This window comes from Planctomycetaceae bacterium (assembly GCA_021371795.1).
GTDB lineage: Bacteria > Planctomycetota > Phycisphaerae > Sedimentisphaerales > UBA12454 > UBA12454.
Map to the genome: position 1 here is coordinate 1 of JAJFVK010000002.1, position 57,671 is coordinate 57,671.

General features: G+C 42.5%; 48 protein-coding genes (1 of these 48 running past the window's edge). 31 read left to right on the forward strand and 17 right to left on the reverse strand.

Going from position 1 to position 57,671, the window contains the following annotated elements:
• On the reverse strand, positions 1-309 hold a 309-nt coding region (locus LLF92_00430; GenBank protein ID MCE5339577.1), incomplete at its 3' end, for a transposase family protein.
• A 373-nt stretch (positions 310-682) separates the two neighbouring features.
• A complete protein-coding gene (locus LLF92_00435; GenBank protein ID MCE5339578.1) occupies positions 683-3,463 on the reverse strand; it encodes a CHASE domain-containing protein in 2,781 nt (926 codons plus the stop codon).
• 709 nt (positions 3,464-4,172) lie between these two features.
• Between LLF92_00435 and LLF92_00440 the strand changes: the two genes are divergently transcribed.
• From LLF92_00440 to lptE, 7 genes are all read left to right on the forward strand, one after another.
• Positions 4,173-4,517: a hypothetical protein gene (locus LLF92_00440; protein ID MCE5339579.1), complete on the forward strand. Its 345-nt coding sequence runs from the start codon at positions 4,173-4,175 to the stop codon at positions 4,515-4,517.
• 113 nt (positions 4,518-4,630) lie between these two features.
• Positions 4,631-5,092 (forward strand): hypothetical protein, encoded by a 462-nt coding sequence (locus LLF92_00445; GenBank protein ID MCE5339580.1) that lies wholly within the window; start codon positions 4,631-4,633, stop codon positions 5,090-5,092.
• A gap of 66 nt (positions 5,093-5,158) precedes the next feature.
• Positions 5,159-5,572: a DUF502 domain-containing protein gene (locus tag LLF92_00450; protein ID MCE5339581.1), complete on the forward strand. Its 414-nt coding sequence runs from the start codon at positions 5,159-5,161 to the stop codon at positions 5,570-5,572.
• Positions 5,565-5,777: a hypothetical protein gene (locus tag LLF92_00455; protein ID MCE5339582.1), complete on the forward strand. Its 213-nt coding sequence runs from the start codon at positions 5,565-5,567 to the stop codon at positions 5,775-5,777. The genes LLF92_00450 and LLF92_00455 overlap by 8 nt, the downstream gene beginning before the upstream one ends.
• Positions 5,778-6,339: 562 nt before the next feature.
• Positions 6,340-7,551, forward strand: coding sequence for a peptidylprolyl isomerase (locus LLF92_00460; GenBank protein ID MCE5339583.1), 1,212 nt, complete (start codon positions 6,340-6,342; stop codon positions 7,549-7,551).
• A 165-nt stretch (positions 7,552-7,716) separates the two neighbouring features.
• A complete protein-coding gene (gene bamD, locus LLF92_00465) occupies positions 7,717-8,712 on the forward strand; it encodes an outer membrane protein assembly factor BamD (GenBank protein ID MCE5339584.1) in 996 nt (331 codons plus the stop codon).
• Entirely contained in the window at positions 8,709-9,326 is a 618-nt protein-coding gene (gene lptE / locus LLF92_00470; GenBank protein MCE5339585.1) for an LPS assembly lipoprotein LptE, read from the forward strand. The genes bamD and lptE overlap by 4 nt, the downstream gene beginning before the upstream one ends.
• A gap of 114 nt (positions 9,327-9,440) precedes the next feature.
• Here lptE and LLF92_00475 read toward each other — a convergent pair whose 3' ends face one another.
• Complete coding sequence (locus tag LLF92_00475) at positions 9,441-9,695, reverse strand: hypothetical protein (GenBank protein ID MCE5339586.1); 255 nt, start codon at positions 9,693-9,695, stop codon at positions 9,441-9,443.
• Between the two features lie 46 nt (positions 9,696-9,741).
• Positions 9,742-10,149 (reverse strand): pyridoxamine 5'-phosphate oxidase family protein, encoded by a 408-nt coding sequence (locus tag LLF92_00480; protein MCE5339587.1) that lies wholly within the window; start codon positions 10,147-10,149, stop codon positions 9,742-9,744.
• Positions 10,150-10,423: 274 nt separating this feature from the next.
• Between LLF92_00480 and LLF92_00485 the strand changes: the two genes are divergently transcribed.
• The 13 genes from LLF92_00485 (at position 10,424) to folP (ending at position 26,697) form a co-directional block, all read left to right on the forward strand.
• The gene (locus LLF92_00485; GenBank protein MCE5339588.1) at positions 10,424-10,996 is read left to right on the forward strand and encodes a response regulator; all 573 of its coding nucleotides are present in this window, start codon (positions 10,424-10,426) and stop codon (positions 10,994-10,996) included.
• A gap of 184 nt (positions 10,997-11,180) precedes the next feature.
• Positions 11,181-12,596 carry a tetratricopeptide repeat protein gene (locus tag LLF92_00490; protein MCE5339589.1) on the forward strand — a complete coding sequence of 472 codons (1,416 nt, stop codon included), beginning with the start codon at positions 11,181-11,183 and terminating at the stop codon, positions 12,594-12,596.
• Between the two features lie 101 nt (positions 12,597-12,697).
• Positions 12,698-12,961 (forward strand): 30S ribosomal protein S20, encoded by a 264-nt coding sequence (rpsT, locus tag LLF92_00495; protein MCE5339590.1) that lies wholly within the window; start codon positions 12,698-12,700, stop codon positions 12,959-12,961.
• Between the two features lie 143 nt (positions 12,962-13,104).
• The gene (rnr, locus tag LLF92_00500; protein MCE5339591.1) at positions 13,105-15,318 is read left to right on the forward strand and encodes a ribonuclease R; all 2,214 of its coding nucleotides are present in this window, start codon (positions 13,105-13,107) and stop codon (positions 15,316-15,318) included.
• Positions 15,319-15,475: 157 nt separating this feature from the next.
• Entirely contained in the window at positions 15,476-16,312 is an 837-nt protein-coding gene (locus LLF92_00505; protein ID MCE5339592.1) for an ABC transporter permease, read from the forward strand.
• A 42-nt stretch (positions 16,313-16,354) separates the two neighbouring features.
• Positions 16,355-17,158, forward strand: coding sequence for an ABC transporter ATP-binding protein (locus LLF92_00510; GenBank protein MCE5339593.1), 804 nt, complete (start codon positions 16,355-16,357; stop codon positions 17,156-17,158).
• Positions 17,159-17,203: 45 nt separating this feature from the next.
• Complete coding sequence (locus LLF92_00515; protein MCE5339594.1) at positions 17,204-18,424, forward strand: hypothetical protein; 1,221 nt, start codon at positions 17,204-17,206, stop codon at positions 18,422-18,424.
• A gap of 205 nt (positions 18,425-18,629) precedes the next feature.
• Positions 18,630-21,488: an anaerobic glycerol-3-phosphate dehydrogenase subunit C gene (locus tag LLF92_00520; protein ID MCE5339595.1), complete on the forward strand. Its 2,859-nt coding sequence runs from the start codon at positions 18,630-18,632 to the stop codon at positions 21,486-21,488.
• 7 nt (positions 21,489-21,495) lie between these two features.
• On the forward strand, positions 21,496-22,530 hold the full coding sequence (gene amrS, locus LLF92_00525; protein ID MCE5339596.1) for an AmmeMemoRadiSam system radical SAM enzyme: 1,035 nt from the start codon (positions 21,496-21,498) through the stop codon (positions 22,528-22,530).
• A gap of 183 nt (positions 22,531-22,713) precedes the next feature.
• Positions 22,714-23,814: a nitronate monooxygenase gene (locus LLF92_00530; GenBank protein ID MCE5339597.1), complete on the forward strand. Its 1,101-nt coding sequence runs from the start codon at positions 22,714-22,716 to the stop codon at positions 23,812-23,814.
• Between the two features lie 65 nt (positions 23,815-23,879).
• Positions 23,880-25,004 (forward strand): 4-phosphoerythronate dehydrogenase PdxB, encoded by a 1,125-nt coding sequence (gene pdxB / locus LLF92_00535; GenBank protein ID MCE5339598.1) that lies wholly within the window; start codon positions 23,880-23,882, stop codon positions 25,002-25,004.
• Positions 25,005-25,040: 36 nt separating this feature from the next.
• On the forward strand, positions 25,041-25,676 hold the full coding sequence (locus LLF92_00540; protein MCE5339599.1) for a hypothetical protein: 636 nt from the start codon (positions 25,041-25,043) through the stop codon (positions 25,674-25,676).
• Between the two features lie 199 nt (positions 25,677-25,875).
• Positions 25,876-26,697 (forward strand): dihydropteroate synthase, encoded by an 822-nt coding sequence (gene folP / locus LLF92_00545; protein MCE5339600.1) that lies wholly within the window; start codon positions 25,876-25,878, stop codon positions 26,695-26,697.
• A gap of 19 nt (positions 26,698-26,716) precedes the next feature.
• Here folP and LLF92_00550 read toward each other — a convergent pair whose 3' ends face one another.
• From LLF92_00550 to LLF92_00575, 6 genes are all read right to left on the reverse strand, one after another.
• A complete protein-coding gene (locus LLF92_00550) occupies positions 26,717-31,039 on the reverse strand; it encodes an acyl-CoA dehydratase activase (protein MCE5339601.1) in 4,323 nt (1,440 codons plus the stop codon).
• A gap of 156 nt (positions 31,040-31,195) precedes the next feature.
• Positions 31,196-31,843, reverse strand: coding sequence for a hypothetical protein (locus LLF92_00555; GenBank protein ID MCE5339602.1), 648 nt, complete (start codon positions 31,841-31,843; stop codon positions 31,196-31,198).
• A gap of 36 nt (positions 31,844-31,879) precedes the next feature.
• Entirely contained in the window at positions 31,880-32,590 is a 711-nt protein-coding gene (locus LLF92_00560) for a hypothetical protein (protein ID MCE5339603.1), read from the reverse strand.
• 384 nt (positions 32,591-32,974) lie between these two features.
• The gene (locus LLF92_00565; GenBank protein ID MCE5339604.1) at positions 32,975-34,663 is read right to left on the reverse strand and encodes a hypothetical protein; all 1,689 of its coding nucleotides are present in this window, start codon (positions 34,661-34,663) and stop codon (positions 32,975-32,977) included.
• Between the two features lie 20 nt (positions 34,664-34,683).
• Positions 34,684-35,568 carry a hypothetical protein gene (locus LLF92_00570; GenBank protein MCE5339605.1) on the reverse strand — a complete coding sequence of 295 codons (885 nt, stop codon included), beginning with the start codon at positions 35,566-35,568 and terminating at the stop codon, positions 34,684-34,686.
• A 94-nt stretch (positions 35,569-35,662) separates the two neighbouring features.
• On the reverse strand, positions 35,663-37,078 hold the full coding sequence (locus LLF92_00575) for a bifunctional folylpolyglutamate synthase/dihydrofolate synthase (GenBank protein MCE5339606.1): 1,416 nt from the start codon (positions 37,076-37,078) through the stop codon (positions 35,663-35,665).
• Between the two features lie 407 nt (positions 37,079-37,485).
• Here LLF92_00575 and LLF92_00580 point away from each other — a divergent pair, with 407 nt between their 5' ends.
• The 3 genes from LLF92_00580 to LLF92_00590 all read left to right on the forward strand — a co-directional run bounded on the left by LLF92_00580 (position 37,486) and on the right by LLF92_00590 (position 41,491).
• Complete coding sequence (locus LLF92_00580; GenBank protein MCE5339607.1) at positions 37,486-37,869, forward strand: nucleotide pyrophosphohydrolase; 384 nt, start codon at positions 37,486-37,488, stop codon at positions 37,867-37,869.
• Between the two features lie 63 nt (positions 37,870-37,932).
• Positions 37,933-39,078: a DNA-processing protein DprA gene (gene dprA / locus LLF92_00585; GenBank protein MCE5339608.1), complete on the forward strand. Its 1,146-nt coding sequence runs from the start codon at positions 37,933-37,935 to the stop codon at positions 39,076-39,078.
• 28 nt (positions 39,079-39,106) lie between these two features.
• Positions 39,107-41,491 carry a DUF4238 domain-containing protein gene (locus tag LLF92_00590; protein ID MCE5339609.1) on the forward strand — a complete coding sequence of 795 codons (2,385 nt, stop codon included), beginning with the start codon at positions 39,107-39,109 and terminating at the stop codon, positions 41,489-41,491.
• A gap of 361 nt (positions 41,492-41,852) precedes the next feature.
• Here LLF92_00590 and LLF92_00595 read toward each other — a convergent pair whose 3' ends face one another.
• The 3 genes from LLF92_00595 to LLF92_00605 form a co-directional block, all read right to left on the reverse strand.
• Positions 41,853-42,527, reverse strand: coding sequence for an HNH endonuclease (locus LLF92_00595; protein ID MCE5339610.1), 675 nt, complete (start codon positions 42,525-42,527; stop codon positions 41,853-41,855).
• Between the two features lie 279 nt (positions 42,528-42,806).
• Positions 42,807-43,772, reverse strand: a complete 966-nt coding sequence (locus LLF92_00600; protein ID MCE5339611.1) for a PfkB family carbohydrate kinase — start codon at positions 43,770-43,772, stop codon at positions 42,807-42,809.
• Between the two features lie 29 nt (positions 43,773-43,801).
• Positions 43,802-44,887, reverse strand: coding sequence for an acetyl-CoA carboxylase carboxyltransferase subunit alpha (locus tag LLF92_00605; protein MCE5339612.1), 1,086 nt, complete (start codon positions 44,885-44,887; stop codon positions 43,802-43,804).
• Positions 44,888-45,031: 144 nt separating this feature from the next.
• Between LLF92_00605 and LLF92_00610 the strand changes: the two genes are divergently transcribed.
• From LLF92_00610 to LLF92_00630, 5 genes are all read left to right on the forward strand, one after another.
• A complete protein-coding gene (locus LLF92_00610; protein ID MCE5339613.1) occupies positions 45,032-45,904 on the forward strand; it encodes a prephenate dehydrogenase/arogenate dehydrogenase family protein in 873 nt (290 codons plus the stop codon).
• Positions 45,905-45,958: 54 nt separating this feature from the next.
• The gene (gene purL, locus LLF92_00615; GenBank protein MCE5339614.1) at positions 45,959-48,838 is read left to right on the forward strand and encodes a phosphoribosylformylglycinamidine synthase subunit PurL; all 2,880 of its coding nucleotides are present in this window, start codon (positions 45,959-45,961) and stop codon (positions 48,836-48,838) included.
• 7 nt (positions 48,839-48,845) lie between these two features.
• Entirely contained in the window at positions 48,846-49,628 is a 783-nt protein-coding gene (gene purQ, locus LLF92_00620) for a phosphoribosylformylglycinamidine synthase I (GenBank protein ID MCE5339615.1), read from the forward strand.
• 49 nt (positions 49,629-49,677) lie between these two features.
• Positions 49,678-49,995: a four helix bundle protein gene (locus tag LLF92_00625; protein MCE5339616.1), complete on the forward strand. Its 318-nt coding sequence runs from the start codon at positions 49,678-49,680 to the stop codon at positions 49,993-49,995.
• Between the two features lie 245 nt (positions 49,996-50,240).
• The gene (locus LLF92_00630; protein ID MCE5339617.1) at positions 50,241-50,924 is read left to right on the forward strand and encodes a transposase; all 684 of its coding nucleotides are present in this window, start codon (positions 50,241-50,243) and stop codon (positions 50,922-50,924) included.
• 263 nt (positions 50,925-51,187) lie between these two features.
• On the opposite strand, the gene LLF92_00635 is transcribed toward LLF92_00630, so the two are convergent.
• From LLF92_00635 to LLF92_00650, 4 genes are all read right to left on the reverse strand, one after another.
• Positions 51,188-51,937 (reverse strand): hypothetical protein, encoded by a 750-nt coding sequence (locus LLF92_00635; GenBank protein MCE5339618.1) that lies wholly within the window; start codon positions 51,935-51,937, stop codon positions 51,188-51,190.
• Positions 51,938-52,264: 327 nt separating this feature from the next.
• Complete coding sequence (locus LLF92_00640; GenBank protein MCE5339619.1) at positions 52,265-52,744, reverse strand: hypothetical protein; 480 nt, start codon at positions 52,742-52,744, stop codon at positions 52,265-52,267.
• A gap of 19 nt (positions 52,745-52,763) precedes the next feature.
• Positions 52,764-54,152, reverse strand: coding sequence for a sigma-54 dependent transcriptional regulator (locus LLF92_00645; GenBank protein MCE5339620.1), 1,389 nt, complete (start codon positions 54,150-54,152; stop codon positions 52,764-52,766).
• A 176-nt stretch (positions 54,153-54,328) separates the two neighbouring features.
• Positions 54,329-55,411: a GHKL domain-containing protein gene (locus LLF92_00650; protein MCE5339621.1), complete on the reverse strand. Its 1,083-nt coding sequence runs from the start codon at positions 55,409-55,411 to the stop codon at positions 54,329-54,331.
• A gap of 357 nt (positions 55,412-55,768) precedes the next feature.
• On the opposite strand from LLF92_00650, the gene LLF92_00655 reads away from it, so the two are divergent.
• The 3 genes from LLF92_00655 to LLF92_00665 form a co-directional block, all read left to right on the forward strand.
• Positions 55,769-56,116: a PilZ domain-containing protein gene (locus tag LLF92_00655; GenBank protein MCE5339622.1), complete on the forward strand. Its 348-nt coding sequence runs from the start codon at positions 55,769-55,771 to the stop codon at positions 56,114-56,116.
• Positions 56,117-56,186: 70 nt separating this feature from the next.
• Entirely contained in the window at positions 56,187-56,987 is an 801-nt protein-coding gene (locus tag LLF92_00660; GenBank protein ID MCE5339623.1) for a hypothetical protein, read from the forward strand.
• Positions 56,988-57,324: 337 nt separating this feature from the next.
• A protein-coding gene (locus LLF92_00665) for a hypothetical protein (protein ID MCE5339624.1) crosses the window boundary here: on the forward strand, positions 57,325-57,671 show its 5' portion. The gene runs 202 nt beyond the window's last position; the window shows 347 of its 549 coding nt (coding positions 1-347); it begins with the start codon at positions 57,325-57,327; its stop codon lies beyond the right edge, outside the window.

Here is a 57,671-nt window from a genome sequence, read left to right on the forward strand (position 1 = left end):
GTCCTTTAAATATCCCTTGTCAATATCTTTGACGGTATCCCAATTAAGGCCGGTCAGTTCACTAACATCCTGAATAGTCATTACCCGGCAAAGGTCTATGACGAAGTTCTCTAATGAATGCGTGTAATGCTTTTTGGGGTCAGCGAATTTTAGATTCGACTGACGGATAGAGCCGCAGTTTTTACAGAACAGTCTTGGTATGTGGACAGTTAGTTCGACTTTTCGCTTTCCAACCGGCAGCATTTTGAAAGTTCTTGTTGTATTGCCGTAGCGGATGACATGACGAGAGTTGCATACCGGACAGACAATTTCGTTGGGGTGGATTGAGCCGTAAAAGACAGTTTTTCCGCCAAAAAATTGGTACTGACATATTGCACAGAACGAATACCAAAGGTATGATACAACAGACTTGTTGACATGGCTTTATCTCCAATAGGTGGTTTATTTTTTTCCCATCTATAATAAAGCTATGTCTTTTTTTTGCAACCTACCAACCCATTTACCGGAAGAGCCTTAATTTTTAGATTAGAAGCGACATTGCTATGCTAAAGTCATACTCCCACATTAACTATATCGTTTAGTACATCATAAAACTTAAATGAAAAATATAAAATATAATAATATTTTCCGCCAGACTCTTTTGCCACATCTGATTACGACAAAGAACAGCAGTTCATCGACTTTAGATTGGGCTGGAATCGACCGCTTCGATTAAAATCTGTTTTTTTGACGGCAGGTACTTACGAATTATTTTCAGCAGTTCCCTGTTATCTAATGGTTTAGCTAAATAACCATCGCAGCCGGCCTCAATACATTTTTTATTATCTCCGATCATTGTGCTAGCCGTCAGTGCAATTATTGGCGTTGTTATTCCTTTTTTTCTAAGAACCTTTGTTGCTTCATAACCGTTCATAAATGGCATTTGCATATCTATTAATATTAGGTCAAATTTTTGAGCAATAGCTTTCTGAACCGTCTCATTTCCATCTGATGCAATTGTTACATCCAGACCCATTCGTTTCAATAGCAACTCAACAAGCATTTGATTGGTTTCGACATCGTCAGCAATGAGTATACGACCTGAAAATTTTGGTTCGCTTAATCTGTCGCTCGGAGAATCTAAGCGTTTGGTAATATTATGTCTATCCAAAAAGGGCTGCCTGGCCACATTAGTACCAGCCGGAATAACCAGTGTGAACGTAGATCCTTTTCCTTCCTGACTTATAAAACTAATTTTTCCCCCGAGCAGTTCTGCCAAGTGTTTTGTAATAGCCAATCCAAGCCCCGTCCCTCCGAATTTGCGGGTAGTGCTTCCGTCAGCCTGCATGAATGGTTCAAATATATTTTCATAATAATCAGACAATATGCCGATACCGGTATCTTCAACATCGAAGCGAATATACGACTGATTGTTTTTTTCTTCCAGAGAAACATTTAAATGCACATATCCATGTTCAGTAAATTTAACGGCATTATTTACGAGATTGAGTAAGCATTGCATCAAACGAGTAGGGTCGGTTTGTATTTGTGCGGGCAGGTCTTTGGTTTCTACTATCTTAAACTCAATACCTTTTTCTGTTACCATTGCCATTATCAGTGATTCAATGGAATTAAGTATTTTTCCGAGTGAATAATCTATAAATTCTATATCAACCTTATTTGCCTCAATTTTGGAAAAGTCCAGAATATCATTTATGATCTCCAAAAGATGCCTGCTGCAGCCGAGAATAGTATCAACATAACTTTTCTGTTCATCTGTAAGTATCTCATCCGCTAAAACTTCGCTGAATCCCATAATAGCGTTCATCGGAGTGCGGATTTCGTGGCTCATGTTAGCCAAAAACTGGCTCTTGGCTATATTGGCGGCTTCAGCCTGTTCCTTGGCCTGTTTTAGCATTTCCTCCGCCTGCTTGCGATCGGTAACGTTCTCATAAGTTCCTAAAATGCCAATTATATTTCCCTGGGAATCCGTTAGAGGCACTTTACTTGTTTTTAACCAGATTTTATCTCCATTTGGAGCGGTTTGAATTTCTTCAAAATTGAGCTTTGAATTTCCTGAATCAATAACGTTTCGGTCATCATCCTGATAGTCTTTGGCCTGCTCCTTCCAGCTCATCTGAAAGTCGTCTTTGCCAATCAGTTCTTCCGATGTATTTTTACCGGCATCTTTAGCAAGAATATCGTTGCAGCCAAGAAACTTAAAATTTTTATCTTTCCAGAATACTCTTACCGGAAGAATGTTAATAATTCTCTGCAGCAACTTTTGAGAATTATTTATTTTTTCCTCTGCCTGCTTGTGTTCCGCGACTTCCTTTTCAAGCTTATTATTTGCGATTAATAATTGAGAGGTATATTTTTGTGCCCGTATATTCCAAAACATAATAAGCAGAGTATATCCTGTTAGAAAGACAGTGGAGAAAAGTCCTGTTATTAAGATACTGCGAAGATACCATTTCTCGTCTACGGTAATCACATAACCAGATGCGGGCAAAATCTTAATAGACCACTTTCGGTCTGCAATTGTAATGACCTCTGTATGCAGCAACGTCGTTTTTTGCAAAGTTTTGTTCAGGTATTCAAATTTTATCGGCGTCTTCCACTTGCGTGATGAATGTAAGCCAAGTAACTCTTCCTGTTGCCCGGTTATATCTGACATAATAACATCCAGTCCCTTCGGAGCAAAAGATACCAAAGCATTATCTATAACATCGTTCACACAAAATACTATCAGAACAAATCCCTTTAGATTATTATGTCCGTTTTCAACAGTATCAGTGGGACGGTTTCTCTCATATACAGGCTTGAACACCAATACGCTTTGTCGAGCGCCGGTTTCCTGTACCAAAGTAACAGGTGTGGTTATGACGGCTTTTCCAGTACCATGAGCTTTCTCCATTGCTTTAAGCCAACTTGGATTCGAGGCAAGATCAAAACCAAAAGCCAGAGCGTTACTCTGATAAGGCTCAATATAATAAACAGGAAAATGTTCATAGCGATCGCCTGCGGCAACCATCTTGCCCTGACTTTGTTTTTCAGTTATTTGAAAATCGGCAAAGCCTTCTTTACGCACCATTTCTTCAAATAATTTCCGCTGTGAATATGACACAAACGGCACCCATCCTGCCGCTTGTATACCGGTCAGCTTTTTTAAAAATGGCTCAACAAATGTTTGGAATTCACTTTTGGTCACGTTTTCTGAACCATCATAGAATAAACCGATAGAATCGAGGAACAATAAATCGATGTCAATTCTTTTCTGAATTGCTGAAGCATAGTCTTTGGCATCCATTCCGAATCGTTCGTGTATCATATGCTGTTCTCTTTTTATCACAGTTTGATACATAAAAATTGATAACGCAATGCCGATGCATATAATCAAAGCCAGAACAATAAGACTTCGCTTTCGCAGAATAGTCAGCATATTGCCCTTTCCACCTTGTTTGTTGATATTCGACGTATTCATTGCCAAATTCTCCTTTTGCGCAGCAATCCCATCGTCTAAACGCAGACACACGATATTTATTAACAAACGGTAATCCACGCTCCATAACTAAAGGTCATTCAGGCACTGTGGCCTGTTTAGTTACAGACTCTCTCTGCTCTCATAAGGTGTGATTGAAGGTACTGATATGTCTGTGAAATGAATTCTCCGGACAATCGTAATAACTGGTACCCTAATCTAATACTTAGTTGGCGTGGGTAATTAATCATTTTTTTTATTTAAATTTACTGTCTCTTCTCCTACGTCGGACTTTATCACAGGTCAGATAAGTTTAATTTTTCTTAAAACAACATAATGTTTACAGGTCTTCTTTTGTTTAAACAGTCCTGATTTTGGAGACGTGATAAATAGTAATTTAAATTGTTTTAATTAAAGCTTAAGTCAAATGAAAATTCATCGAGAAAGAGGTAAAGGGAGTGTAAACCTGATTCTCGTTTCATGGTACCCATTGGCGTGGGAGTCTTTAGGCGAGTAATGGTTCACACCCTTTTTTTATGGCATCTGTTTCCCATATCTCGACCTTGCGACCCTTTAGCCGAGAAACAATAAAAACCTGCATCTATTGCCCCGTACCTGCGGCAGGGCTTTTCGCGAAAAGCGGAACCGTAGAGATGATTGATTTATATTGAATATTTACCCCTGATACTGTATAATTTAGCGTGTGAATAGAATGACATTACATAAACCTGTATTAACGATGCTTGTTGTATGCATTGCCGTACAAGGCTTTTCCGTTGCCAAACCAACTGATGTTTCAAAGCAGAAATGCGACTCGTGTCTCCTGCCGAGTATTTGTTCCGAAACAACCACTCTCTTCTTATCACTGCAAAAGCGTCCCAAAACAGACGGCAGTTTTTCTGCTAAAGATGGATATTATCCGGTCAACACCGGCGGATATAGTTTTTGCAATATCTTCCGCAGAAACACCTGTAAATCGGGCGACCACTTAGATTCTCTCCGCCTGTCAGCAATATCCAACAGTCTTCAATCCCTGTTCTGTCAGTTCATCATTTAAACACCGATTCTTTTTCCCAAACATCGGCGAAGCCTTCATACGGGCTTCATAAATAAATTCAAAAGAGTTTTTCTGCGCCCCCGGTACAGAGAATATCCTATATGAGGTGAACAATGACTACGAAAACTATTCAGGAAAAATTAAACATCATTCAGAACTATTTAAAATCCGGAAACCCGGAAAAAGCATTACGTCTGCTCGGCGAAGAAACGCATCAACCGGAGTTGGAGAACGCGCGGGGCGTTTGCTTGCTGCGGCTGAATAGAATCGATTCCGCGCTGGAAATTTTCAAAGAGATTGTGTTTCAGCATTGCATTTGTATAGCTTCCACGACTCCATCGTTGTACAAAGCCAACTATATGACAGCACTGCTATTAAAGGGCAGCACATCAATGGCGATGGAGTTAGACGGAACACTGAATGACACTGATAATATCCATCCTTATGTGGTGGAATTGAAACAGTTAATACGGAACTTTAAATATACGTTGCCATGGTATCAGCGAATATTGTGTTATGTTGGGGTATATCCGAACAAATCGCTGACGCTGCCGTTTGAGCCGGGCGGTATTTAATGAAACTGCTTAACAGGTGAAGTTCGCCATCGCAATGAATTATAACAAAATATGGAAAGGCCTATTATGGCATCAAAATTATTATCAGGAATTAAAAAAAGTTTTGTGGCAGGTCTGCTTCTGATACTGCCGCTGATTATTACACTTTTAATTTTTCGGTTTTTGTTCGGTATTATCACAGGACTGTTTTCGCCGATCCTGTTGCATTTTTTCCAGGTCATTCCAATCTGGCTGAAAGCGTTTATTTCAGTCACCATCCTTATTGTACTGGTCTGCGGGCTTGGCATCCTGACCGGTCATTTTCTGGGGCGGTGGTTCTGGAATTGGTTCGAATATATTTTAATGCAGATCCCCCTGTTGCGAAGCATTTACATCGCTTCACGGGAGGTTGTCGGCGTATTTCACAGTTCGAATCAGACTAACTTTAAAGAAGTGGTTATGGTCGAATTTCCGCGTGCAGGTATGAAGTCTCTTGGCTGATGACACTGGCAGCGACTGTTATAAAATATTTATTCCCACCACTCCAAATCCAACCACAGGATTTCTGGAGATTGTCGAAAAATCAGCAGTCGTTCGATGCGATATGAGCGTTGAAGATGGTATTAAAATGATCATGTCGGGCGGGATCCTGGGGCCGGAAAGGATTTCCTCACCAATGAGCTCGATTCAGCATTCGCAAGTATAGTCTTCTGAACCCGGCCGGCAGAAAGGATTTGACAAATAACAGGAATACTTTTGCTATCTGGGCTAACTAACCCAACATGTCTTGCATTTGATAAAAGTGGCAATCTCTCGAGATATCTTGGGGCACCTCACGAACGTCTTTACGCCTTGTTCTTTTTCTTCTCTAAAAAATTCCGCCTTTATTTAGAATGCACAACTTTTCGTTTGCGTCCAGTAAGCGATAGCCGAACTGGAATCGATATTGACTATTAACTACAGGCTATTGGCTACTAAACTATTAACTAAAATAGCACGATTGTGCTAAAACAGCCGTTTTCAGGTGTCACGCGTTGTAGCGAAGCGTTGGAGCCGCAGCGGAAACCCTCGATTCTTTAGGTTTTTTCTTCTTCGAAAAGAAAAAACAAAGGGGGCCGACTTTAGACTTTAAATTCAGCCGGTACGATTCACAAGCGATTTACTCGACAATCTTCTGACAAAGTCTATATTTATCTTTTATTTTACTGCCGGTATGGCTATACTGTTCCGTTTCATAAACCCAAAAACAATTCTACGAAAGGAAGTATATGACCGGTTTGAAAAATGTTTTGATATCGATAACGGTAGTTTTATTGATGGCTAACCTTGCCTGCGCGAAGAAAAAGGCAAAGGAAGTCAAAGAGCCCGCTGCTGAAACAAAAGCCACAGCAACGTATGACGCAAATGAAACTAAAAAGGCCGAACCTGCTCCGGCAGTTGAGGCAGCAGCACCCACAGCACCTGTAATTGAATTTAACGAGCCCAAAATGGACCCAAACGCATTAGTTGCAACAGTCAATGGAACAAAAATCACAGCAGGTCAAATCGATACAGTTCTCGATGCAAGACTTGAGCAGATGGCAAGCAGAATTCCGCCGAATATGAAAGACCAGTACCGCCAGCAGATGAGAAAACGTCTGGTTGAGCAGATGGTTATCGAAGAAATCCTTACTCAAAAGGAAAAGACACTGAATATCACCGTCAGCCAGGCTGATGTAAACGCACAGGTTCAGGAACAGATGAAATCACAGAACCTGAATTTGGACGAGTTTAAAGCCCTTTTAAAGAACTATGGCACAACCTACGCTGAATTCGAACAGAATATGCGTAAGAAGCTGATGTTTGAAAAGCTGATGGAAGGCGAATTCAAAAATAACATCAAAGAGCCGAACGACGCAGCTGTTAAAGCGTTTTATAATGAGAACAGTGACCAGTTCAAAGAGCCGGAATCAATTCATACAAAGCACATCCTTATCAAGCCTGCCGACGGCAACGACCCGAACAAGGCAAAAGCCGAAGCAAAAGTAAAGGCTGAAGAAGTTCTGAAGAAAGTAAAAGACGGCGGAAACTTTGAAGAGCTGGCGAAAGAATATTCAGCTTGTCCGTCAGCGAAGAATGGCGGCGATTTGGGCGATGCTCCGAAAGGCAGTTTCGTGCCGGCGTTTGAAAAGGCAGCTTACGCTCTTGAACCGAATCAGGTCAGCGATGTTGTTGAAACGGAATTCGGCTACCATATTATTAAACTTATCAGCCACAAAGACGCCAATACGGTAAGTCTTGACCAGGCTAAAGAAAAGATTGCCCAGCACTTGAGCAACCAACAGAAGCAGGATGTTGTCGTAAATTACATCCAGAAGATTAAGAAAGAAGCGGATATTAAGTTCACAGACCCGAACGATAATTTCGAGATTCCGGCTCCGAAGCCTGCCGCACCGGCAAGGCCAGAGGCCGATAAAAGCGAGCCTAACGCTCAAAAATAAGCTATTTTGCTAATACAAACCCGTGGTTTAAACAGAATCACGGGTTTTTTTATGCGCATTTGGCGGCTGAAAACATCGCTTTTAAAAGAAATTCGGCAGTTTTGAAGTTTGCAACCTTAAAATCTTTGTATATAATAGCTTGCCTAATAAAACGGAGTTTAGAAAATGCTTAGAAAAATCGTAATTGCATTAACAATTTTGTGCGTATCGGTCATCTGTATTGGCGAAACCTGGCGGCTCGGAAGCAATCAGCAATGGCAGAAATCGGCTGACAGTAATGAGAGTTCGTTTGCGACTATCGCATCGGATGCGAAACAATTTGTTTCGACCGGAAAAGCGGGCAAAGCTAAAAGGGCTTACGCAGACCTGAAGAAAAATTTCCCGCAGGTAGCCGGCGAAGATTACGATGCTTATGTAAAAGCGGAACTGCTCTACGCAAAGCGCAGGTTTCCTGACGCGGCCAAGTCATACTCTGATTTTCTCGATATGTATCCTGAAAGTTCGCTTCGCGATGCGGCACTGGAAAGAGAATTCCAAATCGGTGCAGCTTTTCTTAACGGACAGAAGAGAACTGTGTTAAAAATTTTCAAAGTAAAAGCTTACGACGAGGGCACGGAGATTATGAATCAAATCGCCGACAGGGAAGGCGACGCTCCGATTTCACAGCGGGCAATTACGACGCTTGCACAGTCCAACGAAAAACGCGGCGCTTATGAAGAAGCGTATCAGGCATGGTCTGACGCTTCCAGCCGATGGCCGACAGGCGATTTGGGCAGGGACTCGCTGCTCGGAATGGCAAGAAGTCTTGAGAAAGATTACAGAGGCCCGAACTTCGAGAGCAAATCTCTCGCAAGTTCGAAAAGCTATTATTCACAATATATAGAACGCTATCCTGAATCGGCGCAGGAAATGGCTCTAACACAAAAAGTAAGCAAACTCAATATCGACCTTGCTGAAAAAGAACTTACAGTCGCTAAATATTACGAACGGACATTGAGCTATGGCGCGGCTGATATTTATTATCAGAAAATAGCCGAACAATGGCCCGGCAGCAACGCGGCGAAAATCGCAGAATCAAAAGTACCGGTAATGGAAAAATTAACTGTTGAGTCCAAAATGCCGAAAAAGAAAAAGCTTAACTGGAAAGGATTACTCCTGTGACCAATATAAAAAATAAAATATTAAATATAAAAATTTGTCCCGAAGGGATCTTCGCTTCGCTACGAGAACGGCCTGCGGCCGGAATTTATTATAAAAAATTTATCCCGATTTATCGGGATTCCATAATTTTTATTTTTTCATTTTTATTTTTAATTTTTTTTACCGGATGCAGCGGTTACACCAACCAATCTCTATATTCAGACGAAGTAAGAACCGTTTATGTTGAAATGTTCGACAACACAACTTTTTATAGAGACCTTGAATACACGCTCACCGACGCAATCGCTAAAAGGGTTGAAACCGACACGCCATACAAAATCGTGTCCAACAGAAATACCGCTGATACCATATTGAGCGGAAAAATAGTCAGTATGGGCAGCTCGGCTCTGACTCTCGACCGCAATACGGGCAGATCGCTTGAAAATCTGGCCGAGGTTACAGCACGGTTCAGTTGGAAAAATCTCAAGACCGGCCAATACATCGTTCAGGATTCTTCCGCTACCTCCTCATGGGGCTACTCCAGTTTCCAGGGGCAAAGTTTTGACAACGCTTCAAAAGTCGCGGCAAATAAACTTGCAGAAAGAATCGTAGAGCAAATGCAGGTCGGCTGGTAGTAAATAGTTGTTAGGCAATAGTTGTTAGTTGATAGTACAAAAGAAAAGGCCGGCATAATAAACCGGCATTTAATGTTCACCACAGAAGTAATAAATTTCAGCCAAATTCGTCAATTAAAAATGTACTAGCATAAACTGCCAGTCAACTTTGACTTTCGTTTCTGTGTAATATTCATTTGTCGCGACGTGTTCGCCAGCGTTTTTTCTTTCGAGCAGACCGGCAGCCCTGACGAAAGTAGTCGATGCACCGAGGTAGTTTGTTTTGCCAAGCAGTTTCGTTGTCGCGAAAACTGAAGCGATAGCCAGCAGGCCTGTAAGTACGCCGGCAAGGTATGAGTTCCAGCCGCCGTCATCTGTTTTCCATTTCATAAAAAATCCTTTCAAACAGAATCCAAATTTAATATAAAATAAAAAATCAAATTTTAATTTGTTCATACGCCATATCAGTGCCGGATACGGCGCGGATGTTGTCGGGAATCATTTTGATAATCACATATTCCGGCATTGCGGGGTCGGGGAAATACTTTGCCAGTTCAGGAACCTGTTTATACAGCCAAAGTTTTTCGGCGTTGTCTGTACTAATCGAACATTTGCCTGCGACGCGGACGTGTTTGCCAGTCGAATCGCAAAAACAATATTCAGCATACGGCACTTTCTCAAGCTGCTTAATTTTATCCGATGGCGTAAATGTCGCGCATAATAATTGATTGTCTTTCCACATCAGGCCGCCCATCGGTCGGACGCCGACAGTTTTGCCATCTGTTGTTGCCAGGTATCCCCAGTGGGTTTGTTTTGTGAATTGTTTCAGTTCTTCAAAATTCATAACAACTTCTCCTAAAATTCGAAATACACGTAAATCTTACTGATAATCTACCACATTTCATAATTATACCTACAATAAGCAAAGACGCTATGCAAAAATGCCGATGTTACTATAGTGGCATTGTTCGACAGCAGCAAAAACATAACATTTTACACCACCGTGATTTGCGAAGAAGCGAAATACATCTTATGCTTTAAAAAAGAATATACGGTTTTCGGTTCGCAGGCAGTAAGTTTGCGGTATTATGGGACTTAAAAACAATAAGAGAGCTTTTATGGAAACAGAAAAGGTAAATTCGATATTTATTGACGGCCGAACAGTGCTTTTTGTTGACGATGAGGAAAAAGTGCTGCTGTCGCTAAAGCGAGCCTTGATTGATGAGCCATATAACCAACTGTTCGCGGTTAGCGGTATGGAAGCACTGGAAATCCTCAATCAGCAGGATGTGCATGTAATTGTCAGTGATATGCGAATGCCCGAAATGGATGGTCTGCAATTGCTGAAAATCGTTAAGGAGAAACGGCCGAATATCATCAGAACTGTTTTAAGCGGCTATGCGGATATCGATATGCTGCGCGGCGTTATCAACAGAGGTGAAATATACCGTTTTGTTACCAAGCCGTGGAGTACCGAAGAACTGAAATGCGTTATAATGCAGGCGCTGGAGTATTATGAGCTGTTCGGCGAACGTGAAATGCTGATGCAGTTCTTCGAAAAGTGGGTAACGGGCAATGAACCAAAGGCCGCTGATATCGAATTTCTGAAAGAATTAGTCTCCACGCGAAAAACGAATATGGCCAACTGGGAGAAAATACACGAGGAGGCATTAGCGGCAACTTTGGCGTAGCAAATTACGTTGGCACATTAAAAACAGGCTTAGAATCTGTTAATTATGGATTCTAAGCTTTTTTTATGAATATTTTGCCCATTCCGAACGTCTGACATTACGTACATTTTAATAGACATACAGGGTTGACAGTTAGCGTAAGTTGTTATATTATAATGTGGTTAAGGAGTGACATCAGCCTTTTATGGCGGAAGCGATAACAAATAGTAATAGTAATGGTGCGACACCCAACGGCGAAATTGAGGGTTTGGATAAGGCCATCGCCTTTTTCAAACGAGCTGAAGAGGTGGCCTCGACGGACAATTTCGATTACGCAATCGATTTGTTTATGGAGGGACTCCAGCGAGCGCCGGATGCGGTAGAAGACGGCCATAAACCATTGCGTTATAATTCGCTTGTACGTCAGGGTAAGGGCGGCAAAAAGCCGGCAATGATGGAGAAAATGAAGTATTCCCGCGGCAAGACACCGATGGAAAATATGCTCAACGCAGAGTTCCTGCTGGCTAAAGATCCTGATAATTTGCAGTATGCTGAACAGGTACTCAATGCCGCGATGACCGGCGGATATAAGCGGGCGGCACTGTGGATGGCGGATTTGATGTATGAGGCGTGTAGGGCGACGGACAAGCCTTCAATGGCGACACTGCTTTTACTCAAAGACGCTTACTCGATGATGGAACAGTACACCAAGGCGGTCAGCGTTTGCGGATACGCACTGAAGCTGAATCCCACTGACGGCATTTTGATGGGCGAATATAAGAATCTTTCTGCCCGACTTACGATGCAGAAGGGCAAATACGAACAGAATTTCAGGGATTCGATACAGGACAGGGAAACGCAGGAAAAAATGCAGGCCCAGCAGGGACTGGTCAAAAGCGTTGATGTTCGGCAGCAGGCGGTCGAAGATGCCAGAAAGGCTGTTCAGGCCGGCAGAACTGTCCATACGCTGTTTAAGCTGGCCGATGCTTTGGGCGATTTGCAGACCGATGCGGCTGATACCGAAGCGGTAAATCTGCTCGAACAGGAATATAGGATTTCGAACGATTTTAATTATAAGAAACGTGCAGGCGAAATGAGGCTGCGTATGCTCCGACGGCAGGTTCGGCAGACGAAGGAAACGCTGGTCGGCGGAAAACCCGGGCAGGTAACGCAGGAAGTTCTGAACGCGAAAATTAAGGAGCTTTTGACCTCGGAACTTGAGCATTATAAGCAATGTTCCGACAATTATCCGACGGATTTGCGGCTAAAATACGAATATGGGCTGCGTTTGATGAGAAATCAGCGGTATGACGACGCGATCCCGTGTTTTCAGGCGGCACGCAAGGACCAGAAGCACAAGATTATGGCGATGAACAAAATCGGGCTGTGCTTTTTCGTTAAGGGATGGTTCACCGACGCTATTGATACGCTCAAGGAAGCTATAGAAATATACGAAATAAAAGACAATGACATCGCCAAGGATTTACGGTATAATCTGGCACGGGCCTATGAACAGAACGGCAATGCCGGCGAGGCGCTGGAATTGTACCGGCGGATAGCTCAAATTGATTTTGCCTACAAGGATGTCCGGGCGAGAATAAACAGGATAAGGCAAAATTAAATATAAAAAATAAAAATGCAAAATTAAGGAATCGGCCTGACGGCCTAATTGAATTAAAATAAAAAAGTAGAATATTTAAACAACAATTTTTAGGAGTAAAGATGGCACATTCATTATCAGCCAAAAAAAGAGTAAGGCAGAACACAAAAAAACGCGTAATCAACCGCGCAAGGAAGACCACTGTAAAGGCGAATCTTAAGGGAATCAATGCTGCAATCACAGCCGGTGATAAAAAGTCGGCATCAGAACAGCTTACGAAAGTAGTCAAGAATCTCGATAAGACCGCGGCTCTCAAGACAATTCACAAAAACAGAGCAGCAAGATTGAAATCGCGTCTGACGAAAAAAATCAACAAACTGAAATAACTTCGATTGTGCAGACCCCCAAGGGGGTGCCTTCGGCAGAAAACACGGAAGTACAAATTGAACAGCGCTATGCCGGCTAAAGTTTTGGTATAGCGCTTTTTTTATTATTTATAAGGTATAGGATTTAGGTATAGGGTATAGAAATGGTAGAAACACTAAAGAAGAGAATATTAGATCACCTCAAGCACAGAGATTATACGCCTGTTAAGGCATCGGAGCTTGCCAAACGACTCGGATTGAAAACTGACCAGATGGACACATTCAATCAGGCTGTCGAGCAGCTCAAGGCAGACGGGTTTGCGGTGATGGGGACGAAAAATGTTATGTCGCTGCCTGGTCCCGGCGCGAAAGTTTCCGGAATATTCAGAGGAACATCGAAAGGGTTCGGTTTTGTTACGCCGACAGAAGCAAATTCGCACGGCGATTTGTTTATCCCTGAAAAATATACGAACAACGCGATGAGCGGCGATATTGTAATCGCGACAGCCGCAAAAGACGGTCATCGCGACGGACTGGACAGGTATAGCGGAAAGATTATCGAAATTGTGCAGCGGGCGAATAATAAATTTGTCGGCACAATTATCAAAAAGAAAGAATCGTATTTTCTTGTGCCGGACGGAAAATTTACCGAGCTTGTCGAAATCGACGACGTTACAGCGAAAAACGGAACGGTGAACGATAAGGCAGTTGTTGAGATTATCAGCTTTCAAACGAAAGAAAAATTCGCGAGAGGTGTGCTGATAGAAGTTCTCGGCAAAAGCGGAATTTATAAAACGGAAATCAACGCGGTTATCAAGCGGTTTGGGATTCCATGCGAATTCAAAGCCGAATGTCTGGATGAAGCGGGGCAGGTGGCCAGGAGTTTTGAATCTGCGGAATTTCCGAATCGGCTCGACCTGACGAAAAAAGTTATTGTTACGATTGACCCGCCGGACGCGAAAGATTTCGACGACGCTATCAGTATCGAGAAAAATCGTAACGGGACTTTTACGCTTGGCGTACATATTGCCGACGTGAGCGAATTTGTAAAGCAGGGCAGTGAGCTTGATACCGAAGCGACCAAGAGAGGCAACAGCGTTTATCTGCCGGGGCGTGTGATACCGATGCTGCCGGAGACGTTGAGCAATGGTGTTTGCAGTTTGCAGCCGCAGCAGAGACGGCTGGCCAAATCGGCGTTCGTAACTTACGACGATTCCGGAAAGATTATCAAAGAAGAATTTGCCGACAGCGTGATTCTGTCAAAGGCACGTTTGACTTATATTGAAGTTGATAAAATTCTCAAGGGTACCAAAACAGACAAGCCGCAGGAAGTTGTCGCGCTTTTGCGAGATATGGACAAACTCGCGAAGATTATCGAAGTCCGGCGAAGGCGTGAAGGTATGCTTCATCTTAATATGCCGGAGACTGAACTTGTGTTTGATGATGCCGGCAAGGTTGTCGATGCGCATCCTGCTGATACGAGTTATCCGCACACGATAATTGAAATGTTTATGGTCGAGGCGAACGAAGCGGTTGCGCGAATGCTTGACAGGGCGGATGTTCCGTTTATGCGGAGGATTCATCCGGACCCGGATTCGTTGAGTCTGAAGAAGATGGTTGATACGCTCAAAACGTTTGGAATTTCCGCGCCGAAAAATCCGAACAGGTTCGATTTGCAGGATATTATCGACAAGGTCAAAGGCAAACCGATGGAATACGCGGTCAATACTTATGTTCTGCGTTCGCTTGCGAGGGCGGAATATTCGCCGCTGAATATCGGGCACTTTGCTCTGGCGTCGAAACATTATTGCCATTTCACAAGTCCGATTCGCAGGTACGCTGATTTGCTTGTGCACAGGCTGTTTGAAAAATATGTGAACAAAGAAAGTTTTAAAAACGCGCCGACTAATGAAGAACTTATCGAGACGGGCAAGCGTTTGTCTTTTACCGAAGGGCGAGCCTCTGATGCCGAAGAAGACCTCAAGGCGGTTTTGATTCTGGAGCTTTTGCAGCACAGACTCGGCGAGACGATGGAGACGGTTATATGCGGGCTGGCGAATTTCGGAATTTTTGTGCAGTGTACAAAATTCGGCATCGAAGGTTTGATTCCAATGAGTATGCTCGGCAAAGATAATTATGTCTATGATTTTAAGGCGCAATGCGTTCACGGCCAGCGAAACGGGAAGACTTATCATATCGGCCAGCCGCTGACGGCGCGAATCGTGTCGGTGAATATGTCGGCAAGGCAATTGAATGTTGTGCCGGTCGAAAAAGAAAAAGAAGGAAAAGAAGAAAATAAAAAATGGAAGAAGAAAAAACAGGAACAAAAAAGCCAACGAAAAGAAAAAAAGAAAGGCAGACAACGCCGGCGAAGATAAAGACAATATAATGAACATCGAACATTCAACATCGAACGTTGAACTTCTAAGTACTTGAAAAGAGCAAGGGGGCAGGCGTTCAGGGCTCTGAAAATCTGGTATAACTAATTGACAAACAGCGGTTTAGCCGATAAAAAGGTATGACATCGGATTAAATATGGCAGAAATTGAAGAAAAAATAACGTTTGTCGAGCATTTTGGAGCGGCAATACTCCGCAGTATCAATAACAGCGGGAGATTTGCGCGTTTCCAGTTCGATTCGCTCATTGCATCCGTGCTTACCTGTTTTACGCCGAGTACCTATTCGTTAATCTGGAATCAAATGCTCGCAATAGGTGTGCGAAGTGTTCCGGTTGTCGCGATTACCGGTGCGTTTGTCGGTATGGTGCTGGCGATTGACGCCTACGACCAGCTTGCGGGGCTGGGCATCGAAGAACACCTCGGCGTACTAATCAACCTTTCGGTTGTGAAGGAACTTGGGCCGGTGCTTGCGGCGGTGATGCTTGCCGGCAGAGTCGGCGGCGCTTTGACAGCCGAACTTGGCACGATGAATGTTACTGAACAGATTATGGCTGTGCGGAGTATGGGCACAGACCCGATTCGATATCTCGTCGCGCCGCGATTGCTGGCGTGTCTTTTTCTCACTCCGTTTTTGATTATCTACGCGGATTTTCTTGGTATGCTCGGCGGGTATTTGATATCCGTGCCGTATCTGGGAATTAACGGCAGGGCATACTGGAGCTTCAGTGCTAACGGCGTCGAACTGTGGGATATCGCGGATGGTATCGTGAAAGGATTTTTCTTCGGCGCGGCAATTGCCGGCGTGAGTTGCTATAAAGGTTTCCACTGCAAGGAAGGCGCCGAGGGCGTCGGGCAGGCGTGTACGGAAGGTTTCGTCGGGAGCTTTATTATAATTCTGGCGATTGATTTTGTGCTGGTTGTAATTTCAAAAGCGATTTATGCGTCGATTTGGCCGTTGAAACTGCTCCTTTAGTCCGTGTCAGTCCGTGTTTTCGTCCGTGTTAGTCAGTGTATTATGGATAATAATATAATAACGATAAAGAATTTAACCAAACGGTTCGGCAAGCTGACCGTGCTTGATGATATTTCGCTTTCCATCGAAAAGGGGAAAACGACTGTAATCATCGGCCCCAGCGGCTGCGGCAAAACCGTTCTGATAAAACACATTATTGTTTTGCTTAGGCCGAACGAAGGCGAAGTGTATTTTCATGATCAGCGAATTGATGATATGAACGAAAGACAACTCGCCGCTGTTCGAACGCAGATGGGGTATCTGTTCCAAAGCGGAGCGCTTTTTGACAGTATGACTATTGAGGAAAATATAATTTTCCCGCTTCAGCAGCACAGCAAAATTAAAGACCGTGAAAAACTCAACGCGATTGCGAAGGAAAAACTTTCGCTTGTCGGTCTGGACGGTTATCAGGAATATTATCCTGCGAAACTTTCCGGCGGGCAGAAAAAAAGAGTTGCGCTGGCGCGTGCCATTGCGCTTGAGCCGGAGGTTATACTTTACGATGAGCCTACGACGGGCCTTGACCCAATTCGCTCGGACATTATTAATGAGTTGATAATTAAGCTGAAGAAGGATTTGGGCGTAACGAGTATCGCGGTAACGCACGATATGAAGAGCGCCTACAAAATCGCCGACAGAATAATAATGCTGCACAAGGGAAAGATTGAAGCTGACGGCGACGCGGCGGCAATCCAAAACAGTCCTTCGCAGGTAGTTCAGCGGTTTATTAAAGGTGAAATAAGCGAGGGCGATTTACAAACTATGCAGGTTTCGTTCGAAGATATAAAGACAAACGACAAGAAATAGTTATTGATTAGGTACGTTGGTAAAGTAAGGTTGGAGATATAAATTATGCGATTGTTCTGGCGAATAAGGTATCTTGATACGTGCGAAAAAAAATTCAAAGACCGCGATTTATGGTTGGAAACGGATACATTAGACAATGTGACTAAAACCGCTATCGAGTTAACTTATGCGTTACAGGATGTCAAACCACGGCGAGAAATGTTACGTTATCGCAACTTGTTTAGTGAAAAGAGTGTCCCCAAAGATGAGGTTGAGTCCTTGTCTATTAGCAGTAACAATATTCATTCTTGGTATATTCCTGATTATTTTGAAGACGAAACCGGCCAAGAGTTATCTCGCAAGCGTATGGCTACAGTTTTAACAGATAATTCTCATGCGATTATGTTTCCATCTGGTACCAAGCAGTATGATATAGATTATGCGATATCCGATAAACGGCCAATTCCAATCGCGCAAATTTCTTTGTCACAAGATCAACTTAAGGTTTTAGGTTATTTCGCACGAGATTTAAGAGAGATGTTGGCTTCGGCGTTTTACAAAGAAGGACCCGGAAAACTTACGAGTTCAAGCGGAAGTGAGCCGCAATTGCATACTGCCATTACAGATGAAGAGATTAGGTCTTTTGTCATAATATTTCGTCGATTGTACATGAATAATGAACCAGCGAATTTCATCAAAGCCGTTAATGTTTTCGGAGCGGCAACCAGCGAATACCCAATAAGCAAATGGGTAAAAGGCATTGCCGAAGAATACCAAGCGGAGTTAAACTTAAAACCGGATTTTGTCCCATTTCTTGAAAAAGATTTTATTTTTACTCGTAAAAGATTAATCGATATATTTCTCTACACACAATATGTTCATCAACCGGATACTACCCGAATGCATCAATTTAAGGAATGTCTTTCTGTTGTTGATAATAAAAAATCAATATTAACTTGGTTGTTTCTGATGGCACTATACACTGGCAGTCTGCATATGCGAAATGCGGGGGTGGTTATTGCAGATTTTTATGACAAATATTGCCAATATCACAAAATATCAACCGATATTTTAGCATCTGTAATCAACGATAATCCTGGAATTGGGGTACTTGAGAAAAAGAACGATCAAATAGATAGATTGTTCCAAGAAAAAGTGGAAGAGCTATCTATGAAAATATGGATACTAAATAATCGTCCTTCTGGGGGGCCTACTCAATTTCTTAACCAAGCACGAGAACAATTGAATGTCGCAATGAGGAGTGAAAACGGTAAAATGTCTGTTTAGATAATTTAGCGTATAGATTAATTCTTATTCTTGTTGGTATAATAATTGATTATTCAAGCCATTCTTCAAAGAATTCAAGTAACTTTTACAATTTACTCAATATACTGAGTAAGCAGTTTAAACAATATAACAAAAATCTAAAAAATCTGAAATGTTCGTGAATTTCAGATGACCTGCGGAATAGTTTGGGTATAATCCGTAAACTATGACAAAAAATTCAGACCAAATTGCAAAAGACTTATCGGCTTTGATTTCGGGCGAATGTTACGCTGACATTTTCAACCGCGTCGCATACAGCACTGACGGCAGCATCTATCAAATCATTCCGGAATGTATCGTTGCGCCTAAAACGACCGAAGATGTCGTAGCGGTTATAAAATACGCTGGAGCGAACAATATTCCGGTCTCGCCTCGCGGAGCAGGAAGCGGACTCGGCGGCGAATCACTAACGAGCGGCATTATGCTCGATATGACAAAATTTATGAACAAAATCATCAGCACAAGCAATGACGGCAGTGTCGTTTGCTGTCAGGTCGGCGTTGTGCTCGATGATGTTAATAAACACCTTGCAAAATTCGGCAGAAAAATCGGGCCGGACCCATCCAGTGGAAATCGTGCAGTTATCGGAGGAGTTGTCGGTAATAATTCGACCGGCGCTCATTCGTTGAGTTATGGTTATATATCAAACTTTGTCGAAAAAATAAAATGCGTTCTGCCGGATGGAAGAATCGCTGAATTTGAAAATAACATCGGCAGCGGCGAAAAAAAAATCGCAAGGGAATGTTTTGAACTTTTAAATTCCAACGCCGAGTTGATTGCGAAAGTTCAGCCTTCGACGAAGCGAAACCACAGCGGCTACAATATCGCCAACGTCGTGCATAACGGCAGAATCGATATGGCCAAAATGCTCGCAGGTTCCGAAGGGACGCTGGCGGTGTTTACGGAAGTTACGCTGCGGAGCGTTGAGATTCCCAAAGCCATCGCGGTTGTGCAGTTCGAGTTCGATTCGCTCGACAAAATGGCGCGTGCTGTGCCGGTGATTGTCGATTGCGGCGCGGCGGCGTGCGAACTTATGGGCAAAGAATTAATACAAATCGCGCGCGACGCCTTTGAACAATACCATGATATTCTCAATCCCAATTCGGTCGCCAGTCTGCTTGTGGAATTTTCAGACACGAAGGATTCGGAGGTTGTCACGAAAATCAAAAAGACGGTCGAGGCAGTTGGTGAGCTTTGTTACGATAAAAAAATCGTGTTCGACCCTGCGATTCAGAAACGGCTTTTCAAATGCCGAAAAGATGCGGTGCCTCTTTTGTCTCGGAGAAAAGGTCTCAAACAGCCTATACCATTTATCGAGGATGTTTCAGTCGATAGTCTCAAACTTGCGGAGTATCTGGCGGGTTTGCAGAAAATCGGCGAAAAATACAAAGTTGAAATGGTTTATTACGGACACGCAGGCGACGGCGAGATTCACGTTCGGCCGCTGCTGGATTTGACCGACCCTGCTGATTTAAAAAAGATGACCGAAATCGCAGAGGATGTTTTTGCGCTGGCGCTTTCACTCGGCGGCTCACTTAGCGGCGAACACGCCGACGGTCTGATCCACGCGGCGTTTATGGAAAAACATTTCGGCAAAGAATATTGCGATATTCTCCGCAAACTGAAAAAAATATTCGACCCGAAGAATATTCTCAACCCCGGCAAAATCTTCAGCGATAATCCGAATGTGATGACTGAACAGCTTCGCGCAGAACATAAATTAATTGCTGACAGAATTTCACCTGTGCTGAATTTCAAGAATGACGAATTCAAACTTGAGGTTATTCAGTGCACCGGCTGCGGCCTTTGCAGAAACACGGATGCCGCCTTGAGGATGTGTCCTGTATTCAGAGCCAAAGGCGAAGAAATTTATTCATCGCGCGGCAGAGCGAATCTTCTGGCCGCCTGGGCAAAGGGAATATTGACGGACAAAGATTTCGAATCCGAAAAATTCAAAGAAATTCTGGCAAGCTGCCTGAACTGCAAGGCCTGTGTCGTTGATTGTCCGTCCGGCGTTGATATCTCGAAAATGATGATTGAAGCCAGAGCTAAACTTGCGCAACGAAAAGGCTTGAGCAGGGCGGCTATGGTTTTGGCTAATAATCGATATATGAGTATGCTCGCTTCGACGTTTTCGCCAATCAGCAATTATTTTATGAGCCTTGAGTTTGTAAAGAGTCTGATGCAGACCTTTACAGGTATCGACAAACGAAGGTCGATGCCGAAATTCGGATTCTCAAGTTTTATTAGAAAAGGAAATAAATATCTGGCATCGCAGCCGAGGCTGCAAAGTCCGGTCGATAAGGTCGCGTACTTTACAGATACTTACGCCAACTACAACGACCACGAACTCGGCTTTGCGGTGATAAAATTTCTGCGTGCGAATAATATCGATGTGATAATTCCATCGCAAAGGCCTGCGCCGCTGCCGGCGGCTGTTTACGGCGATGTAAAGACAAGCAAAAGAGATTTGCAATATAATGCAAAGCAGCTCGCAAAAATGATTCGAGCGGGTTATAAAATTGTCTGTTCAGAGCCGAGCGCAGCGCTGTGTTTGAAAGAAGATTTAAGATTTTTCGACGACAGCGAAGATGCGAAATTGGTCTCGAAGAATACATTCGAATTTTTCGAGTATATCAAAGGGATAGATTCCCGCCTGCGCGGGAATGACACAGCAGCGTGCGCACAGTGTTTAAACAAGAGTTATGTTCATCATACGCCTTGTCATCTGAACGCATTGGAAACTAAACCTGCGACACTTGAAGTGCTTGAAAAACTTACAGGCATTAAAGCAAAAGAGCTTAACGGCGGCTGCTGCGGAATCGCGGGCACTTTCGGAATGCAGGTGAAAAATTATGACCTTTCTATACAGATAGGCTCTAAACTTGCCGAGAAAATAAAAGAATCAAACGCCGATATGGTTCTTACGGAATGTTCGACGTGTAAAATGCAGATTGAACATTTGACCGGCAAACAAACAGAACATCCAATTAAAATATTGGCGAAAGCCTACGGCCTGATGTAATAATGTTATGGCAGAAAAATTAAAAGAAGCTGTTTTATACGAGCAGGCAGAAGATAAAAAAGTACGCTGCAATCTTTGCAATCATCGCTGCAAAATCAGCGAGGGCAATCGCGGGTTGTGTGGTGTTCGGCAAAATATTGACGGCAAATTATACTCGCTCAATTATCATAAACTTTGCGCAGCTAACGCCGACCCGATAGAGAAAAAGCCGTTGTTTCATTTTCAGCCGGGCAGCAGGGCTTTTTCCATCTCTGCACCGGGATGCAATTTTCAATGCGACTTTTGTCAGAACTGGCAAATCAGTCAAATCTTGGACAATAAAATAGAAGGTCAGGCTGTCGAACCGGCCCGGCTGGTCGATTTGGCAATCGGAGAAAAATGCAGAAGTATGGCTTACACTTATACCGAGCCGACAGTTTTTATGGAACTTGCGGCTGATTGCGCGATAATCGCAAAACAAAGGGGGCTTGCCAATGTTTTTGTTTCAAACGGTTATATGACGAAAAACGCAATTGATTTCGCAAAAGACTGGCTCGATGGAATTAACATCGATTTGAAAAGTTTCAGCGAGGGGTATTATAAAAGACTGTGCAAAGCAAAGGTTTCGCCGGTGTTTCAAACGATTGATTATGTCGCCAATCATACAAATATCTGGATGGAGATTACGACGCTGATTGTGCCGGGCGAAAACGATTCTGAAAAGGAATTGCGTCAAATCGCGGAATTCATTTTTAATACCTGCGGCGCGGATGTGCCCTGGCACGTAAGCAGGTTTTATCCGCAATATAAATACACAGACGCCTCCGCAACGCCGTATTCAACGTTGCAAATGGCTTATGATATTGCAAAACAGGTCGGACTACGTTATGTATATATAGGTAATCTGCGCACGCAAAAAGGCGAAAACACATATTGCCCGAAATGCGGCAGTCTGCTGGTTGAACGTGAAGGTTATTATATAACCCAAAATCGGATAAAAAACAGCATTTGTCTGGATTGCGGTGAAAAAATTGCTGGATTTAAACTTAATGGTGAAAAATAATATATACTTGTTGTCCGTTGTCTGTATGTGTGGTAAAATTAGCCAAAGTATGTATTAAAATGGAATAGTCGGGCATTAGCAGGCGTTGAAAATGGGAAGTCGCCTGAAAGGAATATCAGCTTCAATACCTACCATTAACGACATTCTCTTATACGACTAACTATTAAATTTATGAAAGCATTTATGTGCACAAATAAAAATATACCAGCTTTGAGAATCGGCAACTTGACGATTAATCCGCCAATAATTCAGGGCGGAATGGGAATACGAGTTTCAGGCGCGAATCTTGCCGCGGCGGTTGCGAATACCGGCTGCGCCGGAGTCATAGCGAGTACAGGCATAGGTTTGTTCGAAGAACTTAGCGGTCAAGCTTTATGGACATTCAATGGTGAATCCCTGCGGAGTGAAATTCGAAGAGCAAGGAGTATGACCAAGGGAATAATTGGCGTCAACGTAATGGTTGCACTTACTGATTATGAAAACCTTGTTAAAGTTTCGATAGAAGAAAATGTTGATATGGTGATTTGCGGAGCGGGACTGCCGCTGGAACTGCCGAAATTTCTTAACGGCAAAGATGTCAAGCTGATTCCAATCGTTTCATCCGCGAAGGCTCTTTCACTGATTATTAGAAGATGGCAGGGAAGATATAACAAATTGCCGGATGCTGTGATTGTCGAAGGCTTAAAAGCCGGCGGACATCTCGGATATTCCGCTGAAAGTCTGGCGGATGGAACAGCAATGCCGCTGGAAGACATCATCAAAGAAGTTGTCGCATTGGCGAACTCTTATGAGAAAAAAATTCCTGTCATAGCAGCCGGCGGAATTTTCGATGGCGCGGACATCGCGAAATTTTTGAAACTCGGCGCATCGGGCGTGCAAATGGCAACAAGATTTGTCTGCACCGAAGAATGCGATGCGCATATAAATTTCAAACAGGCTTACATTAACGCAAAAAAACCAGAAGACCTCACAATTATCAAAAGTCCGGTCGGTTTGCCCGGCAGAGTTATAAATTCGCCGTTTGTAGAAAAAATCAAACATGGTTTGACAATACCTTTCAAATGCACCTATACTTGCCTGCGAACCTGTGATGCTAAAAATGCGCCATACTGCATTGCCAAAGTTTTGTCGAACGCCTCGAATGGCAAATTTGATGAAGCATTTGCATTTGCCGGCTCAAACGCTTACAGGTGCAATGAAATCGTACCTGTAAAAACGCTGGTTGACACATTGAGCAAAGAATTGTCCGCCGCTCTGGAACAAAAAGCCGTCTCGAAGGTCTGATAGTAGTGTCTGGCACAAATACGAAAAGTGTGTATAATACTTTTCGTTATTTGATGAAAGGTACTATGAAGATTATCGCGGACGAAAATATACCATTTGTGAAAGAATGTTTCAGTTCTGCCGGAAATGTTACAACTGTTCATGGCCGAAAGATTTCCAAAGACATTTTGCAGGACGCAGACGCTCTGCTTGTCCGCAGTATCACCAAAGTTAATAAAGACCTGCTCGACGGCACGAACATAAAATTTGTCGCCACAGCAACCATTGGCTTTGAACATATTGATATAGATTATCTCAAAAGCAAAAATATCAGCTTTGCTTCCGCGCCCGGCTCGAACGCAAATTCCGTCGCCGAGTATGTTACATCGACGTTATTGAATCTCGCGGAAAAATATCATTTCGACATTTCAAAAAAATCAATCGGCATAGTAGGCGTCGGCAATGTCGGCAGCAGAGTCGAGAAAAAAGCAAAAGCGCTCGGAATGAAAGTCGTTCTTAATGATCCGCCTTTGAAAAGACTCTCCGGCGATGAAAAATATCGCCCACTGAATGAAATTTTAGATTGCGATATTATTACGCTGCATACGCCATTGACGAAAGATGGAATTGATAAAACTTATCATCTGGCTGATGAAAATTTTTTGGCGGCGATGAAAGATGGTGCGATTTTATTTAATACCTGCCGTGGAGGCGTTCACGATACCGCTGCGTTGAAAAAAGCGATTGCGACAAAGAAATTGAGCGCCTGCGTGCTTGATGTCTGGGAAAAAGAGCCGGATATTGACGTTGAGCTTTTGGAAATGGTAGATTTCGGCACGCCGCACATCGCTGGCTATTCTTATGATGGCAAAGTTGTCGGAATGATAATGATTTATGAGGCGTTTTGTAGATTTTTTAATATTCAGGCAAAACATACAGCCAAAGATTTCCTGCCGCCGGCTCAAATTTCGGAAATTGTGATAAAAAATGAAAAAAGTCCGTTACTTTTTGCCGTGAATACACTCTATAATATTAGTAAAGACGATGCGAACCTGCGGCAGATGAAAAACGAACCTGCCGATAAACGCGGAGCGTATTTTGATTCACTGCGCAAGAATTATCCCGTCCGCAGAGAGTTTCCAAATACAAAAGTTTTGACTGATAGTAAAATGCTTAAAAATATACTTGAGGGTATAGGGTTCAGGGTATAGGGTATAGGGTGTAGTTCTATTATGAAAGGTGCGATTATGAAAAAGAGCTTGATTGTTTTGTGTGTTTTGGCGATGTGTTCAGTTGTTTGGGCAGAAGAGAAAAAAGCAGAAGAAGTAAAAAAAGAGAAGCCGGATTATCGTAGCGTGATTGTCGATGCCTGGCTTGTTAGAGTTGACGCCGATGCTCTTGCCGAATCCGGCGTGAAGCCATTGTCTGAAAAAGAAAAAGAGAATGTTTCTGTAATGAATTTGATGTGGTGTTTGAGCGAACCCAATTGTGGCGAAGTAGTTACGTCTGCAAGAACTATGGGAAATACAAAAGCAGAAATTGAAAATAATTTTCAACAAGATATTTACCTGACTGAATCGACAGAAGCCGTTTTAGTTGAAGGAAGAACAGTAAAAGGCAGAACTTCAAATTCTTATAATCTAAAGGTAGATTTTAAAACTTATTCACAGGTATTGGAAAATAAGCAGGTTGGAATCAGTTGGTCGTTCTTTTCTCGTTTTATTTGTGATAAATCACGAAATAAGTTGCCGCCCGACACTGGCAATCTAAGTTATGAAAATCACTGGGGGATTTTGCCCACAGGAAAATCGGTTATTGTCGGTCAGTCTCAAATTGGCAAAGATATGTTCTTTCTTGTTATGAAGGCTGAAATTGTAGAATAGGCAGTTTGTAGGGTGGGCTTTAGCCCACGCGGTAGTTTTAAATATTTGAATTTTGGTAATTTGAATTTGCCCGAAGGGCGGATTTAGATATTCGTATTTTATAATTAGTGTAGATTCGTGTTCATTCGTGGTTAAAAATCGTTGTAAAAAATTCGTGGTTAAAGAGAATTCAAAAATTTTAGTTTGGCCAGGCGGGAAAATGGATTTTTCCGCCGGCTGTCTTGTAATGGGTATCCTGAATGTAACGCCTGATTCGTTCAGTGACGGCGGAGATTTTCTCGATATCGAAAAAGCTGTTGCCCGCGGCATCGAAATGGAAAAGCATGGCGCAGCGATAATCGACATTGGTGCAGAATCAACTCGCCCCGGCTCAAAAGCCGTCAGCAGCAAAGAGCAAATCAAACGCGCGATACCTGTAATTGAAAAACTTGCGGCGAAAATTAAAATTCCGATCAGTATCGACAGTAAGGATTTTGAAGTAACAAAAGCTGCGATAGAAGCAGGCGCATCGATAATAAATGATATTACTTCACTTGCAGATATCCGCACTGCCAAACTTGCAGCGGAGAAAAAATTGCCTGTGATATTAATGCATATGCAGCACAATCCCGAAACTATGCAAAAAGAGCCGTATTATAAAAATGTTGTGCAGGAAGTTTTGGAATATCTGCTGGCAAGAGCAAAAGCGGCACAGGATGCCGGCATAGAAAAAGAAAAAATATTTATTGACCCGGGGATTGGTTTTGGCAAAACGCTTGAGCATAATATAACACTTCTGAAGAACATCGGCATTTTTGTAAATTCCGGTTACAGGGTCTTGCTCGGCACAAGCAGGAAAAAATTTATTGGCACGCTGACGGGCAAAGAAAATCCCAGGGACAGGATTTTGGGTACTGCCGCGACAGTTGCATTGGCTGCGGCAGCAGGCGTTTCAATTATCCGTGTTCACGATGTCGCCGAGATGGTTGATGTCGCCAAAGTCGGCAGCGTTTTCACAAAAAAGGTGTCAGGCACCTTTTAAGTTGTTGTTTTGTAAGTAGTTATGAATGACTTTTTGATAATATGGTGTCAGGAACTATTTTTGCCCGCTGACTGCACTGCTGATAAAACGCTTCCAAACGTGTAGCGAAAGTAACATCTTCCGTACCGTCAAACGTAATATTCAAAATCGGCATATTATCACAATCTTTGCTTATCTGCGGAATAATGCTCGAAACAATCGTCGAGGGCATACACGTAAACGGCATCACATTAATCACGCCCGCGAAACCTTCGTGGTAATATTCAATAATTTTGCTGACGCTTAAGACCGCTTCGCCTTCGAATGAAATGTCGATGTATTTTTGGCCGAACTTCAAAACAGATTTCACATCGTGCTCTGCGACCGTGCCGAATTTTTTCTCAAGCGGCGCAGCAAGAGATTTCTCAATCCAATGCTGAATAAAATCCTGTGCGGCATTAACCATATAATGCCAATGTTGGCCGGCTCTTTTTGCGCCGAGCATTCGCATATAATTAGTATAGTAAACCCATTCAGCAAGCGGCGCAAGCGCACAGGCTGCGCCGAGTTCCTCCAGCCGATGAATGATATTGTTATTCGAGAAAGGATGACTGCGGACATAAATTTCACCGACAACGCCGATGCGAGGTCTTGAAATCGCAGGATTCGTTGTCTGTGAAAATTTTTGCGCGAAGTCCGCCATTAATTTCTTCTTGCTCGCAAGCGAACCGCTCGCTTCGGTATTCTCAAGCCAGACTTTCAGCCATTGTTTATAAATTTTTTCAATCGCCGCTCTGTCATTACTTTGCGATTTTGCTTTCAGCAGTACCTTGCCAATTAAGTCGATGCCGACCATCGATGTCCATGCGTTGAGCATAAGTTTCCAGCCTTTTTCGTCCATCGCATCGGCAATCTCATTATAAAATTTCGTATCCTGATTCGGTGCGAAAATCGGAACATCTTTTAGTCCCGCATATTGCAATACCTGCTTTTGCATACAATTATACACACCCATTCGGCACGGCCCGGATGTTGACGGCATCAGGAAAGCACTTTTGTCCGGCTGGAAATCTTTTCGCTCTGCGGTCGCGAGCATATCGCCTACGGTAATCGCGCACGGCAGACACTCTTTGCCGGTCGAAAACTTTCTGCCGAGAAGCAAGCCGTGTTCGTCTGCGCATTTCATTACTTCGGCGTCTTTGCCGAGCGATTTAAAAGTTGACGCCATTCCATACGAACAGTCGCTCATATATGGAATAAAGAGTTTTCGGTTGACGCAGCCTTTTTCCGCGACAGCCTGAATTTTGATTTTCTGCGGCGAAGGCTGATAATGGCTTAAACTATCGAAGAACGCTTCCAGTCTTGTAACAAGCCCCGCGTCGGCGGAATGTTCGTCAAGCTCAAGGAACAGACTCGGTTTTTCGGCTGAAATATTTCTGAAAAATGTTTCAAGGAACGAATCCGGCCCGCAACTGAAATTTGAAAGATAAACTGCGAACAAACGTTTATCCTGTTTTATAATTTCCGCGCCGCGGAGAATTTTCTGGCCGAGCCCCCAGTACATACTTTTATGCAAATATTCATCCGCAATCGGTGCCGTGGAAAGGTCAAGCATATCTAAAGGCAGTACATCGATACCCATCGCGGAAAGTTTGTCGGCTAATTGCAAATTTATCTGCGCATCGCAACTATTATACGGCCTGCCGAACAGGACGAACAATCTGCCGTTTTCGCCGATAGATGACAATACCTCTTTGCCTTTTTGAATCAGACTCGCCTCGAAATTTTTCTGCGCCGCAAGCGCATCGTCGATTGCTTTTTCGACAAGCGACTTTTTCACGTTCAACTGTACGGCAAGATTCGCAAATGTTTGCAGTAGTTCTTTCCTGCCGTTGCCGAGCCTGATTACAGGCGTAAGCAGTTTGCATTTGCCCAGCCTGCCGGCAAAAGCGGTTTTCGCCTGATATGGCAGCGACTGAACATACGGACATAATTTCGACGCGGTGTTTGTGTCGAACAAATTTGCAAGACTAACAACGCTCGGCAGGAAAATATAATCGACTTGCTGCTCGATGAGTTCGGCAATGTGGCCGAACGCGACCTTGACTGGGAAACACTGCTCGGCGGTAACGGCCTCGACGCCTTTTTTTATGGTCAATCTGCTTGTTGTCTGTGTTACACACGGCTCGAATCCGAGATTTTTGAAAAACACGCTGAACAGCGGAAGATACTGCCAGTTAATCAGCGACATCGGAATGCCGATTTTTTCTTTTCGTGTATTTTCCGCCGGCTCATCCAACCGAGCGAACTGCCGCAGCATAAGATTCCGATATTCGAACGCAGCCGCTGTTCTCTTGTGTTTTTTTGCTCGCGAAATATTATATCTGTCGCAGCGTGAGCCGTAATAAAGCGGTTCGCAGCCCGGCAGCATAACTTTTTTGATTTCGCAATTGTTGGAGCAGTGTTCGCACGCGAAAGATTCCACGTCATATTTAATGTGAATGAGATTTTCAAAGCCGCGGAATTTCGATTGCCCCTGCGTTCTTGCTTTTGCGATTACCGCAGCGCCAAGTGCGCCGGTAACTTCATGATGGTCGGGCACGCGGATTGGTTTGCCGACAATTTTTTCAAATGCCGCCCAAACTGCTTTATTAAAAGCTGTGCCGCCCTGAAAGCAAATATTGTCGCCGAGTTTTCTTCTGCCGACGACGCGGTTGAGATAGTTTGTAACAATTGAATAAGCAAGCCCCGCGACGAGGTCTTTTGTCTCCGCTCCCTGCTGCTGGTAATCGAGCAAATCGGATTCCATAAACACCGTGCATCGTTCGCCGAGTTTTATCGGTGCGGCACTTTGAAACGCAAGCGATGCGAATTCGTCTTTGATACTTATGCCGAGTTTCTCCGCCTGCTCTTCGAGAAACGAACCGGTGCCAGCGGCGCAAGCGTGATTCATCTCGAAATCGACAACTACGCCGTTCTTGAGCGAAATAAATTTACTGTCCTGTCCGCCGATTTCAAAAATCGTATCAACTTCCGGACACACAACCGCAGCGCCGGCCGCTTGCGCAGTGATTTCATTTATCACAATATCAGCGCCGAGAAAATCTCCGGTGAGGTATCTTCCTGAACCGGTTGTCGCGGCGCCTTTGATTATGACTTTATCGCCGAGGTCGTTTGCGGCCATTTGCAGGCCTTGCTTTACAGCCTCCAAAGGTCTGCCCGCCGTCATCAAATACGCTTTCGACAAAACATTTTTATCTTTGTCAATCACAACAACATTTGTGCTGATACTTCCGACATCAACGCCGAGCCAGGCGTCAATTTTTTCTTTGCAGTCCGGCGGCAAACTGTGAACTTTACCTGCGGGTGCGTCGAATGAAGGCCTCGGCAGCGGGTCTCTTCGCGGAGCCTTTTCGCCGAAATTTCTTTGTGTGTGCAGATATTCGTGCAGTTTTTTGATATTAAATTTCTGCTCGTTCTTTCGCGAATCTTTTGTAGCAAGTACCGCGCCTATTGCGCCAGTGAAGAAATGTTCTTTTGGAACTATCAATTGACCTGATTGTAATTTAAAAGCCTCTTTGATTGCGTTCACAACGCCGATGTTTTCGGCGACTCCGCCGGTGAAAATTATCGGCGCGATGAATTCTCTGCCTTTGCCGAGATTGGTTTTCAAATTTCTCGCAAGAGCCAGACACAATCCTGCGATAATATTCTCAACCGGCGTCGCCTGCTGCTGCAAGTGAATCATATCGCTTTTGGCGAACACCGAACATCTGCCTGCGATTGTCGGAACACTTTTGGCAGCGATTGCCATTTTGCTAAATTCGTTTTCAATGTTTATTCCCAGACGCTGCGCCTGCTGGTCGAGAAATGAACCTGTACCAGCGGCACACGCACTGTTGAGCGCGAAATCTGTAAGAGCCAATCTTCCGTTTTCAGTTTTGAGGAAAAGCAGTTTGCTGTCCTGTCCGCCCATTTCAATTATAGTTGCCTGCGAAAAGTGCGGATACAAATGCGCAATCGCAAAAGCCTGCGCGGAAACTTCGTTGATGTATGGAATGTTTAATAATGAAGCGATAAGTCTTGAAGCTGAGCCTGTCGCGGCGGCAAATTCAATTCTATTGATGGGAATTTTTTTGAACAGTTCGTTAAGTGCAGTGCCGAGCGTTTCTACCGGCCTGCCTTTGGTGCGCCGATAATCACTGTAAATAAGCCCAAGACTTTGATTTAGAAGAATAACATCGCAGCTTGTCGAGCCGACGTCGATGCCAAGATACAATCCTCTATCGTCGCGCAGAACCTCCGGCGAATAATTCGATACTCCCACTGATACGATTTTTTCAGTATTATCCTTGCTCTGCACACAATTCTCCTTAAATGAGCAGTCAGAGTATTCTAACTCATTTTATGTGCAAGTCAAGATTTTTAGGTAACAGAAAATTTTGATGTAACCTCAAAAAAATTGAAATGACATCGAAAGTTATTTCTCTGTGAACTCTGTGTTCTCTGTGGCTATAAATTAAACTTTCTTTTTCAGCAGAAACACCGCGAATAATATTACTGTCGCCCCGATGCCTGCCGGGTAACTTATTTTAGCCGCTAATCCGAACCCTTCCGGCGCAATCAAAATATAAGTAACACTTACAGCCGTCATAAACGCCGCCGGTATAACGGTAATCCAGTAGAATCGATTGTTCTTTCGCAGATACACCGCCGTTGCCCATAGTATCACCATAGCCAGCGTTTGATTTGCCCATGCGAAGTACCGCCAGATAATATCGAACTTTATAAACGTAAGGCCAAATCCCGCGATGAACAGCGGCGCAGCGATGAGCAGTCTTTTAGTAATCGGCTTTTGATTTATTTTGAACGCATCAGAAATTGTAAGTCTTGCGCTGCGAAAAGCTGTATCGCCGGTGGTAATCGGACATGCGATAACGCCGAGCATTGCCAGCACTCCGCCGAAACCGCCGAGCAGGCTGACGGATATCTTATGCACAGCGCCGCCGGCAGCGTTGGCGGCAAGTTCTTTGCCGAGTTCCGTTGTTGAGCCGAAAAATGCCATACCCGCTGCGGCCCATATCAGTGCGATGAGTCCCTCGGCTATCATTGCTCCGTAGAAAGCTCTTCTGCCGTATTTTTCGTTCGTCAGGCAGCGAGCCATCATTGGCGATTGTGTCGCGTGGAATCCGCTGATTGCTCCTCACGCTACGGTGATGAACATCAGCGGCCAGATTGGCAGTGCCTTGGGATGCATATTTGTAAATTGCAGTTCGGGAATTTTATAGCCTTCGACAATTATTCCGCCGGCGATGCCCGCCGCCATTACTACCAAAGCGATTCCGAACAGCGGATATAGTCTGCCGATGATTTTGTCTATCGGGAAAATCGTCGCGATGAAATAATATATAACTATGCAAATTGCCCAAAATGTAGCGTTAAGAGATTCCGGCGTAAGAACGGCAAGAAGTTTTGCCGGCCCGCTGATAAAAACCGCTCCGACCAGAATCAGCAGCATTACTATGAAAACCAGCATAATATTTTTTACGTATTTGCCCAGATATATTCCGATGATTTCAGAAACACTTGTGCCGTTGTGCCGCAGCGACATCATACCGGAAATATAATCGTGAACTGCTCCGGCGAAGATACAGCCGAATACTATCCACAGAAAAACCACCGGCCCCCATAACGCGCCTGCCAACGCTCCGAAAATGGGGCCCAGACCTGCGATGTTAAGCAACTGTATCAGGAATATTTTTGACCAGTGCATCGGCACGAAATCCACGCCGTCCGGCTGTGTTGCTGCCGGAGTTGGGCGTTCCGGCTGGATACAGAATACTTTTTCGACGAACCTGCCGTATATCCAGTAACCGGCGAACAACATTACCACTGAAACAAAAAACGTTATCATTAAACTGACTCCAAAGCAAAGTAGTTATGAAACCGTAATTCTATCAAATAGAATGAGTGTGGCAATTGAAAAACAATTAATTATAGATGGACGACAATTTTGTCATGAAATTGGAGAAGATATTGAGTGGGATATTGAAACATAAAAAGGGCTAAAAAGGACAAAGCAGAAAATGTTGGAAAGCGAAAAATTAATATGATATTCCCAGATTTCCAGAAAAAGCTCTCTTGGAAAAGAGCTGCTTTTGTGCCATTCTTGCTGACGACATACATGCTGTACTAATTTTTGGAAATCAGAAATCAGTAGATACCTTACTAATTTTGGCATTGATAGGCAGATTTTCTAATTTTATATCATAGCAAGTCGAAAGAGAAATCAAAGTTACTAATTCTCATTTCCTTTTTTAATTATATTTTTGATTGAATTTTTAAATAAGCTTATTACAGTTCCAACCCCAAGCATTAAAAACCCGACAATAACCTGCCGCCAATAGCCTATGCCTTTTGCGTACATATATAATCTAAACAAAAACGGCATCAGTAAAATTGGAATAATCAAACTGTCCTTGGTTCTTATCCATACGCCAAAAATAATTAATCCTGTTGCTATTAGTGTTCCCGGAAATCTCCATTGAAAAGATTCAGGAAGATAGTCGAATAAAAATATGGCAAAGAAAATAGTTCCAATAATTCGGATAGCTTTGTTTAAGCTTTGTCCAAACAGGATGTAAAGAATCATAGAGCCGAAACCAAACATCCCAACCAGCGTTCCCTCTTTTGTTAAACCATTTTCTTTCACAAGTTCCGCAAAACACTTGAATTGGGGCAGTAAAAAACAAAGTGAGATAATACCCGCAATACAAAAATATTGGTTCCAAACAAAAATACCGTATGCAAATGAAATTATGCTGCAGGTCGCGAAAAACGCGCGGATATTTAAATCATACGGATGTTCAGGAGAGAAACCGGCCGTTAAAACAACTCCCAAACCGTATATAACAGTTAAAATGATTAAACCTTTCCAGCGATGATATTTTGCCAAGGCAGCGATAGCTATGCCGGATAAAGCTAATATGACAGGCGGATAGCTGAATAGTGATGCATTAATATGGCCGGATGCAAGTATTGATTTGTTGTTAATAGCCAGCATTGTCACCAATAAAGGCACACACAAACTGACAATAGATAAAATATCAAATCGTTTACCGTTATGATGAAAAATCTCGAATAAAAGTATGCTGCTGATTGCTATTACAGGAATAAAATCTCCAAACACATATTTTATTGCAAAACTATACCCAATTGCATATTGATGAATACCGGTCATAGCCAGGAGTATTAACGCAAAGATATAAGCCATTGTGGGTTTCTGCAAGAAAGCTTTTTTGTCTTCTTCCATTTTTTTTCGAGCTGCTTCAATAATCACAAAAACTGCACCAATCAGGATTAAAACATTTAGATTCAGCCAATATCCTCTGCACAGTTCTCTTTGCGAAGCATGTTCGGAAATTATATTTGCCATAAAAACCGGGCCAAGATAATTAAATATCATAATTATAAGAAGCCCCGCAAATGTCATGATTCCAATTTGAATCTTAACAAGTCTTTTAATACAGAAAAATTTTATAAAAGCTAATACAACGCCAATTATACCTGCATAGAAACCGGCTTTAATAGCGGTATCTGCAACCGAACCTAAAGCAATGCTGGTACCGACAAGAAACATCGCTATCAGGATGACCAGAGATACGGCATCATCGACTGCCTTTTTGTAAACAATCAAAATTAAAACGCCCAAAAGAGCAATCTCATAAAAATGAAGAGTAAAAAGACAGGGCAGTGCTTCACGCAAAGAATTGCTTGCTGATAATATAGGCCCCATCACTTTGACTATGCCATATGCTACGAATACAGCGCTCAAACAATAAAATACGCTTGCCCCGGCCACATTGAGAAAATTCTTCCATGCCATCGTGTCAATGATATTACCTGATAATACTGAATTTGTCTGATTTGGATTTGGAATAGGCGGCGGAATAGGCCGGCCGTAACTGTCTTTCTTTGTTTCATCCATATTTATATCTCCGTTAAATTTTACTCTCCGAGCCCATCGGGCGGTAGATTTTTGCTTGCCCACGCTAATGACAAATTTCCCGCAGTTCCAAACGTACTGCTGGAAAATCTTGTTTTTGGCGATTGTTCATGTGCTGAAACTGAATTTACATGGCCATCTATAAATACCACATTACTTGAACCAGAATTTAAATCACGAGCATCATGGTAAGTTGCGAAACAATCTCTGGCTTCAGATGTGGAACTTATATAAAGCATTGTATCATCCAATGCTTTGGTACTTAAAGGTTTTTTCAGCCATTCAGCCTTATACTTTGGATTGTTCGGGCTTAATGTCCAGGAGTTTTCTTCTGCAAAAAAGAACACCTTGGCCGGATTCCTGACTTCATTTGATTTTTGTACGCTGCCGTTTTGCTTTCCGCCTAAGTATGCATTCATTGTATAGCTGTATTGCGGTTCGACAGGTATGTTTTCATTATGGTTTGGATTCTCGCATCCTCTGAAACGCGCAATGTTGATAAAAACGGGACAACCCCTTGTATATTTTTCATCAAAATATTTCACCATTTTCCCGTAATATTCTTGTTTTCCCTCCATAGTTTCGCTTTGGAGTGACATTTGTCCATCGTGCCATCGGCATCCGATTGGATGCGATTCATTAACTGAAAGACCGCTGTAAAGCCATTCATTAGGCTCTGGGAAATAATCATCATTATCGTTAAGAAAAGCCTGCCCGGCCGTACTATATGAGTGCAAACAATGCTGACAAACAATAACTACTGCTCTTGACCTCGACTTGCTAAGTGATGGCATTAATAAACTAAACAGCAGAAAAATTATAAAAAGTAAAAATAATAATTCCCAAATGGTGAAAGCTCTTCTCGAATTGATAACTTTATTTTCCATCCCACGAATTATATCTTTTTGAATATTTTATTCAACTCTTACTTTTTTGCGCAAAAAAAAATCCGCGGTTAAGCGGATTTTTGTAAGTGTTAATTTAATCCTGTCCCGGCATATACATCGTTCTTGCCTGACCGACAAGATAGAAACTTCCGGTAATGCAAATCAAATCTTCTTTGCCGATTGCGCTTGATGCGACTCGTATCGCCTCTTTGAGACTAAACGCCGTCTGGCACATCTTGCCGCAAATCTCGGTGTACATATCCGCAAGCTCCTGCGGGTAAACAGCCTTTGGCGAATTGCTGCGTGTGAAAATTACTTTGTCAGCGCCATACTGAAGCTGTTCGAGCATACCGCGAACATCTTTATCCTGTCCGCAGCCGAAAATCACGACCATCGAATCATACGGCACGTGCTGACCGATTGCCTGAACGAGTGCGCGAATACTCGACGCGTTATGTGCGCCGTCAATCAGAATACGCGGGTCGTTGTGGACGGTTTCCATTCGGCCCAGCATTTTTATGTCTTTCAAACCTGCAATTGCTTTCGCATCGTCAATTTTATAGCCGCCGGCTTTGAGCGAGTCGAGCATAGCGATCGCAAGACCGCAATTCATCGCCTGATGTTCGCCGGGCAGCGGAACTCGTAAATGTTCAAATTTACATGTCGGAGTTGTCAGGCAAATTCGTGTGTGCGGGCCGTACTCGCGCGACGATTCGAATCGATACGAAAAATCGATATCTTTGCCGGTAACAAGAAGCGGCGCCTTAACAGCGTTTGCCTGTTTCTTTATCTCTTTCATCGCAAGCGGTTCCTGCGGCACAGTTATAACTGGTATGCCTTTTTTAATAATGCCCGCTTTTTCTTTGGCGATACTGTCGAGCGTTTTGCCCAGCAGATTCATATGATCCATACTGATATTTGTTATGCCGACAACAGCCGGCTCAATAACGTTTGTGCTGTCTAATCTTCCGCCAAGACCAGTTTCGATTACCGCAATGTCAACTTTCTTATCGACGAAGTACATAAACGCCATCGCAGTCAAAATCTCGAAGAACGTTGGCGCATCAGTTTTTGCCAGCTTCTCAACCGGAGCATATACTCTGTTAATCAGACCGGTCAATTCGGAATCTGTAATTCTTTTGCCGTCAATTTCGATTCGCTCATGCAGATTGACAACGTGCGGCGAAGTGTACAGGCCGACTGAATATTCGTTTGCCTGAAGCATTCTGGCCAGCATTGTCGCCGTCGAGCCCTTGCCCTTAGTTCCGGCGATGTGTGCGCAGGCCAATTTCTTTTGCGGATTGGCCAGCAGTCCCAGCAGTTTTTCCATTCTTTCAAGGCTGAAAGTCGTTACATTATAGCGAAGGCGGCTTTGTTTCTCATAGTCAGTTCGGGTAAACAGGTATTCTAATGCCTGTTTAAATGTGCGAAACTGCTTAGGAGATTTCACCGGCTGAACTTTGCCAGATTTCTCCGCTGCCTTCTTACTTGTGCTTGTGTGTACAGTCATAGCTCCTCAATATATAGATTTTATCATCCAAAGTCAATTTATAACGATTAGTTTTCTTTTGTGCAAAAGACACTTTATAATTCCACATTTTTAAGTCTTTATCATACATATATTTACACTAAATGGTTAAGCAAAAAGAAATGCGGTTTTTTGTGCGGATTTAAGGATTAGATAAGTCCATTTTACAGCTTAACTGTTACTAAAATCACAGAAAACCGGTGCTTTTCACGTCAAATTATAACAATACTTCACCCTATAAATCTTTTATTTTTTAGGGGGAAAGGAGAATTATATCCTGATATACGTAAAAAACCGCGACCTGTTCGCCTATTTTCGGACGTTTTTTGCAGTAGCCGGTAGTCATTAGGTAGTAGATAAGGTATTAAGAGTTGAAATGTTTAGAATAGGTGATAAGATTTGTTTTCATAGATTGGAGTTTTATTATTAACGACGTTAAAAAAATCACGGATATGATAAAGCAGTTTCGCGACGAGCGCGACTGGATGCAGTTTCATGACCCCAAGAATATGAGCATCTCTATCGTTCTCGAAGCGTCCGAACTGCTCGAACATTTCCAATGGAAAACCAAAGAAGAAGCCCAACAATATGTCAAAGAACATAAAGAGGAAATTCAGGACGAAATCGCCGATGTCGCGATGTACCTTTTTGAACTGGCAGATAATCTGGGCATCGATTTGCTCGACGCGATGAAAAATAAAATGGAAAAAAATATAAAAAAATATCCGGTTGAAAAGGCAAAAGGAAAACATACGAAATATAATAAACTTTAACCGCGGATTATACGGATTTTCACGGATTTTTTTATGTGATATATAAAATTTGGAGGCGGACAATTGAAGGGACATTCGGAAGGGGTAGGCAAGTGGCTGCGGATTGCTCATTGTCAGGGTGTGGGGCCGGTGATTTTCGGGCGACTGCTCGAAAAGTTCGGCAGGCCGGAGGAAATTCTTAACGCATCAATGGCCGCTCTTTCGCAAGTCGAAGGAATCGGCAGCAAAACAGCAGAAAAAATATTCAGCTCACGAAACGACTTCGACGTCGAAAAAGAAATCGCACTGGCCGACAAATTCGGCGCGTGCATTATCGATATTACAGATGCCCGCTACCCGGCCGCGCTGAAAAGAATTTATGACCCGCCGCCGGTGCTTTACGTCAAAGGCGATTTTGTGCCGAGCGATTCGCTTGCGGTCGCGATTGTCGGCTCTCGGCATTGCAGCAATTACGGAACGGAACAGGCTTCGCGGTTCGCACATCTGCTTGCGGCCGCGGGGTTCACTGTCGTTTCCGGTATGGCACGCGGCATTGACTCGGCTGCGCACAGCGGAGCGTTGAGCGCAAAGGGCAGAACTATCGCGGTGCAGGGCTGCGGACTTTCTAATATTTTCCCGCCTGAAAATAAAACGCTATTCGAGAAAATTTGCCAAAGCGGCGCGTGCATTAGTGAACTGCCGATGGGATATGAACCGCTGGCGGAAAATTTTCCGCCTCGCAATAGAATTATCGCAGGGCTTTCGCTTGCGACGATTGTTGTCGAAGCTATGCCGCGCTCGGGTGCGCTTCTGACGGCCAAAGCTGCGCTGGAAAATAATCGCGAAGTTATGGCAATCCCCGGCAGAATCGATTCGCCTTTGTCAAAAGGGCCGCACGGCCTGATTAAGCAGGGCGCGAAATTAGTCGAGTCGGTCGATGATGTGATTGAGACGCTGGAGTTTCTGCAAATTGATTTTCAGCAACATGTCAAAAACACAAGCGCAAAAGCAGTTGAAAAAGTGCAAAAGGAATTGTTCGACACATCGAAATTAAATCTTACAGAAACAGAACGGAAAATTTTGGATTCGTTAGACGGCGAACCGGTTCATATCGAAGAAATAATAAGCAAGACCCAATTCGCAGCCGGCAAAGTCAGCGCGACATTAGTTTCTATGAGATTGAAAGGTTTGGTAAAACAGTTTCCGGGAAACTATTATGCGAAGAGATGATGTTACACAAAAATGAAATTATCTTATTATGCCAAAAGAAAAACCTATACAACCTGAAATTACAAAAAGAAATCATTATGTACCCCAATGGTATCAAAGAAGATTTATTGAAAATGGTACACAATATTGGTGTTTAGATAAAAATTTAACAAATACAGAAAGCAAGCCCTATCATAATTTACCTAAATATTTTTTTCAGCAAAAACATCTCTATACGATTGATTTATTTGGTCAAAAAAGTGATATTGTAGAGAAAAAGTTATTCGGTGATATTGATATTAGAGGTTCCAAATCTATAGATAAAATAGCAATAAAGGAAGGTTGGGAAACAATCGATGGGCATCAAAGTTGGCTAGATTTTATGGATTTTATGAATGCACAAAAACTCCGCACGCCAAAAGGTTTAGATTGGACAAAAAAATATATGGTGGCTTGTGGATATAATCTTGAATCTTTAAATAACAATATTGTACTACATACAATGCAGACAATACGGCATCTTTATTGTTCTATGTGGACGGAAGCGATTTGGGAGATCGTATCTGCAGATGATAGTAAGACAAAGTTTATAATTAGCGATAATCCAGTAACATTTTATAACCACAGCATTAAACCTGATTCAGATAAATGGAGGTATCCTGATGAGCCATCTTTGGAAATGATAGGAACACAAACAATTTATCCTTTATCGTTAAATTATTGCTTAATTCTAACCCATAGGCAATTAGCTCTCAATCATCAGGCTGATCCATTGCAAAACAGAATTAATGCTAGATACTATGATGATGTTAATAACAAAGCTATTTTTAATTTTTTAGATATAATTCATGAACGAAGCTTAATAGAAAATGATATTTGTATAATTAATTATGTCCTAAAACAACAAGCAAAAAGTTATATTGCAGGAGCAAAGAAAGAATGGCTTTATCCTGAAAAATATATAAACAATAGTAATTGGCATGAATTTTATAAAATTTTTTTACCACCCCAAAATAAGGTTCATATATCAACTGGTATTTTTATGGGGCACATAGATGGATCGATTGAAGGGTTTGATCCTTATGGCAAAAGAATAACAGACAGTAAAAAAATTGACGAAATGAAGAATAGTATTAACTTTATCAAAAAATATACAAGGAAAGAAAATTTCAGTGATTATCTTACTAAATTACTTGATCAATATAACACTCCTAACATACAAGAGCAAAATCTACTTTTAGTAGAAGGTATTGTTGATATCTTTAAAATGAAAGATAATAAGTTTGAAGATTTCAAAAATAATTTTAATGCTGAAAATGTAAGAACGTTTTATTTGCTGATTGATGATTTATGGCCAGCCGGAGTAGACACTATTAAGCCAATCTCAAGTGAGCAAGAATTCAGTTTATTCTATTTGGGAGAATTAGATTATCAAATTATTTTTTCAAAACTGCTAAATTTAAGTTTATATTTTGATAAATTTTATATATGTAATCCATTCCCACATCCTTGTTGCACGAAAGAATCATATAATCCTATACTGAATTCTGAACATTATATCGTCAGTACTTATAATTTTATCCTTACTATAATTACATTGTTACCTTGGATTGATACTGGTCAATTACAAATATTACCAAATCCTTTTGCATTAGATTTTAGTTTTCGAGAAATAGCAATGGCCAATGCTAAAAAGAAAAAACAATATAATATACAAGGAGACCAAGAATTTTTTTGCAGACAAATGATGTTACAACTTGAGAATATTTTGTTTATAACTCCTGACGAAATTTTAGAACGAACAATCAAAAATTTAATTCCAAATATACCGCAAAATATTATTTTTGAAATAGCACAAGACACTAGAGAGAAAAAAAAGAAAAATACATTGTTAGTTGGAAAAACAATTGAGAAACTTGGTGAGCAGTATCTATTATATAAAACAAATGAAATGGTAGAAATCATGTTTTACATGGCAAAATTGACAAACGCCATACCTTATACTTATCTAAATTTTCAGAAAAATGAATTAGATAGTTTAAATGATCTGCAAAATAATTCATTACAATTCAAAATTAATACGTTCAACTGCGATGATGGTTATCTTGTCAGGTCGTTTAAGGATGTGGGAATTTTAGAAAAGGTTCGTTTGGTTCTAAGGAAATTTAAAAACGAACCCTTTAATCAGGATACACATAAAGAATTGGAAAAAGCTATTTTTGAATCACAAAGTGATTGGGAAACTATTAACGTTGCTATGCATAAGTACAAAAATGCAAAATATTCTATATCGCAGGAAAACATTGAATTTAATTTAGGAAACTACGATTTACCAATAATTCACCAGCATCTTAAAAAAACTTTTGACAAAAATGAAATATCTTCAGTTCATACTTATCTTTTCAGTGGTACTGCATCAGATAAAACAGAATAAGAGATTCAGAAATAAGAAGCGAACTAAGTATTTTAAATTACTATCACAAATATAATAGTCTTCACTTAATTTAGATGATACTGAATATTCAAACTTAAAATTTACTTTGTTCCATGATAATTTTCATTTTAATCGAAGGCTTTTGCGGTCGCGGATTTGGGATTTCAGAAAATGAGATTACCGCGTGGTTGTGCACCTCGCAAAGACGCGTGGCCGCTGCGGCCACGGCTAAACAAATGAACCCTGCCAAAGTCCCCGCAATGGGGATTGAAATGTTGACAGGGCTTAAACAACGTGGATTACCTCACAAGGGATTTTTAACCGCCTGCGCGGAAATGACACATCGCCGTACCGGCGATGGCTAAACACGGATATATCTTCTAAAATTTTTCATAAATTTGAATTCCAATTGGGCGTTTGCATATCTTTCGGTTTTGTATTTTCGCAAATCTTCGTTCAATAAAATACTCCTGAACGGTTCATTTTTAAAGCAGGGGAAATTCAGCGGGGCGTATTCCTCATCGCCGGCCTGCAAAACAAATTTGTCACGAGCCAAAGCAACCAATGCTCTATTGGCAGGATTGTCAGGCAATTGAAAGCAAATTTCCTTTCGGCCTTTAGGTAAAAATTTTCCGGCACAAAAAAGGTTTTTGCCCTGATGTCTGATAAAGACGCCGAAAAAGCCAGTGCCGTTGTCGCATTTTCTGTTGAGATTGTTTTGTCTCTTTGTAACAAATCTCAAATTACATCTGCGATTGTCTAAAGGGTTGCGGTTTATGTGGTCAACAATCTGGCCTTTTTTTGCGTTCATCACAAATCGCGCAAGCGGAATATGACGCGCAGGTTTTTTACTGCAAATGACGACCGGCCAGCCATCAGCGGCAATACGCACGGATGCAATATCACTATTGTATTTTTTGTTTGGCGGGTCGCGGCGAATGTTGAATATTTGGCGGTAAATATCCGGGTCGATTTTGATAATGTGATTCTGCATCTTGAGCAGAACATAATCGATTTTTTTGCGTGGAATGGGCATAGAGATTGAAGAATTAAAATTGAAGATTTAAAGAAATGGTTAACTTGCCCCCTCTAATTTTACCTTCCCTTGCGCAGGGTCGTCACTTCGTTTTGACGAGGCAGTAAAATTCTTAAAATTCGGGGGTTTTCAACGTGATTTTGAATGTTTAGCGTCCCCTCTGTTTTTTCTGTTCGAGGTGGAAAAAACCTTAAGAATCGGGGATTACAAGATTAAAAAATACAAATTTCTTAATCTTGTAATATTATACCATATTTTTTTAAAAAATCAAGAAAAGAATTAAATTTTAACGTCCAACATCGAACATTGAACGTTCAACATTGAATTAATTTTTTTCCAATCGAGTTTTTTGCTTAAGCCGAATGCTTTTGCGGTTGCGGATTTTATTCCATATTCGAGTGCGCGTTTTGCGCAATCAATTCTTGGGCAAAAACAACTTATAAAACCTGCAAGTAAATAATCGCCGCAGGCGACGGTGTTACATACATCATATTTTTTGCCAACATATTTGGCGGAGAGAATATATTCATTGGAAATTAACATTGCGCCTTTATCGCCGCGAGAAACGAGGATGAATTTTACTTTCGGCAATATTTTTTTTGCAGCGGCGATAATATTTTCTTCTTCTTTTTGGTTCGACAAGCTCACCACAGGTCTGCCGATGAGTTCACTCAATTCCTCTACGTTGGGCTTAATTAAAAACAAGCCGCCTTTTGCGACAATCTTCTTCATCGCATCGCCGGATGAATCGACGACAACGTTCGCACCTTTCTTTTTTGCCAGTTCAACCAATTCAATTGCATCGTTCGGCATTGCGCCTGCGAAAATACAAAAACTATGCTTAACGATAATTTTCTGCAAATCACGTTTGAGCATTTTCATTGATTTTGCATTTGCCAATGTGCTTTTGCTGCGCAAGTGAAGCTGACGTTTATTTTTTGTGTCAACGATTGTAATGTTTTCGCGGGTTCGGCCGGGGGCCCCTGTAAATTTTATGTTTATATTTTTGAGTTTTTTTAAAGCCTCCTGCATTTGGACGAAATCATCATCGCCCCATAATCCGGCGGCGATTGACTGCTCTCCGAGCCACGCGAGAGCTTTATTAATGTTCAATGCTTTGCCGGCGGGGGAAAGTTTCTGTTCGGAGACGATTTTGTGTTCGTTCCAGTTTATGCCGGCGATTTCGATAGTCTTGTCCCACGCAGGGCTAAGACCAAGAGTAATAATCTTTTTTATTTTCACCACAGAGACACCGAGAAAATAGAGATAAAGAATTATACGCGGATGGTTTTAGAATGGGAAGTTTTAATTTTGCCGTCATCGGCGATTTTGTGGGTTGCGATTTTGATTTTCTGTGTTGTTTCTTCTACTTCGGCTTCGAGTTTTGTAGCGGTACTGCCCATTGCGCGAAGTTTATTATATCTTGCATCGAGAAGCGAATCGACGTCCATCCTCTTAAGCTCTCGCAATGTCTTTATAATGTACTGCTCGACATTATAAACCGCGTCGTGGGTGTTTCTGTGCGCGCCGCCGAGCGGTTCGGCAATAATTGAATCCGCAATACCCAGCCGCTGGAGTTCTCTGCTTGTGAGTTTGAGCGCCTCGGCCGCTTCCTGTGCTTTTGTGCCGTCACGCCAGAGAATCGCAGCGCAGCCTTCCGGCGAAATAACGGAATAATATGCGTATTCGAGGATTGCCATTCTATCGCCGACGCAGATACCCAGCGCGCCGCCGGAGCCGCCTTCGCCGATAACGACGCAGATAATCGGAACACGCAGGCGGGACATTTCCATCAGGTTGACTGCGATGGCTTGTGCCTGGCCGCGTTCTTCTGCGCCAATGCCGGGATATGCACCGGGTGTGTCGATGAATGTAACGACGGGAATATTATATTTTTCCGCGAATTTCATTTTCGCAAGCGCTTTGCGATAGCCTTCCGGGTTCGGACAGCCGAAATTGCATTTGATTTTCTCTTTTACATCACGGCCTTTATTTTGGCCAATGACCATAACATTTTCTCTGCCGATGCGTCCCAAGCCGCAGACCATCGCGGGGTCATCGCCGAAACATCTGTCGCCGTGGAGCTGGCGGAAATCCTTGACCATCAAATTAAGATAGTCGCCAAGCAGCGGTCTTTTTGGATGGCGGGCGACCTGCACCGTCTGCCATGCGGAAAGATTCGAATATATATTTTTGAACTCGGTAACCTGCTGCTGCTGAAGTTTACGAATCTCGGCTGAATAGTCTATGCCCTTGACGGACGCGAGCCTTGTAAGCTCGGCCATCTGGCTGTCTATGTCAGCTATCGTATTTTCAAACGCTAAATAATCGCCGTTTTTCTTATTTTTTGAGTTTGCCATAAGTATAAAGATTAAGCATTTATTGAATTGAAGTTTAGCATAATAGCAATTTTGGGCTTAAAATGAAAGAAAAAATTTGACAGATATCACTTTTGAGGGTACTTTCTACGCACCTGGCAAGGATGGTTAATTAATCATAAACTTATGAATATAAAAGATTTACGACAAGTTACGGTAATAGGACTCGGGCTTTTGGGTTCCTCGATAACGCTGGCTGTAAAGGGCGGAAATTTTGGGATTAAAGCCGCCGGTTTCAGTCATAGGGAATCCACACGAAAAAGGGCCAGAAAACTCGAAGTAGCGGATATTGTATATAGCGATATCCTTGAAAGTGTTGCTGACGCCGATGTCGTAATTCTCGCCACGCCGATTTGTACCTTTGAGGAAATCTTCAAAACCATTAGGCCTGCTTTGAAAAAGGGCTGCATAGTTACTGATGTCGGGTCGACAAAAGTTTTGCCGCACAAATGGGCGAAGAAAACTTTGCCTGCTTGTGTAAATTATGTAGGTTCACATCCGATAGCAGGTTCCGAGCAGCGTGGTGTTGAGTTTGGACGCGATGACCTGTTTTACGGCGCGGCGTGCATTTTGACGGAAGACGCATCGACGGATAAATCTGCGGCCGCGGTATTGAAAAAATTCTGGTCGCTTCTGGGCTGTCGGGTTTATACAATGGCCGCGGCCAAACACGATAAGATTTTGAGTAATGTAAGTCATCTGCCGCACGCGACGGCGGCTGCTTTGCTGAACGCTTCGGATTCTGAGCAGCTCAAACATTGCGGCAAAGGTTTTATCGATACATCCAGAGTTGCATCCGGGCCGGCGAATGTCTGGTCGGATATTTTTATTACCAACGCGGAAAATATTGAAAAAGGTATCGAAAAATTAATTAAAGAACTTGTGAAAATAAAAAAAGCGGTTAAACATAAGAAAAAAATTGAAAAACTGCTCGAACAAGCCCGGCAAAAACGGGCTAAACTTATAGAATACAAAGTTTCAAAGAAAGAGATATTGTAGCTTACCGCGTGGGCTGAAGCCCACCCTACATATTTAAAACAGGATTTAGCATAAATGGCACAATTTCGTTTTGAAGTTTTTAACAAGGCTGACAGTGTAGACCTCGGCGGCAGAAATGTTTTTGCGGATGTTAAAGAACTCGGCATCGATACGGTACTCGATGTTCTGTCGGCAAGAGTGTTTTTAATCGAAGGCGATTTCGAGGAAGCGTTCGCAAAACGCATCGGCGGCGAATTACTCGCAGACCCTGTTTGCGAAGAATTTTATATCGGAAAATCCGTTCCGCCGGCAGGTCTTGCCAAAGCCACCATCGTTGAAATACATCTCAAGAGCGGCGTTACAGACCCGGTTGCCGAGTCTGTGATGACGGCTATCGATGATATGGGACAAAAATGTCAGCATGTTCGCACGGCGAGAAAATATGTTCTGCTGGGAGAAATAACTGACAAGCAGCTCAAGAAAATTGTTCGCAGGCTCTCGAATGACTGTATCGAAGTTGTTGTTATAGGTTCTGACGCCGAGCCGCCAAGCCCGCATCTTGCGTCATATCAGTTTAATCTTAAAACTCTCGAATTGTTGAGTCTCGATGAGCAGCAGCTTGTTGAGTTGAGCAAGAAAATGGATTTGTTCCTCAACGCAGTTGAAATGCAAACCATTCAGGATTATTTCAAATCGGTCGGCAGAAATCCAACTGATATTGAACTTGAAGCGATTGCTCAAACGTGGAGCGAGCATTGCGTTCACAAGACACTCAAGAGCAGTGTTGATTTTGAATTTGACGGCAAGCAAACTCATTTTGATAATCTTATTAAAGAGACGGTTTTTGGCGCAACGCAAAAACTTAATAAAGACTGGTGCATCAGCGTTTTCAAAGATAACGCAGGTGTGATTGAATTCGACGAGAAAGACGCGATTTGCTTCAAAGTTGAAACACACAATCACCCGTCAGCACTCGACCCTTATGGCGGGGCGGCGACTGGTATCGGCGGCGTTATTCGAGATCCGATGGGAACCGGTCTTGGCTCAAAGCCGATTGCAAATACTGATATTTTCTGTTTCGCAGAGCCGGACAAGAGTTTCGATGAGATTCCGCGCGGCGTTCTGCATCCAAAACGAATCGCAAAAGGCGTTGTCGCAGGCGTTCGCGATTATGGCAACAGAATGGGAATACCGACTGTCAACGGCGCGATATTTTTCGACGACCGTTATCTCGGCAATCCTTTGGTGTTCTGCGGCAATGTCGGAATTATGCCGAGGGATAAATGCTTTGGCAAAACGTCGACCGGCGAATTTATTGTGGTTGTCGGCGGCAAGACAGGAAGAGACGGCATTCACGGCGCGACGTTCTCCAGCGGCGCGATGACGCACGAACACGAAACGGTATTTTCACACGCTGTTCAAATCGGAAACGCAATTACCGAAAAGAAAACGCTCGACACATTATTGCAGGCACGCGAACTCGGCTTGTACACCGCGATTACAGATTGCGGAGCGGGCGGATTGAGCAGTGCGGTCGGCGAAATGGGCGCGGAACTCGGCGCTGATGTTGAACTTTCAAAAGTACCGTTGAAATACGCGGGGCTTTCTTATACTGAAATATGGATCAGCGAAGCACAGGAACGAATGGTTATCTCGGTAAAGCCGGAGAACCTTGAAAAGATTAGCGCAATATTCGCAGGTGAAAACGTTGAGGCTACAATCATCGGCACATTCACCGACAACAAAAAACTGACGCTGAAATATAATGGCACGCAGGTCGGGCAAATCGATATGGATTTTCTGCACGATGGTCTGCCGAAATATTCACGCAAGGCGAAATGGATGACAAAGGTATTTTCAGAGCCGGCGATTGCGGCGAAAGAAAACTACAATAACGACCTTGTGAAAATTCTTTCCACATATAATGTGGCGAGCAAGGAATGGGTCATTCGTCAATACGACCACGAAGTGCAGGGCGGTTCGGTTGTTAAGCCGCTGGGCGGAATTACTAATGATGGGCCGAATGACGCGGCGGTTGTTCAGCCGAAGTTCGACAGCGACAAGGGCATCGCAATCGGATGCGGTATGAATCCTTTATACGGCGATATCGACCCGTACTGGATGGCGATGGCTGGAATTGATGAGGCGATTCGAAACGTTGTTTGCGTCGGCGCTCGGCCGGACAGAATCGCGATACTCGATAATTTCTGCTGGGCAGACTGTAAGAAAGAAGAAACGCTGGGGTCGCTTGTTCGCGCGGCACAGGCCTGTTACGATGGCGCGGTCGCGTTCGGCACGCCTTTCATTTCCGGCAAAGATTCGCTGAATAATAATTTCATCTGCGATGACGGAACTGAAATTGCAATCCCTGCGACGCTGCTTATCAGCGCGATGGGAATTGTTGACGATGTGAAAAAATGCGTAACGGCAGATTTGAAGGCCGCGGGCAATATGATTTTTGTTGTCGGTCTTACACGCAACGAACTTGGCGGCTCACATTATTACAAAACTAAAAAGCAAGTCGGAGCGAATGTTCCGAAAGTCGATTTACGAACGGCGAAATTAACCGCTGAAAAAATTTACAAGGCGATTGACGCAGGACTCGTCGCGAGCTGCCATGATTGCAGCGAAGGCGGCCTTGCGGTTGCGCTTGCGGAAATGGCGTTCTCCGGCGGATTAGGCGTTATGGCTGATTTGAAAGGCCTGCCGAAGACGGATGATTGTGCGAATCTTGCGGCGCAGCTTTTCAGCGAATCGTGTTCGAGATATGTTGTCGAAGTTACGCCGGGAAAATTCAACGATTTCGCGAAGATGATGCTCGGCGTTCCGTTCGGACAAATCGGCAGAGTAATCGAAGTTAAACATTTAATTATTAAAGACAGTACCGGCAAAAATATTATTGATGCGGAGATTGATAGTTTGAAAGATGCCTGGCTGAAACCTTTGAAATGGTAATGAATATATGACTGATGTTAGAGCGATAGTTTTACGAGCGGCAGGAATTAATTGTGATGTTGAGACGCAGCACGCGCTGGAACTTTCAGGCGCGACGGCTGAACGAATTCACGTAAACAGAATTATCGAGAGTCCGGAACTTCTTGAGCAATTCCAGATTATGGTGATTCCGGGCGGATTCAGCTACGGCGATGATGTCGCGGCGGGCAAGATTCTTGCCAATCAGATTGTTCACCATCTTTCCGACAGGCTCAACAGTTTTATCGAAGCGGGCAAACTTGTGCTCGGCATCTGCAACGGTTTTCAGGTTCTTGTAAAGACCGGCATTCTCGGCAAAGTTGACGCAGACGCAAGACAGCAGATAACGATTGCGAATAATGATTGCGGCAAATTCGAGGACAGATGGGTTTATCTTGAGCCATCGAGCAAGAAATGTATTTTCATAGAGCAGGGCAGGAGAATTTATCTGCCGATAGCGCACGGCGAAGGCAAAGTTCTTTTCGAAAGCAACAATGTGTTCGAGAAAGTCAAAGCTGATGACAGAATTGCGTTCAGGTATGTAGATGAGAACGGGAATTTCGGAGATTTTCCAATTAATCCGAACGGCTCGACTGATGCGATTGCTGCGCTTTGCGATTCAACCGGCAGAGTGATGGGTCTTATGCCGCATCCGGAAAGATTCGTGCGAAACACACAGCATCCACACTGGACGAGACTTGCTGATAAAACACGCGCTGACGGCAGGACGATTTTTGATAATGCTGTTAAATATGTGAAACAAAACTTGTAAGTGAATAGTGAAAAACGAAAAGTGAAAAGTGTGGAATTTTCTTTTTTAAATGAAAACGTCGATACTTAAAGAGAAGTCTTATAAATATGCAATCAGAATTGTCAAATTGTCTCAATATCTGCAATCCGAGAAAAAAGATTTTATATTAAGCAAGCAAATCCTGCGAAGCGGTACTTCAATAGGCGCATTAGTTAGAGAGGCAGAGTTCCGGCAAAGTAAAGCTGATTTTACGAATAAAATGAGTATAGCTTTAAAAGAAGCAAATGAAACGGATTATTGGCTGTTATTGTTGCATGATACAAAATACATCAACACAAAATTATTTGACAGTTTAGAACAAGATTGCAAAGAAATCATAGCATGTTAGTTTCCACAGTCAAAACAAGCAAAAAATAATATCACTTTTCACTGTTCACTTTATCTGATGATTCCCATTCTTTCGGCTCCATCCTCTTGTAAAGTTTTGTTCTATAAATCTTCCATAAGTCAATTAAGGTGTCTGACACCTTTTAAATGCTTTTCAAATAAAGACTTACATTGGCATATTTTATAAAAATGTTCCTGACACCTTTTATGCTTGAAATGCTTAAAATTTATGGTATTATAAATTTTATGGGAAGAGCTTTAAGAATATTGCCGGGAGGTTACGCATACCATATTTTTAATAGGGCTAATGCGCGTGTGCCAATCTTTACCAATGAACAGGATTATCTACTGTTTGAGAATACATTATTCCAAGCCTGTATCAAATTTGATATGCGATTGTGTACATATTGCATAATGCCGAATCATTGGCATCTTGTGTTGTGGCCGCAAAAGGATAATGAAATTTCGTCTTTTATGCGTTGGCTTACATTATCGCATACACAACGGTGGCATTCGACTCATAAAACAACAGGTTCCGGTCATCTTTATCAAGGACGTTTTAAATCATTTCCCGTTCAGGAAGATTCACATTTTCTTACGCTTTGTAGATACGTCGAACGCAATCCTTTAAATGCTGCCATGGTCGAAAAGGCGGAACAGTGGAGATGGTCTGCGATGTGGCACAGAATGAATAAAATCAAACATAATAATATTCCACTTTCACAATGGCCGGTCGAAATGCCTAATGATTGGCAAATGTTAGTTAATCAAGTTTTACATGAAAAAGAAATTGCAGAGATCCGAAGATCAATCGAAAAGAACAGGCCGTTTGGCGAAGTTGAATGGATGATGAAAACATCGTCTTCACTTGGTTTGAACTCTACTTTAAAGGGACGCGGAAGACCTCTGAAAACAAAAGGCAACCTCTAAAAATTCATTTCTGCTGCGACTGCCAGCAATTTCCACCGCCATTGTTATTAAGCCAAAATACCTCAATAAGTTTCCTATGTAATAGTATTATATAACATTAAAAGGTGTCTGACACCTTTTAATACCTTTATTTATAAAGGTTTATAGTGGTGTTTATAATAAAATTGTACCTGACACCTTTTTGGATAGATTGACAAAACCTTTTATAGTGAATAGTGAATGCCGAAGGCATTCCTTTGGGAAAACAATTGCTTCCTGTATTATTACTTAAGGTTTCTTTGCCAATAAATTATATCATCACTATCGTCCTTGCTGTCTTTACCGACAGCATACAAAGTGGCTTGCTTCCCGTCATTGCTATAAATTATTTTGCCATCGGAATCCGGGTTGTTCGGCAGTTGAGTTGTAAAACCGGCCTGACTAAGTTTTGAAATATCTTCCGGATAACAGCCTTTGATTAATTTGTATTCCTCAAGGTCAAGCATGAAATAACCTGCCGAAAGTGTTGTATTTGCATTTTGAAAAACTTTGTAAACTGCAGCAGTTACTTTATCAGTGCTATTATTATTAAAAATTTTTTCCCTGTGTATTATAAATGAATTAAAAATCGAAAATTCACTTTTGTTTTCTGTGCGTGTTCTGGTTTGCTCAAACACAGTTTGATAATGCTTTTGGGCGTATTTTTCGAGACCTGAAATTGAACCAATCTCTCTAAAGTCCGGATTAAGTGGTGTTACCATTGGCATATTAGAGCCAAATGCCTCAACATAACTCGCACATGTCATAAATATTTCACCAGTAGGGTTTGGTGGCGGCAGTTCGGCAGGAAAGAATTCTTTAAGCAGTTGTCTGGCTTTTTGCAACTCCTGGCTTGTATAATTATCATGCTTTGCAAGCAGCCTGATGTTAAGTTTGATAGTGAAATATCCTAAAAGCTGCTCCTTGAAAGTTTTTCCATGAATAAAATGTCTGGAAGTCTTCAGTTGGGTTTGAAGTAAATTGAGCCAGTTCACGTCAAATACTCCTGCAATCTGGCCTGCTGTTATATTTCTACAAAAATTTATAAGCGGATAAACTATTTCACCTGGAGTAATTTTCGGGTCGTTCTGGTCTGTAATTTCAAGAAAAGATATGTTTTTATAGGTCGCATTGCAATAGCTAATGGATGATGCTTTTTTAAAGTTCTCCCATGCAGAGGTGTTTTCGTAAAACCATTTTTGTAAATTTTCTCTCTGGGTATCATTAAAATCGAATTGGTTGTATTTGAAATTTTCTATTATGCTGTTTTGAAAATTATCTTCCAGCTTTGTACAGGTTACAGCGGCTTCAATATAATAAGGCTAAGCATTTTCAGATTGATTAGGCTCAGCACCCATAGAATTAAACGCGGCGGTGTAGTCTTTTCTGAAAAAATCATAATCTATGCAACAGTAAGAAGTATAAAATAGGGGCAAACTAAATACCATTAAATAGGCAGTGAATGGAAATACAATCTTTGTGCCTCTTGCACTTCTTATTTCTAAATAACAGACAAATGAAAGTATTAAAGGGGAAACAATTCCGACTACGATGATGAGAAAAATGTTTATGTTTTTGCTAATTACTGCAATTAATAATGGTAATATACAGCCTATATATCCTATCAGGGCAGCAATGCCGGCAATGATATGCAACTTTACTGCATGGTGTCGAAGTTCGCGAATTTGGTCTTTATCGTTAATATTTTCAGGTTTATTGTAAGTGTCTTTTAATAAAATAAATGCCTTTAATTTAGTAATCCAAAATATCACTAAACATATTATTAGCAAAATGCCTAACATAAACGCTCCTCTGATTTATTTATCTGATTCCCATTCTTTCGGCTTCGTCTTCGAGGCCGTATTTTTTCATCTTCTTATAAAGCGTTGTTCTGTTAATCTTCAGCGCAAGAGCAGTTAATTGTCTGTTCCAGTTATTTGCCTCAAGCGCGGCTCGCAAAATTTTTCGCTCCGGCTCGGCAATCGCCGACTTCAAACTCGTACTGTCAAAATCATCCGCAGAGTTCAACGGTGCATAAGCCGTAACATTGAAAGGTAAATCATCGAACGTGATATAATCCGTCTTACTCAAAAGCACCGCACGCTCTATCACATTCTCCAGTTCGCGAACGTTGCCAGGCCAGTCATATCTCTGCAATACACTCATCGCTTCATTATCAATGCCTAACTTCATACGGTTGTGCGCAATGCAGAAATTCTTCATAAACTGCTGCGCGAGCAGCGGAATATCGGCGGGACGTTCGTTAAGCGACGGCAGATTAATCGTTATCACATTCAAGCGATAATACAAATCTTCCCTGAATCGACCTGCACGGACTTCATTCATCATATTCTGGTTCGAGGCGACAATCACTCTGGTATCCACGGTAGTCGTTTTGTTGCTGCCGACAGGTTCAAATTGTCTGTCCTGAATCACGCGCAGAAATTTTACCTGCAGCGCAGCGGATGCTGTTGAAATTTCATCGAGGAAAATAGTCCCGCCGTCGGCGGCGAGGAATTTGCCCTGCTTGTCGCTGATTGCGCCGGTGAATGAGCCTTTGACGTGGCCGAATAATTCACTTTCGAGCAGCGTTTCCGGCAGCGCACCGCAGTTCACTTCGACAAACGGCTTGTCTCTTCTGTCTGAACGGTAATGAATTGCTCTTGCGAGCATTGTTTTACCTGTTCCGCTTGAGCCGGTCATAAGAATCGTTGACCTGCTGTCGGCGACCGCTTCAATAAGGTCGAAGATTTTCGCCATTTTGTAGTCCTGGCTGACAATATTTTCCAGACTATATTTATGTACAAGCTGGCTCTTTAGATTCGCGTTTTCACTAATAAGTGACTGCTGCTTGAGCGATCTTTCGATTGTCAGCCGCAGTTCGTCATCGACAACCGGTTTTGTCAGATAATCGTAAGCTCCCTGCTTGATTGCCTCTACTGCGCTTTCAATTGTGCCGTAACCTGTAATAATGATGACAACTGTTTGCGGATAGTTTTGTCTTATCAGATTGAGCAGCTCGAAGCCGTTGCCGTCCGGCAGGTTCACGTCAGTGATGACCAGATGGAAACGCTGTCTTTGCAGTCGGCTCAATGCCTGTCTGTAAGAGTCTGCGCCGACAACGCCGTAGCCTTCGAGTTTCAAAAACTCGCAAAGCGAATCAAGAATGATTTTGTCATCATCTACAACTAAAATGTTTACAGGAACCATAAATACCTTCCAAATATCATATATCAAATATCAAAATGCAAAAATCAAAATTCTTGAACCGGCCGTTGGCCGAGCTATTTAATTTTGAATTTTACAATGTCATCCCCACCTTCGTGAGGACAAGCTTTTATATTTGATTTTGTGCCTTTACAAACTATCTTATTCGCGCTATCGTACTATTTATTAACTGGTAGATACACTGTAAAGATACTTCCTGAATCCGAAGCGTTTTGGGCGGTGATTTTCCCGCCGTGCTTTTCGATAATGTCTCTGCAAATCGCAAGGCCCAAGCCCGTTCCCTTGCGGCCTGTTTTTGTGGAAAAGAACGGCTCGAAAATCGCTTCGCATACCGCAGGGTCGATTCCCTTGCCTGTGTCGCGGAATTTTATCGCCGCGATGTTATCGTCTGAAACATCGCATGTAATAATAATTTTTCCGCCGTCGTGCATCGCTTCAATCGCGTTCTTAATCAGATTGCAGAATACCTGGAACAAATTGCCGCATTTTGCCTTTGGAAGCGGAGTTGTGTATTGTCGTTGAATTTCGACAGATGCGGTGTTTGCCATAGGCTCATTGTACTTAATTGCCTCTTCGATGATTTTATCTATAGTTGTGTCTTCGAGAGATGAGTGTCTGTTTCTGGAGAATTCCAGAAGTTCGGTGATAATGCCAATCATTCTTTTCAGGCCGTCGCCGGCATTGTCGAGATATTCGACTGGTTTGGTAAGGCCGTGTTCATTAACGATTCGCTTGGCAAGGTTGATATACCTTAATACGCCATCCATCGGGTTGTTCAATTCGTGTGCGACTTTGCTGGCGAGTTTGCCAAGCGCGGCAAGGCGTTCGGTTTGGGCGTACTGCTTTTGAAGCGTGGCTTTTTCGGTAACGTTTTCAAGCAGGATAATGCCGCCTGTAATAACGCCGTCATCCTTCATCGCGGAGCAGATTATTTGCAAAAGAGCGGATTTGTCTTCGTAAAGATAGCTTACATTGTCGAATCGGCGGGATTTGCCTGTGTTTAAGACTCCGGTGAGTATTGCATGCCAATTGCCCCAGATGTTTTCATTTGTGCCGGCGGCCAGAGTGGCGTCAGCTTTCATCTGGATATTAATGCAGTCATACGCGCATCGGTTTGCGTTTTGGATTTTTAAGGTTTTGTCAAAAACGACAACGCCAATCGGCAGCGATTGCAAAACCAAAGAATCGCCGTTAATCTTAACATCTTTAACAAAAATATCTTGTGCTACATCTTCGAGCATAGTTGATGTGTATTATAGAACCATCTGGCGAGATTTGTCAACCAGTATGTTGCAAAAAAACAACAAAACTTAAGTTTTTAAGGTATAAAGTATAAAGTTGATAATTTTTTAACGCATTAAACAACGGTTTTGTTGACCTTTGTAAACAGGGTTTCCCAATTTTACAACTTCCCTGGTTTAATCAGGATATTAGTGAGGTTGTAACTTTATATTTTACAATAGGTTATGTTGTTGTAATGTGGATGGACTCTAAATATGAAAAAGTGGTACATTATTTGCGAGTCCGATAACGGTAACGTTAGGGATAGTGTGTTTATCTTTTTTTCATAGCATGGAGGTAAAGGAAAGGAAAAACTAATGGGAGGAGTATTGGAAGAAAGACGGAAATATAGGCGTTTGGATATACGAACGGATGTTCTGTGTAAAAAAATCGATTCCGGGTGCGGCCACAGTTTTAAGGCGAATAGTATAAACATCAGCACAGAGGGACTGCTCGCGGAAATAGCGAATCATCATTTAATGGAAATAAATGATGGTGAACTTTTCGGTTTGGAAATGGATGTTCCCGTCGAAGACAATACGGATTTGTTAGGCGGAAAGTTGTGGGCATACGGCAAAGTCGTTCGCATTGTTGAACAGCAACCTCAAACCAGCAAGAAACGAATCGCTTTTCAGTTTTGTACCCGCCCAATGTTTGAAATATAGAATCAGGCGTTTCCTGAAAATTTAAATTTTATATTTTAAATTTACATTTCTGATATTACTATCAAGCCTTATGAAAATACTGAAATACATACCGATTCTGATATTCATGTTGATTTTGGCCGGCTGCAACGAGCAAAAGAAAGTGGATCACTGGCAAAATGTCAGCATAAACGATTTGATGCCGAAAGGCGGACCGGCACGTACTAAAGACACTATCATCGGTTTATCTGTTTTTGTCTTTGAGGCAGACAGCGGCAGGTATTTAGCTGTTCAGTCTGCTATGGCGGGCACAAGTGAATTGCAGGTTGATGCTTCCGGCAATATAAATCTGGCGGAAAATGGAATGATATGCGGAAACGGGGACCTGCAGAACTGGCCTGGAATAGCCAAAAGTCTGGCAGACGCCAATGCTGTGATTGTCAAGCGTGTAACTTTGTTTATGACTGAAAACGTTAGTGAGCAGATTGAACTGGCCGGCTTTCCGCAAGGCGCATCTGTATGTTATCAGACAGATAACAAAACAACGGCGGCGGTCGGATTGCCGGAAGGAAGCGTTTTACTCGATATAAACGCTAAATCCCTCATAGGCCTTAAACAGGTCTGTCAGCTTGAAATCAAACCGATTTATAAGACCATAAGGAAAAAAGTCGAGGAAAAGCGAATACCCGCCTGGGAATACTTGTTTGATTCTATCGGCTGCAAGTCGCCTGTTCGGCCGGGTCAATTCATTTTTCTGTCACCGCAAATTGACGACATCAAGACATCTGAACAGAAAGCTATTGCGAACGTTGGAAGGTTGATTTTCACAGATAAACAGAAAGAAAACAGAGTAAAATTCTGTTTAATCGTTTGTGGTCTTATAAAGGATTGATTTTTCCGCATCCGTCACCCGCAGGCATTCAAGTGAGGAATTAACAGAATAACCGTTAGTAATTTCATCGCATTTTCACACTCTGCGAAGCAGTTTTTCAACACAGCATCAAGAAGACAAAAAAGCAAAGCAGTTGTTATATTTCCTGATTTGGCCTGTTGTGCAAAAGTGGATAAAAAATATTTATCACTTTTTTTTGTTTTATTACGAATTTTCTTAAAATTTTTCCACTCTTTTGACGATAGCACTTATATATTGGTATGTTGCCAATAACCTCTGTGAAGCCTAATACTTAGCGGAGGGCGGAAGGTCCGAATAACTTCAATGGATGAAACGAATGACAGGTCAGCCAAGACAAGCTAAAATTTTGATTTGCCTGGTAGTCTCTATGACAGCCGGCGCAGCAGTGCTTATGGCACTGGATAATCAGTCGATATCAGCAGGCGCGTTCAGCCTTGCAAGCTATTCGTCTCTTGGCTCGATAGAATCTGTAACAATCACCCGTCAGGCAACAACCGCTGACAGGTGGAACATGATTGAAGTTTACTTCAGCAACACCAAAGGCGGCGACCTTGCACAAATCGCATCGCTTACCGGCCTGACAAGTGCAGACGATTTAAATTTCCATTTTCTCGTATGCAACAGCCTGGGCGACATTGACGGCCGGATTCAGCCGACTGAAAA

Bases quoted from the DNA above. Each gene is read 5' to 3' on its own strand.
- LLF92_00520 (MCE5339595.1), top strand. From the start codon at position 18,630: ATGACAAAAAATTCAGACCAAATTGCAAAAGACTTATCGGCTTTGATT.
- LLF92_00445 (MCE5339580.1), top strand. From the start codon at position 4,631: ATGACTACGAAAACTATTCAGGAAAAATTAAACATCATTCAGAACTAT.
- LLF92_00475 (MCE5339586.1), bottom strand. From the start codon at position 9,695: ATGAAATGGAAAACAGATGACGGCGGCTGGAACTCATACCTTGCCGGC.
- LLF92_00510 (MCE5339593.1), top strand. From the start codon at position 16,355: ATGGATAATAATATAATAACGATAAAGAATTTAACCAAACGGTTCGGC.
- LLF92_00590 (MCE5339609.1), top strand. From the start codon at position 39,107: ATGCCAAAAGAAAAACCTATACAACCTGAAATTACAAAAAGAAATCAT.
- LLF92_00540 (MCE5339599.1), top strand. From the start codon at position 25,041: ATGAAAAAGAGCTTGATTGTTTTGTGTGTTTTGGCGATGTGTTCAGTT.
- LLF92_00460 (MCE5339583.1), top strand. From the start codon at position 6,340: ATGACCGGTTTGAAAAATGTTTTGATATCGATAACGGTAGTTTTATTG.
- LLF92_00625 (MCE5339616.1), top strand. From the start codon at position 49,678: ATGAAAACGTCGATACTTAAAGAGAAGTCTTATAAATATGCAATCAGA.
- LLF92_00435 (MCE5339578.1), bottom strand. From the start codon at position 3,463: ATGAATACGTCGAATATCAACAAACAAGGTGGAAAGGGCAATATGCTG.
- folP (MCE5339600.1), top strand. From the start codon at position 25,876: ATGGATTTTTCCGCCGGCTGTCTTGTAATGGGTATCCTGAATGTAACG.
- LLF92_00440 (MCE5339579.1), top strand. From the start codon at position 4,173: ATGACATTACATAAACCTGTATTAACGATGCTTGTTGTATGCATTGCC.
- LLF92_00560 (MCE5339603.1), bottom strand. From the start codon at position 32,590: ATGATAACGTTTTTTGTTTCAGTGGTAATGTTGTTCGCCGGTTACTGG.
- LLF92_00655 (MCE5339622.1), top strand. From the start codon at position 55,769: ATGGGAGGAGTATTGGAAGAAAGACGGAAATATAGGCGTTTGGATATA.
- LLF92_00505 (MCE5339592.1), top strand. From the start codon at position 15,476: ATGGCAGAAATTGAAGAAAAAATAACGTTTGTCGAGCATTTTGGAGCG.
- LLF92_00650 (MCE5339621.1), bottom strand. From the start codon at position 55,411: ATGCTCGAAGATGTAGCACAAGATATTTTTGTTAAAGATGTTAAGATT.
- LLF92_00450 (MCE5339581.1), top strand. From the start codon at position 5,159: ATGGCATCAAAATTATTATCAGGAATTAAAAAAAGTTTTGTGGCAGGT.
- LLF92_00570 (MCE5339605.1), bottom strand. From the start codon at position 35,568: ATGGAAAATAAAGTTATCAATTCGAGAAGAGCTTTCACCATTTGGGAA.
- LLF92_00660 (MCE5339623.1), top strand. From the start codon at position 56,187: ATGAAAATACTGAAATACATACCGATTCTGATATTCATGTTGATTTTG.
- LLF92_00610 (MCE5339613.1), top strand. From the start codon at position 45,032: ATGAATATAAAAGATTTACGACAAGTTACGGTAATAGGACTCGGGCTT.
- bamD (MCE5339584.1), top strand. From the start codon at position 7,717: ATGCTTAGAAAAATCGTAATTGCATTAACAATTTTGTGCGTATCGGTC.
- LLF92_00575 (MCE5339606.1), bottom strand. From the start codon at position 37,078: ATGACTGTACACACAAGCACAAGTAAGAAGGCAGCGGAGAAATCTGGC.
- LLF92_00530 (MCE5339597.1), top strand. From the start codon at position 22,714: ATGTGCACAAATAAAAATATACCAGCTTTGAGAATCGGCAACTTGACG.
- LLF92_00485 (MCE5339588.1), top strand. From the start codon at position 10,424: ATGGAAACAGAAAAGGTAAATTCGATATTTATTGACGGCCGAACAGTG.
- LLF92_00645 (MCE5339620.1), bottom strand. From the start codon at position 54,152: ATGGTTCCTGTAAACATTTTAGTTGTAGATGATGACAAAATCATTCTT.
- LLF92_00595 (MCE5339610.1), bottom strand. From the start codon at position 42,527: ATGCCCATTCCACGCAAAAAAATCGATTATGTTCTGCTCAAGATGCAG.
- LLF92_00490 (MCE5339589.1), top strand. From the start codon at position 11,181: ATGGCGGAAGCGATAACAAATAGTAATAGTAATGGTGCGACACCCAAC.
- LLF92_00565 (MCE5339604.1), bottom strand. From the start codon at position 34,663: ATGGATGAAACAAAGAAAGACAGTTACGGCCGGCCTATTCCGCCGCCT.
- rpsT (MCE5339590.1), top strand. From the start codon at position 12,698: ATGGCACATTCATTATCAGCCAAAAAAAGAGTAAGGCAGAACACAAAA.
- pdxB (MCE5339598.1), top strand. From the start codon at position 23,880: ATGAAGATTATCGCGGACGAAAATATACCATTTGTGAAAGAATGTTTC.
- LLF92_00640 (MCE5339619.1), bottom strand. From the start codon at position 52,744: ATGTTAGGCATTTTGCTAATAATATGTTTAGTGATATTTTGGATTACT.
- LLF92_00480 (MCE5339587.1), bottom strand. From the start codon at position 10,149: ATGAATTTTGAAGAACTGAAACAATTCACAAAACAAACCCACTGGGGA.
- LLF92_00515 (MCE5339594.1), top strand. From the start codon at position 17,204: ATGCGATTGTTCTGGCGAATAAGGTATCTTGATACGTGCGAAAAAAAA.
- amrS (MCE5339596.1), top strand. From the start codon at position 21,496: ATGGCAGAAAAATTAAAAGAAGCTGTTTTATACGAGCAGGCAGAAGAT.
- purQ (MCE5339615.1), top strand. From the start codon at position 48,846: ATGACTGATGTTAGAGCGATAGTTTTACGAGCGGCAGGAATTAATTGT.
- LLF92_00605 (MCE5339612.1), bottom strand. From the start codon at position 44,887: ATGGCAAACTCAAAAAATAAGAAAAACGGCGATTATTTAGCGTTTGAA.
- LLF92_00630 (MCE5339617.1), top strand. From the start codon at position 50,241: ATGGGAAGAGCTTTAAGAATATTGCCGGGAGGTTACGCATACCATATT.
- purL (MCE5339614.1), top strand. From the start codon at position 45,959: ATGGCACAATTTCGTTTTGAAGTTTTTAACAAGGCTGACAGTGTAGAC.
- rnr (MCE5339591.1), top strand. From the start codon at position 13,105: ATGGTAGAAACACTAAAGAAGAGAATATTAGATCACCTCAAGCACAGA.
- LLF92_00555 (MCE5339602.1), bottom strand. From the start codon at position 31,843: ATGATGGCTCGCTGCCTGACGAACGAAAAATACGGCAGAAGAGCTTTC.